At 66.9% G+C, this 57,506-nt stretch carries 52 protein-coding genes (2 of these 52 running past the window's edge); 38 read left to right on the top strand and 14 right to left on the bottom strand.

Annotated elements, in window-relative coordinates; all coding sequences use genetic code 11:
* The 3 genes from mprF to BM009_RS00790 all read right to left on the bottom strand — a co-directional run.
* Positions 1-2,094 carry the 5' portion of a bifunctional lysylphosphatidylglycerol flippase/synthetase MprF gene (mprF, locus tag BM009_RS00800; RefSeq protein ID WP_093292796.1) on the bottom strand. 498 nt of this gene lie to the left of the window's left edge, so 2,094 of the gene's 2,592 nt are visible here — the first part of the coding sequence; its start codon is at positions 2,092-2,094; its stop codon lies beyond the left edge, outside the window.
* Positions 2,095-2,174: 80 nt separating this feature from the next.
* Positions 2,175-2,939: an AcvB/VirJ family lysyl-phosphatidylglycerol hydrolase gene (locus tag BM009_RS00795; protein WP_093292794.1), complete on the bottom strand. Its 765-nt coding sequence runs from the start codon at positions 2,937-2,939 to the stop codon at positions 2,175-2,177.
* Between the two features lie 170 nt (positions 2,940-3,109).
* Complete coding sequence (locus BM009_RS00790; RefSeq protein ID WP_368085914.1) at positions 3,110-4,162, bottom strand: potassium channel family protein; 1,053 nt, start codon at positions 4,160-4,162, stop codon at positions 3,110-3,112.
* A gap of 146 nt (positions 4,163-4,308) precedes the next feature.
* Here BM009_RS00790 and BM009_RS00785 point away from each other — a divergent pair, with 146 nt between their 5' ends.
* The 31 genes from BM009_RS00785 to BM009_RS00640 all read left to right on the top strand — a co-directional run bounded on the left by BM009_RS00785 (position 4,309) and on the right by BM009_RS00640 (position 36,859).
* Complete coding sequence (locus BM009_RS00785; RefSeq protein ID WP_093292791.1) at positions 4,309-5,301, top strand: L,D-transpeptidase family protein; 993 nt, start codon at positions 4,309-4,311, stop codon at positions 5,299-5,301.
* Positions 5,302-5,305: 4 nt separating this feature from the next.
* Complete coding sequence (locus BM009_RS00780; protein ID WP_093292789.1) at positions 5,306-5,887, top strand: M23 family metallopeptidase; 582 nt, start codon at positions 5,306-5,308, stop codon at positions 5,885-5,887.
* A gap of 40 nt (positions 5,888-5,927) precedes the next feature.
* Positions 5,928-6,491 (top strand): elongation factor P, encoded by a 564-nt coding sequence (gene efp, locus BM009_RS00775; protein WP_064312161.1) that lies wholly within the window; start codon positions 5,928-5,930, stop codon positions 6,489-6,491.
* 120 nt (positions 6,492-6,611) lie between these two features.
* Positions 6,612-7,427: an inositol monophosphatase family protein gene (locus BM009_RS00770; RefSeq protein WP_093292787.1), complete on the top strand. Its 816-nt coding sequence runs from the start codon at positions 6,612-6,614 to the stop codon at positions 7,425-7,427.
* 127 nt (positions 7,428-7,554) lie between these two features.
* Entirely contained in the window at positions 7,555-10,023 is a 2,469-nt protein-coding gene (locus tag BM009_RS00765; protein ID WP_093292786.1) for a methyl-accepting chemotaxis protein, read from the top strand.
* An 8-nt stretch (positions 10,024-10,031) separates the two neighbouring features.
* Positions 10,032-11,432, top strand: a complete 1,401-nt coding sequence (locus BM009_RS00760) for a chemotaxis protein CheW (RefSeq protein ID WP_093292784.1) — start codon at positions 10,032-10,034, stop codon at positions 11,430-11,432.
* A 129-nt stretch (positions 11,433-11,561) separates the two neighbouring features.
* Positions 11,562-11,936, top strand: a complete 375-nt coding sequence (locus tag BM009_RS00755; RefSeq protein ID WP_084580718.1) for an NADH-quinone oxidoreductase subunit A — start codon at positions 11,562-11,564, stop codon at positions 11,934-11,936.
* The gene (locus tag BM009_RS00750; protein ID WP_064312156.1) at positions 11,927-12,466 is read left to right on the top strand and encodes a NuoB/complex I 20 kDa subunit family protein; all 540 of its coding nucleotides are present in this window, start codon (positions 11,927-11,929) and stop codon (positions 12,464-12,466) included. Before BM009_RS00755 ends, BM009_RS00750 begins: the two co-directional genes overlap by 10 nt.
* Positions 12,463-13,299 carry an NADH-quinone oxidoreductase subunit C gene (locus tag BM009_RS00745; protein ID WP_093292782.1) on the top strand — a complete coding sequence of 279 codons (837 nt, stop codon included), beginning with the start codon at positions 12,463-12,465 and terminating at the stop codon, positions 13,297-13,299. The genes BM009_RS00750 and BM009_RS00745 overlap by 4 nt, the downstream gene beginning before the upstream one ends.
* Complete coding sequence (locus tag BM009_RS00740) at positions 13,296-14,525, top strand: NADH-quinone oxidoreductase subunit D (protein ID WP_093292780.1); 1,230 nt, start codon at positions 13,296-13,298, stop codon at positions 14,523-14,525. The genes BM009_RS00745 and BM009_RS00740 overlap by 4 nt, the downstream gene beginning before the upstream one ends.
* A complete protein-coding gene (locus BM009_RS00735) occupies positions 14,525-15,193 on the top strand; it encodes a complex I 24 kDa subunit family protein (RefSeq protein WP_093292778.1) in 669 nt (222 codons plus the stop codon). Before BM009_RS00740 ends, BM009_RS00735 begins: the two co-directional genes overlap by 1 nt.
* Entirely contained in the window at positions 15,193-15,360 is a 168-nt protein-coding gene (locus BM009_RS22455) for a hypothetical protein (protein ID WP_157084547.1), read from the top strand. The genes BM009_RS00735 and BM009_RS22455 overlap by 1 nt, the downstream gene beginning before the upstream one ends.
* A gap of 1 nt (position 15,361) precedes the next feature.
* Entirely contained in the window at positions 15,362-16,666 is a 1,305-nt protein-coding gene (gene nuoF / locus BM009_RS00730) for an NADH-quinone oxidoreductase subunit NuoF (protein WP_093292776.1), read from the top strand.
* Positions 16,666-18,684 (top strand): NADH-quinone oxidoreductase subunit NuoG, encoded by a 2,019-nt coding sequence (nuoG, locus tag BM009_RS00725; RefSeq protein ID WP_093292774.1) that lies wholly within the window; start codon positions 16,666-16,668, stop codon positions 18,682-18,684. Before nuoF ends, nuoG begins: the two co-directional genes overlap by 1 nt.
* Entirely contained in the window at positions 18,681-19,730 is a 1,050-nt protein-coding gene (gene nuoH / locus BM009_RS00720) for an NADH-quinone oxidoreductase subunit NuoH (protein WP_093292771.1), read from the top strand. The genes nuoG and nuoH overlap by 4 nt, the downstream gene beginning before the upstream one ends.
* Positions 19,727-20,212 (top strand): NADH-quinone oxidoreductase subunit NuoI, encoded by a 486-nt coding sequence (nuoI, locus tag BM009_RS00715; protein ID WP_066718225.1) that lies wholly within the window; start codon positions 19,727-19,729, stop codon positions 20,210-20,212. Before nuoH ends, nuoI begins: the two co-directional genes overlap by 4 nt.
* 33 nt (positions 20,213-20,245) lie before the next feature.
* Entirely contained in the window at positions 20,246-20,857 is a 612-nt protein-coding gene (locus BM009_RS00710; protein WP_093292769.1) for an NADH-quinone oxidoreductase subunit J, read from the top strand.
* Positions 20,854-21,159, top strand: coding sequence for an NADH-quinone oxidoreductase subunit NuoK (nuoK, locus tag BM009_RS00705; protein ID WP_093292767.1), 306 nt, complete (start codon positions 20,854-20,856; stop codon positions 21,157-21,159). Before BM009_RS00710 ends, nuoK begins: the two co-directional genes overlap by 4 nt.
* Positions 21,159-23,282 (top strand): NADH-quinone oxidoreductase subunit L, encoded by a 2,124-nt coding sequence (gene nuoL / locus BM009_RS00700; RefSeq protein ID WP_093292765.1) that lies wholly within the window; start codon positions 21,159-21,161, stop codon positions 23,280-23,282. The genes nuoK and nuoL overlap by 1 nt, the downstream gene beginning before the upstream one ends.
* A 7-nt stretch (positions 23,283-23,289) precedes the next feature.
* Complete coding sequence (locus BM009_RS00695) at positions 23,290-24,855, top strand: NADH-quinone oxidoreductase subunit M (RefSeq protein WP_093292763.1); 1,566 nt, start codon at positions 23,290-23,292, stop codon at positions 24,853-24,855.
* The gene (gene nuoN, locus BM009_RS00690) at positions 24,855-26,312 is read left to right on the top strand and encodes an NADH-quinone oxidoreductase subunit NuoN (protein ID WP_093292761.1); all 1,458 of its coding nucleotides are present in this window, start codon (positions 24,855-24,857) and stop codon (positions 26,310-26,312) included. Before BM009_RS00695 ends, nuoN begins: the two co-directional genes overlap by 1 nt.
* A gap of 5 nt (positions 26,313-26,317) precedes the next feature.
* Positions 26,318-27,013 carry a biotin--[acetyl-CoA-carboxylase] ligase gene (locus BM009_RS00685; protein ID WP_093292759.1) on the top strand — a complete coding sequence of 232 codons (696 nt, stop codon included), beginning with the start codon at positions 26,318-26,320 and terminating at the stop codon, positions 27,011-27,013.
* 19 nt (positions 27,014-27,032) lie between these two features.
* The gene (locus tag BM009_RS00680; RefSeq protein ID WP_093292757.1) at positions 27,033-27,815 is read left to right on the top strand and encodes a type III pantothenate kinase; all 783 of its coding nucleotides are present in this window, start codon (positions 27,033-27,035) and stop codon (positions 27,813-27,815) included.
* On the top strand, positions 27,816-29,453 hold the full coding sequence (locus BM009_RS00675; protein ID WP_093292755.1) for a ribonuclease J: 1,638 nt from the start codon (positions 27,816-27,818) through the stop codon (positions 29,451-29,453).
* Between the two features lie 9 nt (positions 29,454-29,462).
* Positions 29,463-29,723 carry a DUF1467 family protein gene (locus BM009_RS00670; protein WP_093292753.1) on the top strand — a complete coding sequence of 87 codons (261 nt, stop codon included), beginning with the start codon at positions 29,463-29,465 and terminating at the stop codon, positions 29,721-29,723.
* 59 nt (positions 29,724-29,782) lie between these two features.
* Positions 29,783-30,175, top strand: a complete 393-nt coding sequence (locus tag BM009_RS00665) for a hypothetical protein (protein WP_093292751.1) — start codon at positions 29,783-29,785, stop codon at positions 30,173-30,175.
* 110 nt (positions 30,176-30,285) lie between these two features.
* The gene (locus tag BM009_RS00660; protein WP_093292749.1) at positions 30,286-31,842 is read left to right on the top strand and encodes an alkaline phosphatase D family protein; all 1,557 of its coding nucleotides are present in this window, start codon (positions 30,286-30,288) and stop codon (positions 31,840-31,842) included.
* A 158-nt stretch (positions 31,843-32,000) separates the two neighbouring features.
* Positions 32,001-33,920, top strand: coding sequence for a TonB-dependent receptor domain-containing protein (locus tag BM009_RS22840; protein ID WP_254772158.1), 1,920 nt, complete (start codon positions 32,001-32,003; stop codon positions 33,918-33,920).
* A 93-nt stretch (positions 33,921-34,013) separates the two neighbouring features.
* A complete protein-coding gene (locus tag BM009_RS00650; protein WP_093292747.1) occupies positions 34,014-34,751 on the top strand; it encodes a SapC family protein in 738 nt (245 codons plus the stop codon).
* Complete coding sequence (locus BM009_RS00645; protein ID WP_093294528.1) at positions 34,744-35,775, top strand: cupin-like domain-containing protein; 1,032 nt, start codon at positions 34,744-34,746, stop codon at positions 35,773-35,775. The genes BM009_RS00650 and BM009_RS00645 overlap by 8 nt, the downstream gene beginning before the upstream one ends.
* 28 nt (positions 35,776-35,803) lie before the next feature.
* Entirely contained in the window at positions 35,804-36,859 is a 1,056-nt protein-coding gene (locus tag BM009_RS00640; protein ID WP_093292745.1) for a LacI family DNA-binding transcriptional regulator, read from the top strand.
* A 140-nt stretch (positions 36,860-36,999) separates the two neighbouring features.
* Here the strand turns inward: BM009_RS00640 and BM009_RS00635 are convergent, their stop codons facing one another.
* Positions 37,000-39,288 carry a coiled-coil domain-containing protein gene (locus BM009_RS00635; protein WP_093292743.1) on the bottom strand — a complete coding sequence of 763 codons (2,289 nt, stop codon included), beginning with the start codon at positions 39,286-39,288 and terminating at the stop codon, positions 37,000-37,002.
* Positions 39,289-39,370: 82 nt separating this feature from the next.
* On the opposite strand from BM009_RS00635, the gene BM009_RS00630 reads away from it, so the two are divergent.
* Positions 39,371-39,664 (top strand): Hpt domain-containing protein, encoded by a 294-nt coding sequence (locus BM009_RS00630; RefSeq protein WP_093292741.1) that lies wholly within the window; start codon positions 39,371-39,373, stop codon positions 39,662-39,664.
* 28 nt (positions 39,665-39,692) lie between these two features.
* Positions 39,693-40,100, top strand: a complete 408-nt coding sequence (locus tag BM009_RS00625) for a hypothetical protein (RefSeq protein WP_093292739.1) — start codon at positions 39,693-39,695, stop codon at positions 40,098-40,100.
* Between the two features lie 52 nt (positions 40,101-40,152).
* On the opposite strand, the gene BM009_RS00620 is transcribed toward BM009_RS00625, so the two are convergent.
* The 8 genes from BM009_RS00620 to BM009_RS00585 all read right to left on the bottom strand — a co-directional run bounded on the left by BM009_RS00620 (position 40,153) and on the right by BM009_RS00585 (position 48,988).
* Positions 40,153-40,851 (bottom strand): immunity protein Imm33 domain-containing protein, encoded by a 699-nt coding sequence (locus BM009_RS00620; protein ID WP_093292737.1) that lies wholly within the window; start codon positions 40,849-40,851, stop codon positions 40,153-40,155.
* Positions 40,848-42,026, bottom strand: a complete 1,179-nt coding sequence (locus BM009_RS00615) for a vWA domain-containing protein (RefSeq protein ID WP_093292735.1) — start codon at positions 42,024-42,026, stop codon at positions 40,848-40,850. Before BM009_RS00615 ends, BM009_RS00620 begins: the two co-directional genes overlap by 4 nt.
* A gap of 74 nt (positions 42,027-42,100) precedes the next feature.
* The gene (locus BM009_RS00610; RefSeq protein ID WP_093292733.1) at positions 42,101-42,943 is read right to left on the bottom strand and encodes an AAA family ATPase; all 843 of its coding nucleotides are present in this window, start codon (positions 42,941-42,943) and stop codon (positions 42,101-42,103) included.
* Positions 42,944-43,142: 199 nt separating this feature from the next.
* Entirely contained in the window at positions 43,143-43,808 is a 666-nt protein-coding gene (locus BM009_RS00605) for a DUF6975 family protein (RefSeq protein WP_093294527.1), read from the bottom strand.
* A 204-nt stretch (positions 43,809-44,012) separates the two neighbouring features.
* The gene (rpoD, locus tag BM009_RS00600) at positions 44,013-46,040 is read right to left on the bottom strand and encodes an RNA polymerase sigma factor RpoD (protein WP_093292731.1); all 2,028 of its coding nucleotides are present in this window, start codon (positions 46,038-46,040) and stop codon (positions 44,013-44,015) included.
* 42 nt (positions 46,041-46,082) lie between these two features.
* Positions 46,083-47,978: a DNA primase gene (gene dnaG, locus BM009_RS00595; protein ID WP_093292729.1), complete on the bottom strand. Its 1,896-nt coding sequence runs from the start codon at positions 47,976-47,978 to the stop codon at positions 46,083-46,085.
* Entirely contained in the window at positions 47,978-48,484 is a 507-nt protein-coding gene (locus tag BM009_RS00590) for an endonuclease domain-containing protein (protein WP_093292727.1), read from the bottom strand. The genes dnaG and BM009_RS00590 overlap by 1 nt, the downstream gene beginning before the upstream one ends.
* Before the next feature lie 51 nt (positions 48,485-48,535).
* Positions 48,536-48,988: a GatB/YqeY domain-containing protein gene (locus BM009_RS00585; RefSeq protein ID WP_093292725.1), complete on the bottom strand. Its 453-nt coding sequence runs from the start codon at positions 48,986-48,988 to the stop codon at positions 48,536-48,538.
* Between the two features lie 143 nt (positions 48,989-49,131).
* Here BM009_RS00585 and carA point away from each other — a divergent pair, with 143 nt between their 5' ends.
* The 5 genes from carA (at position 49,132) to BM009_RS00560 (ending at position 55,496) form a co-directional block, all read left to right on the top strand.
* Positions 49,132-50,403: a glutamine-hydrolyzing carbamoyl-phosphate synthase small subunit gene (gene carA, locus BM009_RS00580; RefSeq protein WP_093292723.1), complete on the top strand. Its 1,272-nt coding sequence runs from the start codon at positions 49,132-49,134 to the stop codon at positions 50,401-50,403.
* Positions 50,400-50,762 (top strand): ribonuclease E inhibitor RraB, encoded by a 363-nt coding sequence (locus tag BM009_RS00575; RefSeq protein WP_093292721.1) that lies wholly within the window; start codon positions 50,400-50,402, stop codon positions 50,760-50,762. Before carA ends, BM009_RS00575 begins: the two co-directional genes overlap by 4 nt.
* Positions 50,762-54,091, top strand: coding sequence for a carbamoyl-phosphate synthase large subunit (carB, locus tag BM009_RS00570; protein ID WP_093292719.1), 3,330 nt, complete (start codon positions 50,762-50,764; stop codon positions 54,089-54,091). The genes BM009_RS00575 and carB overlap by 1 nt, the downstream gene beginning before the upstream one ends.
* Before the next feature lie 293 nt (positions 54,092-54,384).
* Entirely contained in the window at positions 54,385-54,861 is a 477-nt protein-coding gene (gene greA, locus BM009_RS00565) for a transcription elongation factor GreA (RefSeq protein ID WP_093294525.1), read from the top strand.
* 8 nt (positions 54,862-54,869) lie between these two features.
* A complete protein-coding gene (locus BM009_RS00560) occupies positions 54,870-55,496 on the top strand; it encodes a rhomboid family intramembrane serine protease (protein WP_093292716.1) in 627 nt (208 codons plus the stop codon).
* A gap of 138 nt (positions 55,497-55,634) precedes the next feature.
* On the opposite strand, the gene BM009_RS00555 is transcribed toward BM009_RS00560, so the two are convergent.
* Positions 55,635-57,455 (bottom strand): DUF885 domain-containing protein, encoded by a 1,821-nt coding sequence (locus BM009_RS00555; protein ID WP_093292715.1) that lies wholly within the window; start codon positions 57,453-57,455, stop codon positions 55,635-55,637.
* A 21-nt stretch (positions 57,456-57,476) separates the two neighbouring features.
* Positions 57,477-57,506, bottom strand: partial view of an NfeD family protein gene (locus BM009_RS00550; protein WP_093292713.1) — the final stretch only. It continues 429 nt past the right edge of the window; 30 of the gene's 459 nt are visible here — the last part of the coding sequence; its start codon lies off the right edge, out of view; it ends in the stop codon at positions 57,477-57,479.

Genomic DNA, 57,506 nt, shown 5'->3' with positions numbered 1-57,506 from the left:
GACGCGCTGGAGGTCCGGAAGCACCTCCGGGATCTGCGCCGCGGGGATCACCTCGAACACCAGCCCTTCGCTGGTCGCGCGCTTCACCGAATAGCGCAGTGACTTGAACTGGCCGCCCTTGAGGTCATAGCCTTGGCGGAGATCGACCACCGCCTCCTCGCCATATTTGAGCGGCTGGAGGCCGAGCTCCACGACCAGCGGCAGCATCGCCGCGCTGACCTGAAACAGGCAGAGCCGGCCGCGCGCGGCGTCGCAGCGGCGGCGGATCTCCCAGATCAGCTCGGACCAGGCCTCTTCCGGGCCGACGGGGTCGCCCATCACGATCCAGGTGCGGCCCTGCACGCGGTACATCAGGAAGGCGTCGCCCGAGGTGGAGACGAGGAAGTCCTTGTCGCCGGTATAGGCCAGCATCGCGTCGGCGCGGCTGGTGGCGGCGAGTGCGCGCGTCGCGACCTCGGGGCCGAGCGCCTGATGCTCGCGCACCCGGGGTGCTGCGGACATCAGCCGCCAGAAGGCCCAGCCGACCAGCAGCATCGTCGCGCCCAGCGTCGCGCGGAGGAAGCGGGGGGCATTGCCGCGCCAGGCGAAATCCCACCACAGATCGTCGCTGTACGGCACGCGCTTGTAGGCGAAGAAGCCGGCCCAGGCGCTGAGCAGCAGCGCGATCAGCGCCGCCGCCCACCACCAGCGCGCGACCGGCGCCGAGCCGATCCCGGCGCTGCGGTAGAAGCCGGGGCGGGCATATTGGAGGAGACCGGCGACGATCAGCAGCACCGTCGCTTCCTCGACATCGATGCCCTTCGCGATCGAGAACACCGCGCCCGCCACCAGCAGCAGCCGCGCGGCATAGAAGCCGCTCTTCAGCCGCGCCTGCACCGCCGGGGCGATCAGCAGCAGCGCGGTGCCGACCAGGCTGGCGGCGAAGTGCGAGCCTTCGACGAAGGGCAGCGGCAGGATGTCGTGGAGCGGATGCATCCGGCCATGCGCGGGTGGCAGCGCACCCGAGACGAGCAGCACCAGCCCGCCGCCGAACACCAGCAGCGCCAGCAGCGGCGGCACCAGCGTCTGGCCGATACGGTGGGCGACGCTCAGCCCCGCCGCGATCGGGTGGCGCAGCCGCCGTCCCTCGATGCCGACCAGCAGCCCGCCGGCGACCAGCAGCGGGAGGAGATAATAGACCAGCCGGTAGAGCAGCAGCGCCGCGAACAGGTCGCTGCGGCCGATCGGCACCAGCGCAAGCATCACCGCCTCGAACACGCCGATCCCGCCCGGCACATGAGTGACCAGCGCGATGACGATGGCGAGCGCATAGGCAAGGTAGAAGCCGCCGATCAGCGCCGGATCGGCATGGGGGATCAGCACGAAGAGCGCGCCAGAGGCGCAGGCGAGGTCGAGCGCGGCAATGCCGATCTGTGCCGCCATCAGCGGCACCGGCGGCAGCGGCAGGCCCGCGGTGCCGAGGCGGAGCTCGGCCAGCCCGCGGGCGCGTGCCACGAACAACGCGGCGAAGGCGAGCAGCACGGCCAGCCCCGCGCCGTGGAGCAGCGCCAGCGGCACGGTCTGGCCGAACAGCAGGAGCGGCTGCGGCGCGGCGAGTAGCGCGACCGCAGTCACCGCGAACACCCCGCTCCAGAAGGTGGCGCCGGCGATCAGCGTGATCCGCGCGACATCGGCGAAGTCGAGCCCCGCCGCGCCATAGGCGCGCAGCCGCGCGGTACCCCCGGTGAGCAGCGACAGGCCGAGATTATGGCTGATCGTGTAGCTGGTGAAGGAGGCGAGTGCCGCGGTCCGCCACGGCAGCCGCTCGCCGATCGCGCGCACCGCAAACCAGTCGTAGAGGGTGAGCGCGAGATAGGAAGCGGTAGTCAGCCCCAGCGCCGCCGCCAGCCGTACGGGCTCGATCTGGTGCAGCGCGCGGCGCACGTCGCGCAGATGCACCTCGGCGAGGATCGTCCGCACCGCCTCGAAGCCGATCGCGGCGAGCGCCAGCGTGACGAGGATCAGCATCGGTCGCCGATGCCGCGCGAGCCAGGCGCGAAGACCGGTTACGGTCGACGTCTCTTCCTCCGGCGCCTCTGCTTCGGCGATCTGCATCCAACTCCCCCGACGGCGCCTTTCCCGTGCGCCGATCCGCCTTTATCCGTGCCACCCGCGCCGGGCAATCGACCGCCCGATCATGATGCTGGCGCGTCGAGATGGGTACCGAGCACCGGGGCGAGCGCGGCGAACACGGTGCGGACCAGCAGGTCGTGGTCCATGCGGAGGAAATGGCCGCCGGGCAGGGTTATGCGGCGCACGTTCGGCGCGAGCAGCGTGGGGCACAGGCTGTCGGTCTCGTCTTCGCCGCGGATGCAGGTGACCGGCAGCCAGTCGAGCGCGCGCGCCGAGGCGGCACCGGCATCGGGCGCGCCGACATAGGCGAAGCCGAGCGGATCGGCGCGGAAATAGGCATCGGTGCCGGGCACGACGAGCACCAGCGCGGCGATCTGGCCACGAAGCGCCGGGGGGAGCGCCGCAAGGGCTACCCGCGCCATGTCGGCGCCGAAGGACTGGCCGATGACGATCACCCTGGCCGCCCCCGAGCGGCGGCGCGCCTCCCGGATCGCGTTGGTCAGCAGCGCCAGCACCTCGGCATGGGTCTGGCGCCGCGCGAAGGCGGTCGAGCTCGCCACCGCATAGACCGGCACCCCGGCACCGGCGAGTGCCTCGACCACATAGGAACCCATGCCGTAGCGGATGCCCATGTCCCCCGAGAGGAACACCGCCGCGACCGGGGCGGTGCCGGGGCGCTCGGGCATGCCGTAGAGGTGGACCGGATCGCGATCGAGGAAGCCGGCGCTCCAATAGATCCCGAAGGCGATCGCGGCGAGCAGCGCGACGAGGGCGGCCGCCCAGCGCTTCCAGGCGAGACGGCGGGTGCGGGAGGAGGGTGTCGCCATCGTTGCGCCTTAGGCTGGGGGAGATGAAGGGGGGCTGAAGGGGGACACGTTCTTAGCCCCTCCCCTTCAGGGGAGGGGTTGGGGTGGGGCTGTGTCTCACAGAGACCAACATGCGTTCTGGCATCCCTCCACCCCAACCCCTCCTCCCAGGAGGAGGGGCTTAAAAATGGTCAAAACTTGTTCCGCCCCGCCCGGATCTCCGCCCGCGACGTGAACAGCGCCCGTGCGCCGGCGGCGACGTCGCGCATCACCACTACCGCCTTGTCGCCCGCCTCCAGCCGCTCGTCGCGGGCGGGGCGGGGGATCGAGCGGCCGTCGGCGCGGTCGATCTGGACGATGAAGACGCTGCCTTCGGCGCGCCGCTCGGCTTCCTCGATGCTGAGCCCGGCCATGGTCGACCCCTTGGCCACCTCGATCAGCTCCACCTCCAGCCCCAGCGCGCCGAGCTCGCGCCGCAACTGCCCCAGCTGTGCGTCGCCCTGTACTTGCTGGCTGTGCGGATAGAGGATCATCCGCGCCATCGCCTCGGCGCCGATATGGGTGGGGAAGACGACGCGGTCGGCGCCGGCATGGATCAGCTTGCGCTCGGTGGTCGGCGCCTCGCCGCGGGCGATGATCTCCAGCCCGGCGTTGAGGTTGCGCGCGCTGAGCGTGATGAAGACGTTCGCCGCATCGTCGGGCAGCACCGTCGCGAGTGCGCGGGCTCGCTGGATGCCGGCGGCGATCAGCACCTCCTCCTCGGTAGCGTCGCCGGGCAGCGTGCACAGCCCCGCCGCCTCCGCCTCGGCTCGGCGTTCGGGGCCGCGCTCGATCACCACCACCGGCACCGCGGCGCGGGAGAGATCGCGGGCGAGCATCACGCCGATCCGGCCATAGCCGCAGATCACGACATGGTCGGCGAGCTTGTCGATGCGGCTCTGCATGCGGGTTGCTCCGAAAATACTCTGCAATTGCAGGACGGTGAAGAACTGGACGAGCGCGCTGGTGAGCAGGATCATGCCCGTGCAGCCGAGCACCATCGTGCCCATGGTCAGCGCGTGGAGATAGGGCGTGTCGATCGGGCGGACTTCGCCATAGCCGACGGTGTAGATGGTCAGCACGACCATGTAGCTCGCATCGGCGAAGCTCCACCCCGCCGCCATGTAGCCGATCGTCGCCAGCACCGCGACCGCGAGCACGAACAGCAGGATCGAAACCAGGTTGCGCACGGGCGAGCCGAGCACTTGTTCCGCTTCTGAAAATATCCCCCGCATTGCGTCGATAAGGGCATGCGAAACGCCGCTTGTCCATCGGGGTTTGCCCGCAGCGGCAACCGCAACGCCCATGCGAACGTTTAGCCTGGATCAGGTGAAGGATCGGGAGAGGCTGCATGCGGAAATGGGTGTTCGGAGTTGCCGCGTTGTTCGCCGCGCCGGCCATGGCGCAGTCCCCGAGCCCCAAGCCGCCGGTCGACCTCAATATCCTCCACGCGCAGGTGATCCTCGAGCATCTCGGCTTCGGGCCCGGCATCCTCGATGGGCGCGCGGGGCAGTCGCTGACTGCCGCAGTGCGCGGGCTGCAGGAATCGCGCGGGCTGAAGGTTACCGGGGTGATCGATCCCGCCACGCTGGCGGTGCTCCACCAGTATCGCGCGCTGCGGCCGGTGCGGACGCTCGCGGTCGGCGCGACGACGATGCAGGGGCCGTTCGTCGATCCGATCCCCAAGGATCTCGACCAGCAGGCCAAGCTCAAGACACTGGGCTATCGCAATCCGCTCGAGAAGTTGGCGGAGATGTTTCATACCACGCCTGAAGTCATCACGGCGCTGAACCCGGGCGTGACGACGATCAAGACCGGCACGATGCTGCGGCTGCCGAACGCGCTGCCCGGCTCGCGGGACTATCCCACCGACTGGAAGCCCGAGTGGCGCCAGACGCTGAGCATGCTCAATGTCGACCCGCGCCAGCCCCAGGCCGACCATATCGTCGTCGACAAGTCCGAAGGCGTGCTGAAGGTCTATGGCGCGGGCAACCGGCTGGTCGCGCAGTTCAGCGCCACGATGGGCAGCGAGCATGATCCGCTGCCGATAGGCCGCTGGAAAATCAATGGTGTGGATACCAACCCTAAGTTTCATTATAACCCGAAACTGTTCTGGGACGCGAAGCAGGGCGACGATCCCGCGATGCTGCCGCCGGGGCCCAACGGCCCGGTCGGTGTGGTGTGGATCGACCTGTCCAAGGACCATTACGGCATTCACGGCACCCCCGAGCCGCAGACGATCGGCCGCACCGAAAGCCATGGCTGCATCCGCCTGACCAACTGGGATGCCGCGCGCGTCGCGCTGATGGTGAAGCCGGGCACCCCGGCGATCTTCCAGGAATAGGCCGGTGCGCCGTTTCGGCCTGATCGCGGGTCTGGTGCTGGTGGCGCTGGTCGCGCTGCTGGTGTCGCGCGTGCGGTTCCTGCCGGCCGGGCAGGCGCCGCGCACCCAAGCAGCCCCAGCCAAGCCGGCAGTCTCGCCCGCGGCCGCCTCCGGGCTGGTCATCCCCGTGCAGGGCGTCCCCGCCACGGCGCTCAGCGACAATTGGGGCGAACCCCGCGGCGACGGCGACCGCGTGCACCATGCGATCGACATCCTAGCGCCCAGGGGCACGCCGGTGCTCGCCGCCGCGGCCGGCACGGTCGAGAAGCAGTTCGAGAGCGATCTCGGCGGGCACACGCTCTATGTCCGAACGTCCGACGGCGGGACGGTCCATTATTATGCCCATCTCGATACAATGGGCGTGGCAGAGGGCGCTACGGTCCGCCAGGGGCAGCCGATCGCCACCGTCGGCACCAGCGGCAGCGCCGATGGCGGGGCGCCGCACCTCCATTTCGAGGTCAAGCGCATGGCGCCCGGCGAGGGCTGGTGGCAGGGGGCCAACGTCGATCCCTATCCCCTGCTTGCGGGAAAGCCCGGGCGGAGCTAAAGGGCCCCGCTCAGCTCTTTCTCACATACAGGCACGATCCATGAAGATCAGCGGCGTGGACATCCGTCCCGGCAACATCATCGAATATGAGGGCGGCATCTGGCGCGCCGTCAAGATTCAGCACACCCAGCCCGGCAAGGGCGGCGCCTATATGCAGGTCGAACTCAAGAACCTGCGCGACGGCCGCAAGAACAATGTCCGCTTCCGCTCGGCCGAGACCGTGGAGCGCGTGCGCCTCGACACCAAGGATTTCCAGTTCCTGTATCCGGAAGGCGACATGCTCGTGTTCATGGACAAGGAAACCTACGACCAGACCACGCTGCCGCGCGACCTGCTCGGCGAGGCGGCTGCCTTCCTGCAGGACGGCATGGACGTGGTGATGGAACTCTATGACGACGAGGCGATTAGCGTCCAGCTGCCCGACACGATCGAAGCGACGATCGTCGAGGCCGACGCGGTGGTGAAGGGCCAGACGGCCTCCTCCTCGTACAAGCCGGCCGTGCTCGACAACGGCGTGCGCGTGATGGTGCCGCCGCATATCGGAAGCGGCACGCGCATCGTCGTCGACGTGTACGAGCAGACCTACGTCCGCCGCGCGGACTGATCTGCCCGGCTTCGGCCGAACATGCGAAGGGAAGGGGACGGCAGGCCTGCGTCCCCTTTTCCCGTTTCGGGTCAGGCCTTCCTTAGTCCCCCGCAGTGAGCGGCAGGGAGAGAGATTGATATGGCAGCCTTTTCCGGCCTTCTCACCGTCATGGACCGTGCCGCACGCAAGGCGGCCCCCCGCCTGCGTCGCGACTTCAACGAGGTCACGCACCTGCAGGTCAGCCGCAAGGGCCCGGCCGATTTCGTGAGCATGGCCGATAAGCGCGCCGAGCAGACGCTGATCGAGGAACTGCGCAAGGCGCGGCCCGACTGGCGCATCCTGGCCGAGGAGGGCGGCGAACTGCCGGGCGATCCGGACAAGCCGCGCTTCATCGTCGATCCGCTCGACGGCACCACCAACTTCCTCCACGGCATCCCGCATTTCTCGATCGCGATCGCGGTCGAGGATCCGAACGGTGCCCAGGGCAAGCCCGAGATCACCCACGGCCTGGTCTACCAGCCGCTCACCGACGAGAGCTTCTGGGCCGAGAAGGGCCGCGGCGCCTGGCTGCAGGACCAGCGGCTGCGCGTCTCGGCGCGGCGGGACCTGTCCGAGGCGCTGATCGCGACGGGCATCCCGTTCATGGGCCATGGCAATTTTGCCGAATGGAGCCGCATCTTCGGCGCGGTGGCGCCCGAAGTGGCGGGCATCCGCCGCCTCGGCTCGGCCGCGCTCGACCTCGCCTGGGTCGCGGCGGGCCGGTTCGACGGCTATTGGGAGTCGGATCTGAAGCCGTGGGACGTCGCGGCGGGCATGCTGCTGGTCAAGGAAGCCGGCGGCTTCGTCACCGACTATCGCGGCCAGGACATGGCCATGCAGCGCAACCAGTTCCTTGCTGCGAATGACGGGCTGCATTCGAAGCTGCACAAGCTGGTCGCCAACGCCCTGCGCTGAGGCTTTCCGTACGACTACGGAGTCGGGAAATTGACCATGTTTCCCGGCTCTTTCCGTCGCGTTGCGCCCTATAAGTTCCTTAAAATGCTTTCGGCTATCGGGCCGGGCAAATTGGGACTAGCGGCGCATGAACATGGAAGTGACGGGCCTGGGCAAGGGACGGGGCGGCGTGCAGGCGGACGAGGCGTTCAGCCATGCGGTTGGAGCCGTATTTGACCGACTCTACGCGGTCGCCGAATTCAGCCCGGACGGCACGCTGACGCGCGCGAACCAGCACTTCCTCGACGCGATGGGATGCCTTCTCGAGACCGTGATCGGGCAGAATCACCGCTTCTTCTGCGATCCGGAACGCGCCGCAAGCCCCGACTATGCGGCGTTCTGGGAACGGCTGCGCGCCGGCGAGACGATCGAGGAGACCGAGCGTCGCAAGGGGTGCGACGGCAAGGATGCGTGGCTCGCCGGTTATTATGCGCCCGTTCTCGACGACAAGGGCAAGGTGAAGAACATCATCCTCATCGCCCGTGACGTACGCGGCGCACGGATGGAGGCCGCGCTCAACAGCAACACGCTCAAGGCCTTTAGCCGCGGGACGGCGATGATCGAGTTCGATCTTGCCGGTCGCGTGCTCAGCGCCAACGAGAATTTCTGCACGCTGATGGGCTACAAGGCCGAGGAGATCGTCGGCCAGCAGCACCGCATCTTCTGCACCGAGGACTATGCACGCTCGCCCGCCTATCGCCAGTTCTGGGATCGTCTCGGGCGCGGCGAATTCGACGGCGGCCTGTACAAGCGGGTGGCGAAGGACGGCACCGATCGCTGGATCCAGGCGACCTACAGCCCGATCCTCGATCACGAGGGGCAGCCGGTGAAGGTCATCAAGTTCGCGATGGACGTCACCAAGCAGCAAGTCGAAAGCGCCGAGGCCGCCGGCAAGCTCGCGGCGATCGATCGCTCGACCGCAGTGATCGAGTTCGACACCAACGGCTATGCCATCGGTGCAAACGACATGTTCCTCCAGATCATGGGCTATGAGCGCAGCGAGCTGATCGGCAAGCACCACCGCACCTGCTGCGACCCGGACCATGTGAAGGGCGAGGAGTATAATAATTTCTGGCGCGCGCTGGCCGCCGGCGAATATCAGGCAGGCATCTTTCCGCGGATCGGCAAGGACGGCCGGCGCGTGTGGATCCGCGCCACCTACAACCCGATCGTCGATGCCGACGGCAAGCTGATCAAGGTTGTCAAATACGCCTATGACATCACCGATCAGAAGCAGCGCGCCGCCGATGCCGAAGGCAAGGTCGCTGCGATCAGCCGCGCCCAGGCGGTGATCGAATTCACCCCCGAAGGCGTCGTGCTGGAAGCGAACGACAATTTCCTGACTACTACCGGCTATCGCCGCGAAGACGTGGTCGGCAAGCACCACAAGATGTTCTGCGATGCCGAGCTGGTCAATTCGCAGGAATATTCGCGCTTCTGGGCGGATCTGGCGCACGGCGAATATGTCGCCGGGGATTTCCGCCGCCGCAACAAAGCGGGCGAGGAGATCTGGCTCAACGCGACCTACAACCCGATCTTTGACGGGCTCGGCAACGTCGTGAAGGTCGTCAAGTTCGCCCACGACATCACCGAGCGCAAGAAGGCCGCGATCGAGGGCAAGAGCCGTGCCCAGGCGGTGGATCGCAGCCTGGCCACGATCGAATTCAGCCTCGACGGCGAGATCCTCACCGCCAACGAGAATTTCCTCTCGACCATGGGCTATACCCTGCGCGAGATCCAGGGCCGGCACCACTCGATGTTCGTCGACCCGGCGCACCTCAAGTCCAAGGAATATGGCGACTTCTGGCGCGCGCTTGGCCGCGGCGAGGGCCAGTCCGGGCGCTTCCACCGGATCGGCAAATATGATCGCGACGTGTTCATCCAGGCAAGCTACTCGCCGGTGTTCGATCTGCAGGGCAATCCGGCGCGGGTGATCAAATATGCCTATGACGTTACCGACCAGGTGATGCTCGAGCGCAAGATCGCGGCCAAGACCGAGCAGATGCAGGGCGTCGTCGGCGACCTTTCCGAGGCGATCAAGACGATCAGCGACGGCGCATCGAGCGCGACGGGCCTCGCCAGCGAGACCCAGGCTGCCGCCGATCGCGGTACCAGCGCGATCGAGGGCACGATTGAATCGATGGAGCTGATGGCGGCATCGTCGAAGAAGATCGCCAGCATCGTCGACGTGATTGGCGACCTTGCCGGCCAGACCAACCTGCTCGCCTTCAACGCCGCGATCGAGGCCGCGCGCGCCGGCGAGCATGGCGTCGGCTTCTCGATCGTCGCTGAAGAGGTGCGCAAGCTTGCCGAGCGCAGCGCCTCGGCGGCCGAGGAAATCAATCGCCTGATCGGGGAATCTAGCGAGCGCGTCACCCAGGGCACCGAACGCTCGCGCTCGGCGCGCGACGCCTTCGCAGCCATTGCGGGATGCGTCGACAAGACGACCGGCGCAATCTCGGGCATCGCCCAGTCGGTCGGTGCGCAGCGTGAGACGTCGCGCCAGGTGGTGGCGATGATCGACGAACTCGCGACCTCCACCCACAGCAAGATCTGAGCAGGACCATGGGGACCGAGCTCACCGCACCGGTCGGGGAGGCGGGGCGGCGCCATATCGATGTCGGGTTGCTCCGGCTGTGCGGGATCGAACTCGCGGTGCCAGTAGACTGGGTGCGCGAAGTCGTACCGTGTTCGGCAGCGATGGGGCCGTGCTTCGGCAGCCATCCGGCGCTGATCGGCTCAATCGGGGTTCGCGGCGACGTCATCCCGGTTGTCGATGTGACCGTGCTGCTCGGCTTTGGCGAGCGGACGGGCAGGGGCGGCACGATCGTGGTGCTGCGTAAGGACGACGTGCTGCTCGGGCTGCGGATCGACACGGTCTCGGGCCTGTACCGGGTGCCGGTGTCGGCGGTGCGCGAATTGGTCGACTCGGGCGGGGCGGCACGGCTGGTCGATCGGGCCTTTGTCCGCGAGGAGCATCTTGTCGGCATCCTCGATCCCGAGGCGCTGTTCGCGATGCCCGACCTGCCGCTGGTGCGCTGCCATGCGCGCGAAGGCGACAGCACCGCGCTCTCGCGCGCCCGACCATTCGTGCTGGTGACCGTCGCTGGGGTCGACATCGCGATCGACAGCCATCTGGTGGAGAGCACCGCGCCGGCAGTCAGCCTGCGGCGCTGCGCCGTCCCGGCCCCCGGCTGGGCGCGCAACGTCAATTATCTCGGTCGCGACGTCCGCGTCTTCGACCAGCTGGCGACGCTCGGCCTCGACGGCGCGACTCCGGAGGAGTCGCCGGGTCCAGTGATCCTGCTGCGCATCGCTCCGGACAAGCTGGTCGGCTGGCATGTCGAAAGCGTGCGCAGCGTCGCCCGCATTCCCGACGACAGGTTCGGCCCGGTCCCGGCGGGGCTTGCTGCGCGCAGCGCGCTGTTCGCGGGCATCGCCACCGATCCGGCGGGCGGCCAGAACCTGGTGCTCGACACCGAGGCGGTGCGTGCCGATCCGGCGATCAAGGCAATGGCGGCGCTGTGCCGTGCGCCGGCACAGGCGGAGGGGCGCACGACCATCGCGGCGCGCGAGGGCGCGGCGTCGAACAACGCCTTCCTGATCTTCGATACCGGCGCACGCCTGCTCGCCACCCCGTTGGACGCGATCCGCGAGGTCGTGCCGTTTCGCGGGCTTTCCTCGCGAGTCGAGGATTATTCGGGCCTGTGCGGTCTTGCTGATCATCGCGGCGCACCGGTCTCCGTCTATGGCGTCGAACCGGATGTCGCTCCCGACGACGCCAAGCTGCTGATCATCGCCCGCGACGAGGCGGGGCAGGGGGCACGCGGCTTCCTAGCGCAGCGCCTGGCGACGATCATCAACGCCCCTGCGCTCCCTGTCCCGGGGGGCAGTCCGGGCGCTCGATTCATTCCCGCAACGATCGACGGCACCGCCCATTCCATCCGAATTCATACGCTTGGCTGAAGCCCCGCCGGACGCGTTCAGCGGTGCTTAACAATTGCGAATGATTCTCAGCGGTTCCAGGCCTTGCCGCACCGGGATCATGGTCCTAGAAGCCGCTCAAGATTCCGCAGTCGCGAGAAGAGAAGGCCATTGGTCGACCTGTCACAATATCTGCCGATCCTGATATTCCTCGGGATTGCCCTGTTGCTCTCGGGCACGTTCGTGTTCCTGCCGATGCTCGTGTCGCGCCTCACCGGCACGAACAAGCCGACGCCGGAGAAGCTCACCGAATATGAGTGCGGCTTTCCCGCCTTCGAGGATTCGCGCAGTCAGTTCGACGTGCGCTTCTACCTCGTCGCGATCCTGTTCATCGTCTTCGATCTGGAAGCTGCCTTCCTGTATCCGTGGGCGGTGAGCGTGTTCAAGCTGGGCTGGACGGCCTGGTTCTCGATGATGATCTTCGTTGCCGAGCTGGCGCTCGGCCTGATTTATGCGTGGAAGAAGGGAGCCCTGGAATGGGAGTAGAGCTTTCGTCGGCGCCTCCGGCCGGTACGCTCCCGGACGTCGGTTTCCTCAACGACATCAATGCCGAGATTTCGGACAAGGGTTTCCTGGTCACCTCCACCGAGGAGCTGTTCCAGTGGGCCCGTACCGGCTCGCTCTGGTGGATGACCTTCGGCCTGGCGTGCTGTGCGGTGGAGATGATCCACGTCAACATGCCGCGCTACGACATGGAGCGGTTCGGTGCCGCCCCGCGCGCCAGCCCGCGCCAGTCGGACGTGATGATCGTCGCGGGCACGCTGTGCAACAAGATGGCGCCGGCACTGCGCCGGGTCTATGACCAGATGTCGGAACCGAAATACGTGATTTCGATGGGCAGCTGCGCCAATGGCGGCGGCTATTACCACTATAGCTACAGCGTCGTGCGCGGCTGCGATCGCGTGGTGCCCGTGGACATCTACGTCCCCGGCTGCCCGCCGACCGCCGAGGCGCTGCTCTACGGCGTGATGCAGCTGCAGCGGAAGATCCGCCGCATCGGGAGCCTGGACCGGTGAGGGCGCCGGCTCCCCGCTATGCCGCAAACGACGGCGTGATCGAGGCGGCCACGGCCGCGCTCGGTGACATGCTGGTCGAGGCGAAGGATGCCGTGGGCGAGGTGTCGCTCACCGTCGTCCGCGAGAAGCTGTGCGACGCGATGATCGCGCTGCGCGACACGCCGGGCCTGGAATACCAGCAGCTCAGCGAGATCGCCGGTGTCGACTATCCGCAGCGCGCGGAGCGGTTCGACGTCGTCTACCAGCTGCTCTCGTTCACCCGGAACCATCGCATCCGCGTCCGCGTCACCACCGACGAGGAAAAGCCCGTGCCGAGCGTGACGGATATCTGGCCGGTGGCCGGCTGGCTCGAGCGCGAGACGTACGACATGTACGGCGTGCTGTTCTCGGGCAATGACGACCTCCGCCGCATCCTGACCGACTATGGCTTCCAGGGGCATCCGCTGCGCAAGGACTTCCCGATGACCGGGTATGTCGAAGTGCGCTACTCGGAAGAGGCGAAGCGCGTGGTCTATGAGCCGGTCAGCCTGGCCCAGGACTTCCGCAACTTCGACTTCATGAGCCCGTGGGAAGGCGCCAAATACGTCCTCCCCGGCGACGAGAAGGCCGCGCAGCCGGAAGCCAAGGGCGCACCGACGCCGGCCAAGGCCGATGATGTCGTCAAGGCCGACACCGCTGCCGCCAAGAGCGAGCCTGCGCAGGGCAAGGACAGCAAGACCACCGACAGCCCGGCCCAGACCGGTGCCGGTCAGCCGCACCCGGGCAACCAGCCCGGCGAGAAGCCCAAGGATCCGGACGTCGTCCCGACCAAGGGCGAAGGGCAGAACAAATGAGCGATACCGTCGACAAGATCATGGAGCGCGATATCGACCCGGCGACGGGCGATACCTCGATTGCGAACTACACGATCAACTTCGGCCCGCAGCATCCCGCGGCGCACGGCGTGCTCCGTCTCGTCACCGAACTGGACGGCGAGATCATCGAGCGCATCGATCCGCATGTCGGCCTGCTCCACCGCGGCACCGAGAAGCTGATCGAGTACAAGACCTACACCCAGGCGCTGCCGTACTTCGATCGCTTCGATTACTGCTCGCCGCTGGCGATGGAGCACAGCTATGTGCTCGCGGTCGAGAAGCTGCTCGATCTCGAGGTGCCGCTGCGCGGCCAGTATCTGCGCGTGCTGTTCGCCGAGCTGACCCGCATCTGCAATCACATGCTGAACCTGGGTTCGCACGTGATGGACGTCGGCGCGATGACGCCGAACCTGTGGATGTTCGAGATCCGCGAGGACTGCCTGAACTTCTTCGAGCGGGCCTCGGGTGCGCGCATGCACTCGAACTATTACCGCGTCGGCGGGGTTCGCCAGGACGTGCCGATCAAGCTGCTCAACGACATCGCGGAATGGCTCGACACGCGCCTGCCGCGGCTGTTCGGCGACGCGATCAGCCTGGTCGCCGAGAACCGCATCTTCAAGCAGCGCAACGTCGACATCGCGACGGTGAGCCGCGAGGACGCGATCAAGTGGGGCTTCTCCGGCCCGATGATCCGCGCCGCCGGCATTCCTTGGGACATCCGCCGCTCGCAGCCCTATGACGTGTACGACCGCGTCGACTTCGAAATCCCGGTCGGCACCCGCGGCGATTGCTATGATCGCTTCATGGTCCGCGTCGAGGAAGTCTACCAGTCGGCCCGCATCATCAAGCAGTGCATCCAGGACATGCCGGAAGGCCCGGTCCTGACGCTCGACCGCAAGGTCGGCGCGCCGAAGCGCGGCGAGATGAAGCAGTCGATGGAAGCGCTGATCCATCACTTCAAGCTCTTCACCGAAGGCTATCACGTGCCGGCCGGCGAAGTGTATGTCGCGACCGAAAGCCCCAAGGGCGAGTTCGGCGTGTATCTGGTGTCCGACGGCACCAACAAACCCTATCGCTGCAAGGTGCGCCCGACCGCGTTCAGCCACCTGCAGGCGATGGACTTCATGTCCAAGGGGCACATGCTGGCGGACATCACCGCCATCCTGGGCGCCATGGATATCGTTTTCGGTGAATGTGACCGCTGATGGCTGACGCTCCTCAACTCCCCGACGAAGCCGAAGTGCGCGCGCGCTGGGGCGCTTTCGCCTGGACGCCGGCCAATGCCGAGAAGGCGCGCGAGATCATGGCGCGCTATCCGGCGGGTCGCCAGATGTCGTGCACCATCCCGTTCCTCGACCTGGCGCAGCGCCAGGTGGGTGCCGAGACGAACACGCAGGGCTGGCTGCCGGTTCCGGTGATCGAGTTCGTCGCGCGCCAACTGGACATGCCCTATATCCGCGTGTTCGAGGTCGCGACTTTCTACACCATGTTCAACCTGGTGCCGGTCGGCCGCTACCATGTGCAGGTCTGCGGCACGACGCCGTGCATGCTGCGCGGGTCGGACGACGTGATGGCCGCGTGCAAGTCGCGCGGGCTCAAGAAGGGCCACACCACCGCGGACGGGCTGTTCACGCTCACCGAGGTCGAGTGCATGGGCAATTGCTCGTCGGCGCCGATGGTGCAGATCAACGACGACAATTTCGAAGATCTCGATTATGATCGCACGCTCGCGATCCTGGATGCGCTGGCCAAGGGCGAGAGCCCCAAGACCGGCACGCAGGAGCCGGGCCGCCACACCGTCGAGCCGCTGGGCGGACCGACGACGCTTACCGCGATGGTGAGCGAGAATCATGACTATCGGGGCGAATGGTGATGCGGGGCAACAGCCTCATCGTCACCATCCTGGCCATCATCGGCGGCATCGTCGTGCTCGGCTGGGTGCTCAAGCTTGCATTTAACTTGATCGGGACGCTCGTCCTGATCGGTCTGGCCGTAGTCTTCTATCTGTTCGTACAGAAGCTGGTCGGGAAGGGACGCTAAGGTGCTTCAGGACAAGGACCGCATCTTCACCAATCTCTACGGCTACCAGTCGTGGCATCTCGACGCGGCGCGTGCGCGCGGCGCCTGGGATAACACCAAGGCGCTGCTGGAGCTTGGGCAGGACACCATCATCGACCGCATCAAGGCCTCGGGCCTGCGCGGGCGCGGCGGTGCCGGCTTCCCGACGGGCATGAAGTGGAGCTTCATGCCGAAGAACCCGACGCCCGAGCGTCCGAGCTTCCTCGTCATCAACGCCGACGAGTCCGAGCCCGGTTCGTGCAAGGACCGCGAGATCATCCGCCACGATCCGCACCTGCTGATCGAAGGCGCGCTGGTCGCGGGCTTCGCGATGCGCGCGCGTGCGGCGTACATCTACATCCGCGGCGAATATATCCGCGAGGCCGAGACGCTGTTCGCGGCGGTCGCCGAGGCCTATGCCGCCGGCCTGCTGGGCAAGAATGCCTGCGGTTCGGGCTACGACTTCGACGTCTTCGTCCATCGCGGCGCCGGCGCGTATATCTGCGGCGAAGAAACCGCGATGATCGAGAGCCTGGAAGGCAAGAAGGGCCAGCCGCGCCTCAAGCCGCCATTCCCGGCGGGTGCAGGCCTCTATGGCTGCCCGACGACGGTCAACAATGTCGAGTCGATCGCGGTCGCGCCGACGATCCTGCGCCGCAGCCCCGAATGGTTCGCCAGCTTTGGCAACGAGAACAACAAGGGCACCAAGCTCTTCCAGATCTCGGGCCATGTCGAGAAGCCCTGCGTGGTCGAGGAGTCGATGTCGATCTCCTTCCGCGAGCTGATCGAGAAGCATTGCGGCGGCATCCGCGGCGGCTGGGACAATCTGCTCGCGGTGATCCCGGGCGGTTCGTCGGTGCCGCTGGTGCCGGCAGCCCAGATCATGGACTGCGCGATGGATTTCGACGGCCTCAAGGCAGTCGGGTCGGGCCTCGGCACCGCCGCGGTGATCGTGATGGACAAGTCGACCGACATTGTCCGCGCGATTAGCCGGCTCTCCTACTTCTACAAGCATGAGAGCTGCGGCCAGTGCACCCCGTGCCGCGAAGGCACCGGCTGGATGTGGCGCGTGATGGAGCGGCTGCGCACCGGCGACGCCGACATCAGCGAGATCGACACGCTGCAGCAGGTGACCAAGCAGGTCGAAGGCCACACCATCTGCGCCCTGGGCGACGCGGCCGCCTGGCCGATCCAGGGCCTGATCAAGCATTTCCGCCCGGAAATGGAGCGCCGTATCAACGAGCGCCGTTCGGGCGGCCTCGAAACCATGCAAGAGGCGGCAGAGTAATGCCCAAGCTCAAGGTTGACGGAATCGAAGTCGAGGTGCCGCAGGGCGCCACCGTGCTCCAGGCCTGCGAGGCCGCGGGCAAGGAGATTCCGCGTTTCTGCTATCATGAACGGCTGAGCATCGCCGGCAATTGCCGCATGTGCCTGGTCGAGGTGAAGCCCGGACCGCCCAAGCCCCAGGCTTCGTGCGCGCTGCCGGCCGCCGACAATCAGGAAGTCCGCACCGACAGCCCGATGGTGAAGGCCGCGCGCGAAGGCGTGATGGAATTCCTGCTGATCAACCACCCGCTCGATTGCCCGATCTGCGATCAGGGCGGCGAGTGCGACCTGCAGGACCAGTCGGTTGCGTACGGTCGCGGCCAGTCGCGCTATGAGGAAAACAAGCGCGCGGTCACCGAGAAGTATATGGGCCCCATCATCAAGACGGTGATGACCCGCTGCATCCAGTGCACCCGCTGCGTTCGCTTCGGCGAGGAAGTGGCCGGCGTGGAGGATATCGGCGCGATCTATCGCGGCGAGAACATGCAGATCACGACCTATCTCGAAAAGGCGTTCAAGAGCGAGCTTTCGGGCAATGTCGCGGACCTGTGCCCGGTCGGCGCGCTGACCCACAAGCCGGTCGCGTTCGAATATCGCCCCTGGGAGCTCAAGCGGAACCTGTCGATCGACGTGATGGACGCGGTCGGCACCAACATCCGCCTCGACAGCCGTGGCCGTCAGGTGATGCGCGTCCTGCCGCGCATCAACGAGGACGTGAACGAGGAGTGGGCGCACGACAAGACCCGCTACCATGTCGACGCGCTGGTCCGCCGCCGTCTCGACCGCCCGTTCGTCCGCAAGGACGGCAAGCTGGTCCCGGCGACGTGGGAAGAAGCGTTCGACGCGATTGCGGGCGTGGCGGCGACTGCGGGTTCGAGCGTCGCGGCGATCGCCGGCGACCTGCTCGACGCCGAGACTATGTATGCCGCCAAGGCGCTGGTGAAGGCGTTCGGTTCGGACCTGCTCGAAGGCCGCCAGACCGGCATGGCCTATGACACGTCGAGCCTGTCGGCGGTGGCGTTCAACACCACCATCGCGGCGCTCGAAGACGCCGATGCGATCCTGCTGGTCGGCACCAACCTGCGCTGGGAAGCGCCGCTGGTGAACACCCGCGTGCGCAAGGCGATCAAGCGCGGCGCCAAGGTGTTCGCGATCGGGCCGGAAGTCGATCTCACCTACAAGGTCGAGTGGCTGGGTGACGATCTGGGGCTGCTGAACAGCCTGCCGGAGAATCTCGCCCAGGCGATCGACAATGCCAAGAAGCCGGCGCTGATCCTCGGCCCCGGCGCGCTCAAGAACGGCCATGGTGCCGCACTCGCGATCGCCGGTGCCTTCCAGCGCGCCGCGACCGAGACCGAAGCGGCATGGAACGGCTTCAACGTCGTCCACACCGCGGCGGCGCGGATGGCCGGCCTGATGCTCGGCTATGCGCAGAAGGGCGGCATTGCCGACATCGTCGCGGCCGCGCCGAAGCTCGCCTTCTTCCTGGGCGCCGACGAAGTGGACTTCTCCAAGTTCGCCGGCAGCTTCAAGGTCTATATCGGCCATCATGGCGACCAGGGCGCGCATCATGCCGATGTGATCCTGCCGGGCGCCACCTATGCCGAGAAGCCGGGCACCTATGTGAACCTGGAAGGCCGCGTGCAGCGCGCCGATCGCGCGGTGTTCGCACCGGGCGAGGCGCGCGAGGACTGGACGATCCTGCGCGCGCTCTCCGAGAAGCTCGGCCGCACGCTGCCGTTCGACAGCTTCGACGAGCTGCGCGCCGCGATGGCGAGCGAGGTTCCGGCGCTGGGCCAGGAAGGTCTGGCCGAACTCGCGTGGAACCCGCCCTCGCTGGCGGCCCAGGCATCGGGTCCGGTGACTTATCCGGTCGCCGACTTCTATCTCACCAACGCCATCTGCCGTGCGTCGCCGACGATGCAGCGCTGCTCGGCCGAACTGCTCCATGGCGAAGACTTCGCAGAGGCCGCAGAATGACCTCCTGGTTCACCTATCTCGGCCTGCCGTACGGACTGGCCTGGACCGTCGCCACGGTCATCGACATCCTGGTCATCGCGCTGCCGGTGATGCTGGCCGTCGCCATGATCATCTACGCCGATCGCAAGATCTGGGCGGCGATGGCGCTGCGCCGCGGTCCGAACGTCGTCGGCCCGCTCGGCCTGATGCAGTCCTTCGCCGACGGCCTGAAGGTGTTCCTACAGGAAACCATCGTGCCGTCGGGCGCGAACAAGGGCCTGTTCCTGCTCGCGCCGATCATCACCTTCACGGTCGCGCTGATCGTGTGGGCAGTGGTGCCGTTCCAGGCGGGCGTCGCGCTGTCGAACATCAATGTCGGCCTGCTCTATGTGCTCGCGGCCTCGTCGCTGGGCGTGTACGGCATCATCCTCGCCGGCTGGTCGTCCAACTCCAAGTACCCGTTCTACTCGGCGATCCGCGCGGCCGCGCAGATGGTGAGCTACGAAGTCTCGATCGGCTTCGTGCTGATCTCGGTGATCCTGTGGGCCGGCACCTTCAATCTCGGCGGCATCGTCGAGGCGCAGAAGGGCTATTACGGCTTCGTCAACGGCAACTTCGTCAACCCGCTGCTCTTCCCGATGGCGATCGTGTTCTTCATCTCGTCGCTCGCCGAGACGCAGCGCGCGCCGTTCGACCTGACCGAAGCGGAGTCGGAACTGGTCGCGGGCTATCAAACCGAATATTCGTCGATGGCTTTCGCGCTCTACTGGCTCGGCGAGTATGCCAATGTCATCCTGATGTGCGCGCTCAACGCGACGCTGTTCTGGGGTGGCTATCTGCCGCCGTTCGACTGGGCGCCGCTCTACATGGTGCCGGGCATCCTGTGGCTGTTCGCCAAGATGCTGTTCTTCTTCTTCTGCTTCAGCTGGGTGAAGGCTACCGTCCCGCGCTATCGCTATGACCAGCTGATGCGCCTGGGCTGGAAGATCTTCCTGCCGCTGTCGCTTCTCTTCGTCTTCCTCGTTTCCGGGTACCTGATGCTGACCCGGGTTGGAGTGCCCGCATGAGCGTCGGTAGTTTCATTCGCACCTGGACTCTGTGGGAGTTCGTGAAGGCGCATGCCCTGACCTTGAAGTATTTCTTCAAGCCCAAGGCGACGATCAACTATCCGTACGAGAAGAACCCGCTCTCGCCCCGCTTCCGCGGCGAGCATGCGCTGCGCCGCTATCCCAACGGCGAAGAGCGCTGCATCGCGTGCAAGCTGTGCGAGGCGGTGTGCCCGGCGCTGGCGATCACGATCGAGGCCGAACCGCGCGACGACGGCAGCCGCCGCACGACGCGCTACGACATCGACATGACCAAGTGCATTTACTGCGGCCTGTGCCAGGAAGCGTGCCCGGTCGATGCGATCGTCGAGGGGCCGAATTTCGAATTTTCTACCGAGACGCGGGAAGAGCTGATTTATCAGAAGGATAAGCTGCTCGCGAACGGCGACCGCTGGGAACGCGCCATTGCGGCGAACCTTGCCGCCGACGCGCCGTACCGTTAAGCGCCGCACCATTCAAAGGGGCCATCCGATTCCGTGATCCAGCTTCTCGCCTTTTACCTGTTCGCGATCATCGTGTGCGTCTCCGGCGCCTGCACGATCCTGTCGCGTAACCCGGTACATTCCGTCCTCTGGCTCATCCTGGCGTTCTTCAACGCCGCGGGCCTGATGGTGCTCGTGGGCGCCGAATTCATCGCCATGCTGCTGGTGATCGTCTATGTCGGCGCGGTCGCGGTGCTCTTCCTGTTCGTCGTGATGATGCTCGACATCGACTTCACCGAGCTCCGCGCGGGCGTGATGAAGTACGCCGCCGTGGGCGCGCTGCTCGCCATCGCGCTGGTCGCCGAGATCATCGTCGCGGTGGGCGCGTGGAGCGCCGGCACGCTGGCGCTCGGCCGTCGCGTCGCCCCGGTGGCGGACGGCGTGCCCAACATTGAGGCGATCGGTGCGCTGCTCTATACGCGCTATCTGTTCGTGTTCGAAGGCGCCGGCCTGGTGCTGCTCGTCGCGATGATCGGTGCGATCGTGCTGACCTACCGCAAGCGCAGCGACGTGCGGCCGCAGAATGTCGGCCGCCAGAACGCCCGTCGCGCCAAGGATGCCACCCGCAACATGAACCCGGCAGTCGGGCAGGGGATGGATCTGTGATCACGCTCACCCATTATCTGGTCGTCTCGGCCATCCTGTTCACCATGGGGGTGCTCGGCATCTTCATGAACCGGAAGAACCTGATCGTCATCCTGATGGCGATCGAGCTCATCCTGCTTGCCGTGAACCTCAATTTCGTCGCCTTCTCGTCGTTCCTGCACGACCTGGTGGGCCAGGTGTTCGCGATGTTCGTCCTGACCGTCGCTGCCGGTGAGGCCGCGATCGGCCTTGCCATCCTGGTCATCTATTTCCGCGGTCGCGGCACGATTTCGGTCGACGACGTCAATCGGATGAAGGGCTGATGTCGTCCATTCTGATCATCGTATTCCTGCCGCTCCTCGCGGCAGCCGTTGCGGGGCTCGTGAACAAGTCGTTCGGCGCCGCGGTCCCCAAGATCCTCACCACGGGCTCGCTGTTCGTGGCGTGCGGCCTCTCCTGGCCGATCTTCCTCTCGTACCTGGCCGGCACTGCCGCGCCGACGGTCACCCCGGTGCTGCACTGGATGACCTCGGGCACGATGAGCTTCGCCTGGGAACTGCGCGTCGACGCGCTGACCGCGGTGATGCTGGTGGTGGTCACCAGCGTTTCGGCGCTCGTCCACCTCTATAGCTGGGGCTATATGAGCGAGGAGCCGGATCAGCCGCGCTTCTTCGCGTATCTGAGCCTGTTCACCTTCGCGATGCTGATGCTCGTGACCGCGAACAACCTGGTGCAGATGTTCTTCGGCTGGGAAGGCGTGGGTCTCGCGTCCTACCTGCTGATCGGCTTCTGGTTCCGCAAGCCCAGCGCCAATGCCGCCGCGATCAAGGCCTTCGTGGTCAACCGCGTCGGCGACCTTGGCTTCATGCTCGGCATCTTCGGCGTGTTCCTGGTGTTCGGCACCGTCGACATCCCGACGATCCTGGCGGCGGCGCCGAACCATGCGGGTTCGACGATCGGCTTCCTCGGCCACCGCTTCGACACGATCACCGTGCTCTGCCTGCTGCTGTTCGTCGGCGCCATGGGCAAGTCGGCCCAACTCGGCCTGCACACCTGGTTGCCGGACGCGATGGAAGGCCCGACGCCTGTGTCGGCGCTGATCCACGCCGCCACCATGGTGACCGCGGGCGTGTTCATGGTCTGCCGCATGTCGCCGCTGTTCGAGCAGAGCGCGGTCGCGATGCACGTCGTGATGGTGATCGGCGCAGCCACCTGCTTCTTCGCCGCCACCGTCGGCACGACGCAGACCGACATCAAGCGCGTGATCGCCTATTCGACCTGTTCGCAGCTCGGCTATATGTTCTTCGCAGCGGGCGTCGGCGCCTATGGCGCGGCGATGTTCCACCTGTTCACGCACGCCTTCTTCAAGGCGCTGCTGTTCCTCGGCGCCGGCTCGGTGATCCATGCGATGCACCACGAGCAGGACATGCGCTACTATGGCGGCCTCTGGAAGAAGATCCCGATCACCTACACGGCGATGATGGCGGGCACGCTCGCGATCACCGGCGTCGGCATCCCCGCGCTGTTCGGCAACCCGGTGGCGTTCGGCTTCGCCGGCTTCCACTCGAAGGACGCGATCATCGAGGCGAGCTTCGCCTCGGGCAACACCGGCGTGTTCTGGGTCGGCGTGGTCGTCGCGCTGCTGACGAGCTTCTACTCGTGGCGCGTGGTGTTCCTTACCTTCCACGGCAAGCCGCGCTGGGCCGCTTCCGAGCACATCCAGCATGCGGTGCACGACGCGCACGGCCATGGTCATCACGACGATCATGCCCACGACACGCACGGCCATGGCAGCGAGCATGCCAATGCGCCGGCGCAGGAGGATGCGGGTCACACGCCGCACGGCAGCCATGCGCTCCACGCGCACGAGGCCGAGGGCACGGCGGGCTACCACCCGCACGAGAGCCCGCTGGTCATGCTGATCCCGCTGATCCTGCTGTCGATCGGCGCGGTCGCCGCTGGCTTCGTCTTCCACGGCGCGTTCATCGAACCGACCGCGGGCGAGACCTACTGGCACGGCGCGCTCGCCTTCAACGAGCATTTGATGCACGCGATGCACGAGGTGCCGGTGTGGGTGAAGCTCTCGGCCACGGTGGCGATGCTGCTGGGCCTGGGCACCGCGATCTTCGCCTATATCGTTTCGCCGGGCTTCCCGGCGGCCTTCGCCGAGCAGGTGCGTCCGCTGTATCTGTTCCTGCTCAACAAGTGGTATTTCGACGAGCTCTACAATCTGCTCTTCGTGCGTCCCGCATTCGCCATCGGGCGGCTGTTCTGGAAGCGCGGCGACGAGCAGACGATCGACCGGTTCGGCCCCAATGGCGCGGCGCGCCTGGTGCAGTTCGGAAGCTTCGGGGCCGTCAAGCTGCAATCGGGGTATCTCTACACCTATGCCTTCGTCATGCTGATCGGGCTCACGGCCGCGCTCACCTGGGTCATTGCGAGGTGATGGACAAATGACCGGCTTTCCGATCCTTTCCGTCCTGCTCGCCGTGCCCGCGATTGCCGCGGTGCTCTGCCTGTTCGTCGGTGCACAGGGGGCGCGGTGGACCGCGCTCCTCGCGACCCTCGTCAACCTGGCGCTGGGTGCCTGGCTCTGGACCCAGTTCCAGCATGGCGACGGCGCCGCGCAGTGGCAGTTCGTCGAGCATGTGACGCTGTTCAAGATGGGCGGCGTCGAGTTCTCCTGGGCGCTCGGCATCGACGGCTTCGCCTTCCTGCTGATCGAGCTTTCGCTGTTCCTGATGCCGATCTGCATCGGCGCCAGCTGGCTCTCGGTCACCAAGCGCGTGCCCGAATATATGGCGGCATTCCTCGCGACCGAAGTGCTGATGATCGGCACCTTCGCCGCGCAGGACCTGTTCCTGTTCTACGTCTTCTTCGAAGGCGGCCTGATCCCGATGTACCTGATCATCGGCATCTGGGGCGGCGTGAACCGCATCTACGCGTCGTACAAGTTCTTCCTGTACACGCTGCTCGGCTCGCTGCTGATGCTGATCGCCATGATCTTCATGGTGCTGAGCACCGGCACCGCTTCGATCCCGGTGCTGATGGCGCACGACTTCCCGGCCAACTGGCAGACCTGGCTGTGGCTGGCCTTCTTCGCCTCGTTCGCGGTGAAGATGCCGATGTGGCCGGTCCACACCTGGCTTCCCGACGCGCACGTGCAGGCGCCGACCGCAGGCTCGGTCATCCTGGCGGGCGTGCTGCTGAAGCTCGGCGGCTACGGCTTCCTGCGCTTCTCGCTGCCGATGTTCCCGGTCGCCTCGGTGCAGTTCATGGGGCTGGTGTTCGCGCTGTCCTGCGTGGCGGTGGTCTACACCTCGCTCGTTGCCCTGGTTCAGAGCGACATGAAGAAGCTGATCGCCTATTCGTCGGTGGCGCACATGGCGATCGTCACCATGGGTCTGTTCGCCTTCAACGCGAACGGCATCGACGGTGCGATGATGGTGATGCTGGGCCACGGCGTGGTCTCGGGCGCGCTGTTCCTGTGCGTCGGCATCATCTATGATCGCCTGCACACCCGCGAGATCGACCGCTATGGCGGTCTGGCGATCAACATGCCGCGCTATGCCGTGCTGTTCCTGCTGTTCACCATGGCCTCGATCGGCCTGCCGGGCACCAGCAACTTCGTCGGCGAATTCTTCAGCCTCGCCGGCGTGTACCAGGTCTCGACCTGGACCGCGCTGATCGGCACCACCGGCATCATCCTCGGCGCCGCCTATATGCTCTACCTGTTCCGTCGGGTGGTGTGGGGCGACCTGACCAAGGACGATGTGAAGGCGATGCCGGATCTCGACGGTCGCGAAGTGGCGATGCTCGTTGCGCTGGCTGCCGTGGTGCTGTGGATGGGCGTGTACCCGACCAGCTTCACCGCACCGATGCGCGCGGACGTCGCGCGGCTGACGCAGCGTCTCGATGTCGCCGCGCACACCGCGTCGATCAGCGACTCCAAGCCCACGCCGGGTTCGCCGCAGGCGGCGCCCGCCCATGAAGCCTCCGCGCACGGGGAGGCGCACTGATGTCCTATTCGATGCAACTAATGATGACGCTGCCCGAGCTGGTGCTCGCGGCCGGTTCGATCGTCCTGATGCTGGTCGCCGCCTGGGGCGGCCAGGCATCGACCAAGCTGGTGAGCTGGGCCTCGGTGGCGCTGCTCGCCGGTGCCGGCATCGCGCTGGCGGGGCCGGCCTCGACCGGCGGCGTCGCGTTCGGCGGCCTGTTCCGCGCGGACGCCTTCGCGACCTTCGCCAAGGTGGTGATCTATGCCGCCGCAGCGGTGTCGATCCTCGTCGCGCCGGGCTTCTTTCAGCGCACCTCGGGTGAGGATCTGCGTCCGGAATATCCGGTGCTGATCCTGCTCTCCACGGTCGGCATGGGCATGATGGTGTCGGCGGGCGATCTGCTGACCCTCTATGTCGGTCTCGAGCTGCAGAGCCTCTCGGCGTACATCCTCGCCAGCTTCATGCGGCGGGACACGCGCTCGGCGGAAGCGGGCCTCAAGTACTTCGTTTTGGGCGCGCTGGCCTCGGGCATCCTGCTCTACGGCATCAGCCTGGTCTATGGCTTCGCCGGCACGACGCTGTTCGACGGCATTGCCGACGCCTATAGCGTCGCGACCAGCGGCAGCCAGCATACCGGCTTGCTGTTCGGCCTGGTGTTCGTGTTCGCCGGTCTTGCCTTCAAGATCTCGGCCGTGCCGTTCCACATGTGGACGCCGGACGTGTATGAAGGCGCGCCGACCCCGGTCACCGCCTATTTCGCCTCGGCGCCCAAGGTGGCGGCGGTGGCGATGGCGGTGCGTGTCGCGGTCGATGCGATGGGCCCGGCGATCCTCGAATGGCGCCAGATCGTGATCTTCGCCTCGCTCGCGTCGATCATCTTCGGTGCCGTGGCGGCGATCGGCCAGACGAACATCAAGCGCCTGCTCGCCTATTCGTCGATCAACAATGTCGGCTTCGCGCTGATCGGCCTTGCCGCCGGTGGCGAGGAAGGCGTGGCGAGCGTGCTCGTCTACATGGCGATCTATGTCGTCATGACGATCGGCGGCTTCCTGGTGGTGCTGCAGATGCGCGGCGAGGATGGCGAGCAGATCGAGACGATCGCGAGCCTTTCGGGCATGTCGCGCACGCGGCCGGGCCTGGCGCTGGCGCTGGCGATCTTCATGTTCAGCCTTGCCGGCATCCCGCCGCTGCTCGGCTTCTTCGCCAAGCTGGGCGTGTTCATCGCCGCGGTGCATGCGGGCCTGACCGCGTTCGCCACGGTGGGTGCCGCTGCCTCGACGATCGGTGCCTATTATTACCTCAAGATCGTCAAGACGATGTACTTCGACGAGCCGGCCCCGGCCTTTGCCGGCAAGACCAATCTGGTCGAGGGCGGTCTGATCGCGGTCAGCGCGGTCGTGATCTCGCCGATCGGGTGGCTGGTGTTCGGTGCGCTCGGCACCTGGTCGCTGGTCGCTGCGAAGGCGCTGTTCTGACGCCTGTGATACGTACCGTCGCCGAGACGGGATCGACCAATGCCGACATCCTTTCCCTGGCGCTTACGGGCGCTGGGGAAGGGCTGTGGCTCCGGGCCGAACGCCAGACCGCCGGCAAGGGCCGGCAGGGGCGTGCCTGGGTCTCGCCTGCGGGCAATCTCTACATTTCGACATTGGCCCGGGTGCGGCCGACCGATCCCTCGCCGGCGACGCTGGCGCTGCTGTCGGCCGTGGCGCTGGAAGAGGCGGTGCGGGCGTTCGGCGTAGCGCCGATGCTCAAATGGCCCAACGACCTGCTGGTAGAGGGCGCCAAGCTCTCCGGCATCCTGCTCGAGCGGGCTGGGGACGCGATCGCGGTCGGCATCGGCGTCAACCTGGCCGCCGCGCCAGAGGGGCTCGATCGCGCCGCGACCAGCCTCGCCGCGCAGGGCGTCACCGTCGCGCCCGACATCTTCGCCGAGGTACTTGCCGAGAGCTTCGCCCGTTGGCTGGAGCGCTGGCGGGGCGAGGGCATGTGGCCGGTGCGCGAGCGCTGGCTCGCCAAGGCGCATTCCGAAGGCACCGCGCTCACCGCCCGGCTTGCCGACGGCTCCAGTTTCGACGGGCTGTTCGGTGGGCTGGATTCGAGCGGGGCGCTGATCCTGCGCTTGGCCGACGGCACGACCCGTGCCATTCACGCGGGCGACGTGTTCCTGCTGTAACGAGGAAGAGGGAAGGGCGATGCTGCTCGCGATCGACGCCGGCAATACCAATGTCGTGTTCGCGCTGGTGGACGGCGGCGAGATTCGCGCCCGCTGGCGCATCGCCACCGATCCGCGCCGCACCGCCGACGAATATGCCGTGTGGCTCAGCCAGTTGCTGGCGCTGGAGGGCTTTGATCGGGCCGCGGTGACCGGCGTGATCGTCGGCACGGTGGTGCCGCGGGCGCTCCACAACCTGCAGGTGCTCGCCAGCAAATATTTCAAGACCGAAGCGGTGATCGCCGGCAAGGGCAATGCCGAATGGGGCTTCCCGCTAGACGTCGACGAGCCGCAGAATCTCGGCGCCGACCGCGCGCTCAACGTGCTCGCCGGCCATGCGCGCCACGCCGGCGACCTGATCATCATCGATTTCGGCACGGCGACCACGTTCGACGTGGTCGATTATCGCGGCGCCTATAAGGGCGGGATCATCGCGCCAGGCATCAACCTGTCGCTCGACGCACTGGTCACCGCCGCGGCCAAGCTGCCGCGCATCGCCATCTCGGCGCCAGAGACCGCCAGCGTGGTCGGCCGCAACACCGTCGACCAGATGCATATTGGCATCTACTGGGGCTATGTGGCGATGATCGAGGGGCTGGTCGCGCGGCTGAAGGCCGAAGTGGGCAGGCCGCTCAAGGTTATTGCGACGGGTGGGCTGGCGATTCTCTTCGAAACGCATACATCGGTATTCGATACGATCGAGCCCGACCTCACCATCCAGGGCTTGGCGATGCTGTGGGAACGCAGCCAGCAAGGAAATTAAGTGACTCCAAGAAACGAACTGCTCTTCCTCGCCCTTGGTGGCTCGGGCGAGATTGGCATGAACGTCAATCTCTATGGCTGCGACGGCAAGTGGCTGATGGTCGATTGCGGCATCACCTTCGGCGACGCCAGCTATCCGGGCATCGACGTGATCCTGCCCGACCTCCAGTTCATCGAGGACCGGGTGGACGACCTGCTCGGCATCGTGCTGACGCACGGGCATGAGGACCATATCGGCGCGCTGCCCTATCTCGCCGCCGATCTCGGCGTGCCGCTCTACGCGACGCCGTTCACCGCCGGGCTGATCCACGGCAAGCTGGCCGAAGAGGGCATCGACGACCGCGTCGAGCTGAACGTGGTCAAGGAAGAGGGGCCGTTCGATATCGGCCCGTTCACGATCACCTATACCCCGCTCGCCCACTCGATCCCCGAGGGCAATGCGGTGCTGATCGAGACGCCGTACGGCAAGGTGTTCCACACCGGCGACTGGAAGCTCGACGAAGCGCCCTCGCTGGGCGGATCGGCGACCGCCGAGGAACTGACCGCGATCGGCGACAAGGGCGTGCTCGCGCTCGTCTGCGATTCGACCAACGTGTTCAATCCCGAAGCCTCGGGCTCGGAAGCGGACGTGCGCAAGGGCTTGGACGAGGTGGTGGCCGGCGCCAAGGGCCGCGTGCTCGTCACCACCTTCGCCTCGAACGCGGCGCGGCTGCAGACGCTGGGCGAGGTCGCCCGCGACACCGGGCGCGAGCTTTGCGTCGCCGGGCGCTCGCTCGACCGCATCATCCGCGTCGCCAAGGCGACCGGCTATCTGCGCGATTTCCCCGAGCTGATCGACTTCGACAAGGCGATGACGCTGCCGGCCTCGCGCGTGCTGATCGTCGCCACCGGCGGCCAGGGCGAGCCCCGCGCCGCGCTCAACCGCATCGCCGAGGGCAGCCATGTGCTCAAGCTCCACCAGGGCGACCTGGTGGTGTTCTCCTCGCGCCAGATCCCGGGCAACGAAATCGCGATCGGCAAGATCATGAACACGCTCGCTGACAAGGGCGTCGACATCATCACCGACCGCCAGGCCTTCGTGCACGTGTCGGGCCATCCGGGGCGGCCCGAGCTGGCCGAGATGTACAAGTGGATCCGGCCGGAGATCATCGTGCCGGTGCACGGCGAGATCCGCCACATGCACGAACAGGCGCGTTTCGCGCTGGAGCAGGGCGTGCCCAAGGCGGTGAAGCAGCAGAATGGCGAGATCATCCGCCTCGCGCCCAACGGCCCGGCCAAGATCGGTCATGCGCCGGTCGGCCGTCTCGTGCTCGACGGTGACGTGATCCTGCCCGCCGACGGCGCGACAATGAGCGAGCGCCGCCGGATTGCGCTGTACGGCCAGATGTCGGTCGCGGTGGCGATCGATCGCAAGTGCAAGCTGCTCGGTGCCCCCCAGATCCGCGTACAGGGCGTGCCGGTGGAAGAGGACCGCGAGGACCTGATCGAAGCCGCAGCAGATGCCGCTGCCGAGGCGGTGAAGAAGGACTGGCGCGATCGCGAGAAGCTGCGCGAGTCGCTGCGGCTCGCGGTACGGCGGGTTGCGGTGCGCTTCACCGGGAAGAAGCCGGTGGTGGACGTGCTGCTGATCGAGGCGTAACCTCCGCCCATGAAGTGGCAGTCGGCGCTCGCGATCTATACGCTCTTCTGGGCGATGTCGGTGTTCTTCGTGCTGCCCTTCGGGGTGCGGACCAGCGAGGAGGCGGGCGTGCCGCTTGTCCCCGGACAGGCGCCGAGCGCGCCGCACAGCTTCAATCCGATGCGGATCGTCGTGCGCACCACGATCCTCTCGGCGGTGCTCTTCACGGCCTTCTACCTCAACTATGTCTATGGCTGGGTGACCGCCGACATGCTCGACTGGACGCGGTAACTAACAGCAAAATAACCTTTTATGGGCGCTAGGCTGCTCCGGTTGCCTATAAGAGCTGGATGGAAGACCTGCGCCGCCACCATGCCCAGATGCTCGCCGCGCTCGACGAACTCGAGCAACTTACCCAAGCTCCAGATTGCGACGAGAAGGTTGTAACGGCGGTACGCTACCGCCTGACCCGTGCGAGCAGCGCGCGGCGGCGCGAAGTGGTCGCGCTGTGCGAGCGTCTCCTTGCGGCGGGGGCAAGCGACCCCGCGCTGAAGGCCCTACGCGATGCGACCAATGCCTCGCGCGGTACCTCCAGCAGCCATATCGGTACCTGGACGCTGCGCCAGGTGGTCGCGGACTGGCCCGGCTATGTCCGCGCGTCGAACGCGATGCGCGCGGCGCTGCGTCGGGAAGTCGAGCGCGAAGTTGCGGTGCTCACCCCGCATTTCGTCGAGGCTATGTGAACGTTCACATTGATGTCATCTTCGCTTGCCATGCGCTGCGGATGAGGTTTGCATCTCCCCGCTGACGGCGGTGGCCGGGTGCCTGCCGCACCGCGCTAGGGAGACGAAGGATGCACACTACACGACGCGAGCTGTTGCTGGGCGCCGCCGGATCGCTGCTGATACTGGGCGCGCCGGGCATCGTCCGCGCACAGCAGGTTTTCCGCGCCTATCCCTTCACCCTCGGCATCGCGGCGGGCGACGCCTCTTCCGACGGCTTCGTGCTTTGGACGCGACTCGCCCCCGAACCGCTCGAGCCGCATGGCGGCATGCCGATGGCGCCGATCGCGGTGCAGTGGGAAGTCGGCGCCGAACCCGCGTTCAAGACGATCGCCGCCAAGGGCGAGGCGCTGGCCCGGCCCGAGCTCGGCCACTCGGTGCATGTCGAAGTAGCGGGGCTGCAGCCCGACCGGCCCTATTGGTATCGCTTCACCTGCGGCCGCGAGCGCTCGATGCGCGGCCGGGTCAAGACGCTGCCCGCTGCGGGGGCGTCCGTCGAGAAGGCGCGCTTCCTGGTCGCCGGCTGCCAGCATTATGAGCAGGGGCTCTACACGGCCTATGCGCATGCCGCGCGCGAAGAGGCGGATTTCCTCTTCCACTATGGCGATTACATCTACGAAGGCCGCGGCAATCCGGTGGCGTTCGACTATGGCGGCAACCCCAAGAAGTTCCTCCGCGCGCATGCCGGCGAGGAGCCGTTCAGCCTCGACGACTATCGCTGCCGCTATGCCCAGTACAAGACCGACACCGATCTGCAGGCCGCGCACGCCGCCACCGGCTGGTACGCGACCTTCGACGACCACGAGATCCAGAACAACTGGGTGAGCGATCGCGACCAGAACGGCACCCCGCCCGAGGCCTTCCTGCTGCGCCGCGCGGCCGCCTTCCAGGCCTGGTACGAGCATATGCCGGTGCGCAGCAGCTCGATCCCGCATGGGGACAGCATCCAGGCCTATCGCCGCGCCCGCGTCGGCGACCTGCTCGACCTGCATCTGCTCGACACACGCCAGTTCCGCACCGACCAACCCTGCGACGACGGGTTCAAGGCGAAGTGCGCGGGCTGGGCTGCGGCCGATGCGCAGGTGCTGGGCACCACCCAAGAGGCCTGGCTCGCCCGCAACCTCGCCGAGGGCAAGGCGCGCTGGAATGCCATTGCCCAGCAGGTGATGATGATGCCGCTCGATCGCCGCATGGGCGACGAGCCCGCACCGATCCGCAACATGGACAGCTGGGGCGGCTATGACCTGCCCCGAGAGCGGCTGTTCTCGAAGTTCGCCGGGCACGGCAATGTCGTGGTGCTGACCGGCGACGAGCATCAGAATTATGCCGGCGAGCTGCGCACCCGCGCCGGCCAGGGCGAGGCAGTGGCGGTGGAGTTCGTCTCCACCTCGATCAGCTCGGGGGGCGACGGGGCCGATGTGCGTGCGGGCAGCGACAAGATCCTCGGCCGCAATCCCTATCTCAAATACATGAACGACCGGCGCGGCTATCTGCTGTGCGACGTCACCCGCGACCAGTGGCAGGCGCAGTTCCGTACCGTCGACACGGTCAGCGTGCCCGGCGCGCCGGTGAAGACCGCCCGGACGGCGATCGTGCAGCATGGCCGGTCCCAGCTCGATTTCGCCTGACGGGGACGGCGATTGCACGAAACGGAGGGGGCTGCCTGCCCGATGCGGGCCGGCGCACGGTGATCCGTCGCGCCGGCGATGCCGGGCTGGCAGCGATGGCAGTGGTCGCGGGGGCGCCGCTGCCGGTATGCGCGGGGGAAGCGGTGGCGCCGGAAACCATGCCCGATTTCGGGCCCAACGTGCTGGTGATCGATCCGTCGATGCCCGGCGGGGAGATCCAGGCGCGGATCGACGCGATCTTCGCGCAGCAGGAGGCGGCGCATTTCACCGACCGCCGCTTCGCGATCCTGTTCAAGCCCGGCCGCTACACCACCGACGTCCGCGTGGGCTTCTTCACCCAGGTGCTGGGGCTGGGCACGATGCCGGGCGCGGTGACGATCGACGGGCATGTCCGCGTCAACGCCGATTGGCTTAAGGGCGACGCGCTCGCCAATTTCTGGCGCGGCGCGGAGAACCTCACCGTGCGCCCGCCCGAGGGGTGGGACCGCTGGGCGGTCTCGCAGGCAGCGCCCTATCGGCGCATGCATGTGCTCGGCGACCTGGTGCTCGACGATGGCGGCTCGTCGAGCGGCGGCTTTCTCGCCGATTGCCGGATCGAAGGCACGATCCGCGCCGGCAGCCAGCAGCAATGGTATAGCCGCAGCAGCCGCATCGGCGGCTGGCAGGGGGTGAACTGGAACATGATGTTCCAAGGCGTCCAGGGCGCGCCGGCGACCAGCTTTCCCGATCCTGCGGTGACGACGCTGTTGCGCGTGCCGCTGCTCCGCGAAAAGCCGTTCCTGCAGGTCGATGCGGCCGGTAGCTGGTCGGTGTTCGTGCCCGCGCTGCGGCGCGACGCGGAGGGGACGAGCTGGGCCGATGGGCCGACAGCCGGCAGTGCGCTGCCGCTGGCGCATTTCTTCCTCGCGCGGCCAGGGATGGACGCCGCCACGCTCAACGCCGCGCTCGCTCGCGGCCAGCATCTGCTGTTCACGCCCGGCGTCTACCGGCTCGACGCACCGCTGCGGGTGACCGCAGCCAACCGCGTGCTGCTCGGCATCTGGCTGGCGACGCTGCAGGCGGTGCAGGGCAATGCCGTGCTGGAGATCGACGACGTGCCCGGCGTCACCATCGCCGGGCTGATGATCGACGCGGGCGCCGTGCGCTCGCTGGTGCTGGTGCAGGTGGGGCCACGCGGCTGCACCGGCGACCATCGCCACAATCCGGTGCTGCTCGCCGACCTGTTCTTCCGGGTCGACGGCGGCACCGGCAGCCAGGGCAATCCGGGGCTGCTGCCGTACAAGTCGAAGAACCTCGATTTCTCGGCGGAGTGGTATTACCGGCCGGACAGCTACATCTCGGTCGGCTATTTCCACAAGTCGGTGGTGAACTTCATCGGCACCGGCCAGGTGAAGAAGCCGGTGTTCGGGCTGACCAACCCGGCCGATGGCCCGCGCTACAAGGCGGCGCTGGAGGCTCTGGGTGCGGGGGCGACCTCGAACGACATCCGCCAGTATATCTTCGCCAACTATCCGGGCTCGGTGAAGATCACCGGCGGGACGCCCGGCAACTATACCGGTGACATCCTGGGCCTGCCCGAGGACGCTCCGGTGCTGTTCACCGTCAACACGCCGGTCAACAACAACCAGACCGCCAACGTCCATGGCTGGGAATTCGCCGTCCAGCACAGCTTCTGGGAGACCGGGCTGGGGATGATCCTCAATTACACGATCGTCGACGGCGACGTGCACTATCGCAACGACCAGCCGGCCACGGTCAACCAGTTCGCGCTGGTCGGGCTGAGCGATACCGCCAATGTGATCGGCTATTACGACAAGAACGGCATCCAGGCGCGCGTCGCCTATAACTGGCGTGCCGAGTTCCTGTCGGGCGCGGGGTCGAACCCGAGCTATACCGAGCCCTATGGTCAGATCGATGCCAGCGCGAGCTGGGAGGCCCTGCCGCGCACGACCCTGTTCTTCGAAGGCATCAACCTGACCGGCGAAGGCCGCCGCGCGCACCAGCGCACCGATCGGTACGTGACCGTCACCGCGCCGGGCTATGCCCGCTACACGGTGGGTGTGCGCTACCGCTTCTGACGACGGGGGCTTTGGGGAGCCTATACCCCAAGGCCCTTCCGCCCCGCCGCGCGACGTGCCAACGCCGCCGGTGGGGAACGGGGATTGCCACGCATGAACGATCAACAGCTCGTGACCATCGACGATCACCGCGCGATCCGCATCGACCGGCGGCGCGGCGCCGCGCTGGGCGATGCCGTCCAGCTCTGCCTGGTCGTGCCGGGCGAGTTCCGCCAGGTGCAGAATGCCTATCCGATCCTGTTCCAGCGCACGGCCGCGCGAGACGGGTTCCAGGCGATCGCGCTGTTCGGCTTCGCGCCCGAGGAAAACCTCTATCTGGAGGGCGATCGCTGGGATGCGCCCTATCTGCCGCTGGCGATGGCGACCCGGCCCTTCCTGATCGGCCCGCCGCCTGCCGGTGGCGACGTGCCGCAGCTCCATCTGTCCGCGGCGAGCCCGCGCGTGCTGGCACCGGGCGATCCGGGCTATGCCGAGGCGTCGCCGCTGTTCGAGGCGGACGGTGCGCCGAGCAGCTATCTCGTCGCCGTACTCGACGGTCTCGCCCAGCTCGATCGCGGCTACCGCGCCACGCCTGACTTTTTCGACGCGCTGGAGCAGCACGACCTGCTCGAGCCCGTCTCGATCCGCTTCGACGATGCCGCGGGCAATGCCCGGCAGATCGTCGACGACTTCCACGGCATCCACGAGGAGCAGTTCGCCGCCCTCGACGGCGCGGCGCTGGGCGAGCTGCACCGCGACGGCCATCTGCTGCCGATCACCATGGCGCTGGCCTCGCTCGCCAACCTGCCGCTGCTGATCGCGCGGCTCCAGCGCCGGGGTGCCGATGCCTGATCCCGCGGACCTGTTCGACGGGCTGCGGCCGGTGCCCGAGATCGTCGCCGCCGATTGCTGGGCGCTCGACCATGCGCTGGCGGCTTCGGCCGAGCCGTTCGTGGTGCGCGGGCTGGTCGCCGACTGGCCGCTGGTCGCGGTGGGCGGGACGGGGGCGGCGGAAGCCCGCACCTATCTCGCCAACTTCGCACGCGATACCGACTTCACCTATGCGGAGGGCGCGCCCGGTGCCGGCGCCCGCATCTTCTACGACGACACCATGGCGATGAACCACCGAACCCGCCGCGCGCGAATCGGCCAGATCTTCGCCGACATGGCCGCGGATGAGGGACGGGTCGATGCGCCGCTCCGCTATATCGCCTCCACGGACGTGCCGCGCTTCTTCCCCGGTCTGGCCGAGGCCAATCCGATGCCGCTGGGACCGCGCGACGGGCTCGCCGCGACGATCTGGATCGGCACCGCGACGCGCGTCGCCGCGCATTGCGACGAGCCCGACAATCTGGTCTGCACCGCGGTGGGCCACCGCCGCTTCACGCTGTTCCCGCCCGACCAGTTCGCCAATCTCTATCCCGGCCCGCTCGACAATACGCCGGGCGGCCGCGCTATCAGCATGGTCGATTTCCACGCGCCCGATTTTGCGCGCTTCCCCCGGTTCCGCGAGGCGCTGCGCCATGCTCGCACGGTAGTGTTGGCGCCCGGCGACGCGCTGCGCATCCCGAGCCTGTGGGGGCACCATGTCGAGGCGCTCGACGGCTTCAACGTGATGATCAACTATTGGTGGCGGACGCGCCCGGCCTGGCTCGCCGAGCCCAACGACGCGCTGCTCGCCGCGCTGCTCGCGATCCGCGACCTGCCGGCGGCGGAGCGGGCGCATTGGCGGCAGGTGTTCGACCATTATGTCTTCTCGCCCGGCGACGCGGTGACCGCGCATCTCCCCGAGGGCGGCCGCGGCATCCTCGATCCGCTCACGCCCGAAACGGCGGGGCAGTTGTGTGCGTATCTGTTGCGGCAGCTCAGCCGCTAAGCAAAAACGATGCAGGAGAGGAAGTTGCATGTCTCGTAGACGCCAGTCCGTGACGATCCGCCATGTCGCGGCCGATGCCGGCGTCTCGCTGCAGACGGTCAGCCGCGTCATCAACAAGGAGCCCGGCGTGCGGCCGGAGATGCTCCACCGCGTCCAGGCGTCGATCGCCAAGCTCGGCTATGTGCCCTCGCTGGCGGCGCAGCGGATGAGCGGGTCGCGCTCCTATCTGATCCTCGCGCTCAACGATCGCGAGCGGACGATCGCCGACTGGCGCGCACGCGAGGGGCGCGACTGGGTCGACCAGATGCTGCTCGGCGGCATGCTCGCCTGCGCGGCGCACGGCTATCGGATGATCGTCGAGCTGGTCGACACCCAGAGCGACCAGATCGAGCGCGAGATCTCCGCCGCGATCGCCGCGCTCCAGCCCGACGGCGCGATCCTCACCCCGCCGCATTCGCAGAACCTGGTGATCCTCAAGTTGCTGGCGGAGAAGGGGATCGAGATCGCCCGGATCGGCTCGGTCGTCGAGGGGCCGGGGCATATGCTGGTGCAGGACGATCGCGGCAGCGCGCGGCTGGCGACCGAGCATCTGCTGGCGCTGGGGCATCGGCGCATCGGCTTTATCGCGGGCCCTGCGGAATATGAGCTCAGCGCCTGGCGCGTCGAGGGCTGGCGCGCGGCGATGGCGGCGGCGGGGCTGTCCTCGGACGGGCTGCTCGAGACCGGCGACTTCTCCTACGATGCCGGGCTGATCGCGGCGCGGACACTGCTCGACCGGTCGGAGGTGACCGCGGTGATTGCCGCCAACGACCAGACCGCGCTGGCGACGATAGCGGCGGTCCGGGGGCGGGGGCGCAGCGTGCCCGAGGACGTATCGCTGGTCAGCTTCGACGACACGCCGATCGTCCGCTTCGCCACCCCGGCGCTGACGGCGGTGTCCCAGCCGATCGCCGACATCACGGCCAAGGCGGTCGAGCGGATCATCGATGCGTGCGCGGGCCGCGCGCCCGCGTCGGCTGAGCCGGTGGTGCTGCCCTCGACGCTGATCGTCCGCGACTCCACCCGTCCGCCGTCGAAGCGGTAGGAGCCGCCGCCCAGGCCGTCATTCCGGCGAAAGCCGGAATCCATTGGGGTCTCCGGCGCGGCTCCTTCTGAGAGCGCGTGGCGTCTGGATCCCGGCTTTCGCCGGGATGACGACTTGGGCGGGGATCAGCCCCCCAAACCTCAGTTGCGCAGCCGCTCGATCGCCTGGGCGAGCGCGACGTAGAGCTTGCCCGCGTCGGACGAGAGCAGGGTCACCGCCAGCGGATTGCCTTCGCGCAGGCTCAGCACCTGGCGCAGCATCGTCTCGAAATCATGGACATAGCGGTGGACGTTCTCGCGGAACGTTTCGTCATGATCGTAGAGCCGGTGGATCTCGCGGGCCTCGTGGGGCGCGAGCAGGCGCACCGCGCGGCGGGTGAACACGCCCCGATCACCCTTGAGATAGGCGCCCCAGGCACCGTCGGTCACTTCGGTTGAGAAGGTCTTGGCGATGTCGATCGAGGTCGAGTGCAGCGCGTCGATCAGCAGCGCCATGTGGTGGGCGAAGCCGTCGCTGTCGGCGCGTTCCTGCGCGTCCTGCGCCTCGGCGATGCGCGCCTCTGCGAGCTGGTTGGCCTCTTCCAGCACGGTCATCTGCGCGCGGAGATGCTCGGCGGCGCGGGCGGCGGCACCGATCGCGGCGTCGGCGGCTTTGGTCAGCGTCTCGACCTGGCGGCGGACCGAGAGCTCCACCGCATGCTCGATCACCTGGTCGGTCGCGTCCTGGAGCACGCGGTTGACCGCGGGCACGATGCCGTCGATCGCCTCGCGGGCATGGTCGGCGGCCTTGTTGGCGCTGTCGCGGACGCGGAGTAGCGTCTCGATCAGCTCGGGCGCGGCGTCGCTGGTGAAGCTCCTGGCGTGGAGGATCGCGCCGTCGACCGCGCGGCTGAGCGTCTCGGCCTGGTCGGCAGCGGTCGCCAGCGTCTCGGCGAGCGCTGCGCGGCCGCGTTCGAGCGCAGTCTGCTGGTGGGTGACCGAGGCGGCAATGCCCGCCACGGCATCGTGCGTGGTCTCTGCGGCGGTGACCAGCCCGAGCAGCTCGGGCTTGGAGGCGGCGATGCGCTTGCGGGTGGCGTCGATCCGCTCGTCGAGCCGGCCGAGCGCGGCAGGCATCGTCTCGTCGATCTCGCGCGCGGCCGCGTCGAGCGCGGTGAGCAAATTCTCGGCGGTGGCGATCACCTCGCGCGCCGTGCCTTCGCCGGTGCGCATCGACTGGGTCATGCCGTCCATCGACTGGTGCAGCCCGTGGATTGCGGCGGCTAGCGCCTCGGTGCGGCGGGTCCCGGCGGCGTGGAGCACTTCGAGCTCGCCGTCGAAATGCGCGGCGCCTTCGGAGAGGCGAGCGAACAGCGCGTCGCCGCGCCGCTGCTCCTCGCTGAGCCGCGACGAGATGCGGATGATCGCATCCTCGATCAGCGCCATGCGCTGCGCCATCGCCGTGCTGCTGTCCTCGGTGGCGCGTTCGAGCGCGGCCTGGTTGGCGCCGAGCATCGCCAGCATCGCGTCGCCTTGCGCGGCGATGCCCTGGCGGGACTGGTCGATGGCGGCGGCGGCGCGATCGAGCACCGCGTCGACCTGGGCGGACATCTGGTCGCTCACCTGTTCGAGCCGGCTGCTCGCCGCCTCGCTGGTCGCTTCCATGCGGGAGATATGGGCGGCGAGGCGCTCGGCAGCGCCCCCGGCGATGCGATCGGCTTCGCGACCACGCTCGGCGAGCACGGTCAGCTGGATGTCGAGCGCGGCGGCGGTCTGGCCGGCCTGGAGACCGGCCTGGTCGACCCGGTCGGCCAGCCCGCGCATCTCCTCATGCGCCTTGGGCAGCGAGGCGAGGATCACGGAGACGCTGTGCTCGGCGGCGCTGGTCATGGCGCTCAGCTGCTGGGTGCCGGCAGCGACCATCTCCGCCTGGCGCTGGGCGCTGGCGGCGGCATGGGCGAGGCGCTCCGCGGCGGCGTCGCTCAGTACCGACAGGCTGGTTTCCTGCTCGGCAAGCGCGTTGCGCTGGGCGAGGAGGCGATCAGTGAGCGCGGCGGTGCGCGCTTCGAGTTCCTCGGCCGCCACGCGCATCGCCCGGGCAGTATAGGCATGGCGGCGCGCCTCGGTGGTGCTGGTGCGCATCGCGATCAGGTAGAGCAGCGCGACCACCGCGGCGGGCACGCAGAGCGAGGCGAGCAGCTGGACGCGCTGGAAATTGCTCAGCGGCTCGTCCCAGGCGGGCAGGGCGAGTGCGGCCATGCCATAGGTCGCGCCGACCCCGGCGGCGACGGCGAGCAAGGTGAGGATCCAGCCGAGGCGCGGCGCTTCGATCGCATCGTGCGGTGCCACGGGTGCGGGTTCGTCGATCACCAGGCTCTCCGCGAGCACGGGCGGCTCGGCGGCGTGGGTGTCGAACGGTACGGCGGATTCAGCGGTGGAGCCCCCAGTCATCGGGCCACTGTACCAGCTTTGCCGCGCGGACCAAGACCGGGTTGGCAACGAACGGTTAACGATCGCGCGTTAGGGTTTCTGCATGGCCTATGATCCCGGTGCAATCGACACGAGCCTTGCCGCCGCCGTGGGCGACGACCCCGCGCTGATCGCCGAGCTGCGCGACGCGTTCCTCGAGAGCGTCAACCGTTCGGTCGACATGATGAAAACCTCCAAGGGTGCCGAGCAATGGGCGGGCGCCGCGCTGCGGCTGCAGAGCCTGGCCGGCAGCTTCGGCGCGACCAGCCTGATGGGGCTTGCCGAAGAGGCGGTGCGCCGCAGCGCCCAGGACGGCGCGCTGTTGCGGCGTATCGACAAGGCGGTGGAGAAGCTTTGAGTTTGCGGCATTAACCGGGAGCGAGAAAGTGATCGCTGCTGAGGAACTGCTCGGCAAACTGCCGAACCAGCTTCCACAGCTGGGTGAGATAACGTACGAGCGCTTAGACGATCGAGACTATCTCAGTTCAATCGCGTTCGGGATCTCCTTGGTGGTCGTGGACGGTCACGTCGCGGCTGTGTTTCTCTATGGCGGTGGGAAGGAAGGCTTCGCGCGCTTCCCATTCCGCGTTCCGCTCGACCTGACCTTTGACATGTCGCGGGAGGTGGTCCGCTCTCGCCTGGGAAGTCCTGAAGAAAGCGCTGAAGCTGGCCAAATGCCAGTATTAGGATGGAAGCCGGCATGGGACCGCTTCGTCCGCGATGGTTTCGAACTGCACGCGGAGTACTCGGAGGACCTAACCTCTGTACAGATGTTTACCGTACTGCCAATCTAATGAGCTGCTTTGGCGAACATCGCTTTTCAGAGGTGGCGTTAGTTATCCGTCTTCAATCCGCTGCCGCGGACTCCGGCTCGAAAACATCCTTCTCCCAGTTCCGCACATAGGCCGAACCGGTGGGGGCATCGATCAGGTGGACCCAGCTGTCGTCGATGTTGAGCACCCGGCCGAGCGCGACGCACTCGATCGCGCGGGCGCCGATCGCCTCGTCTTCCAGCCCGCGATAGTCGCCGCGGATGCGCCAGCCGCTGTCGGGCGCGTCGCCGACGCTGGGGGGCAGCGGCAGCTCGCGGTAGAGATAATGGACAGCCGCGCCCTGTTCGAGCACGCAGCTGTCGACCAGGCAGCGCGCGTCGTAATGGCGTCGCGCCGGAGCCGAGGGCGGGCGGACCGGGCGGTCCTCGCCCCAGCGCAGGTCGATCACGTCGCCGCGGCGGAACGCCACTTCGCGGCCGGGGCGGAGCTGGGGCATGTCGAGGGGGACGTTGTCGAGCCGGCCCCACAGCTTCTCGCCCTCGGCGCGGGTGATTTCCACCCACATCCGCTCGGCGGCATAGTCGCGCGAGGGCGGGGTGGACTGGAAGATCAGCTTGGCGAGGTCGCCCGGGCGCAGCGCCAGCACCTCGTTCTCGCTGGGCAGGAAGAAGGTGTAGGGCGCGGCCTCGGCCATCGGCCGGGGATCGGCGATCGTGTAGCTACCGAACAGGCGCCGGTGCCAACGGTGGAGCATGTCGCGGATCTTGGTCATCGCTTTTTACTCAACTCGCGCATCGCCGCATCGATCCCCGCAATCGTGAGGGGATACATGCGATCGCGCATCAGCTCGCGGATCATCGTCACCGAGTGGGAATAGCCCCATTGCGCCTCGGGCAGGACGTTCAACCACACGGTGGCGGGCCAGGTGTCGGTCACCCGCTGGAGCCAGGTGGCACCGGGCTCGTCGTTCAGATGCTCGACCGAGCCGCCGACCTGGGTGATCTCATAGGGGCTCATCGACGCGTCGCCGACGAAGATCACTTTGTAATCCTGGCCATATTTGTGGAGGAGATCGGCGGTGCGGGTGCGCTCGGTGAACCGCCGGCGATTGTCCTTCCATACGCCTTCGTAGAGGCAGTTGTGGAAGTAGAAGAACTCCAGGTTCTTGAACTCGCTGGTCGCCGCCGAGAACAGCTCCTCGCAGAGCTTGACGAACGGGTCCATCGATCCGCCGACGTCGAGGAAGAGCAGCAGCTTGACCGCATTGTGCCGCTCGGGCCGCATCTTGACGTCGAGCCAGCCCTGCCGTGCGGTGCCGGCGATCGTGCCGTCTATGTCGAGCTCTTCCGCCGCGCCTTCGCGGGCGAAGCGGCGGAGGCGGCGGAGCGCCACCTTGATGTTGCGGGTGCCGAGCTCGCGGGTGGAATCGAGGTTGCGATAATCGCGCGCCTCCCACACCTTCACCGCGCGCTGGTGCTTGCCCTCGCCGCCGATCCGCACGCCTTCGGGATTATAGCCGCCATTGCCGAAGGGCGAGGTGCCGCCGGTGCCGATCCACTTGCTGCCGCCCTGGTGCCGTTCGTGCTGCTCGTTCAGCCGCTGCTGGAGCGTCTCCATCAGCTTTTCCCAGGAGCCGAGCGCTTCGATCTGCGCCTTTTCCTCGTCGGTCAGATATTTCTCGGCAATCGCGCGGAGCCATTCCTCCGGGATTTCGGCGGGCGCCACGCCATAGGTCGACGCGACCCCGCGGAACACCTTGGCGAAGACCTGGTCGAACCGGTCGAGCAGCCCCTCGTCCTTCACATAGGTGGCGCGGGCGAGGAAGTAGAAGGCCTCGGGGGTAGGCTCGATCACCTGCGCGTCGAGCGCTTCGAGCAGCAGCAGATGTTCCTTGAGGCTGGCAGGGATGCCCGCGGCGCGCAGTTCGTCGAGAAAGGCGAGGAACATGGCGCTAGACTACGCCCCAGGGGTGGAGCGCGTCCATTACGTTAGGCGCCGGAGGACATCGGCCGAGCGCATCGTCAGCGCTGCCGCCGCGCCATGAAGGCCAGCCGTTCGAACAGCATCACGTCCTGCTCGTTCTTGAGCAGCGCGCCGTGAAGCGGGGGGATCGCCTTGGTGGGGTCGCGCGACTGGAGCACCTCCAGCGGCATCTCCTCGTGGAGCAGCAGCTTCAGCCAGTCGAGCAGCTCGCTGGTCGACGGCTTCTTCTTGAGGCCGGGGACTTCGCGGATCTCGTAGAACAGGTCCATCGCGCGGCTGACCAGCAGCTTCTGGATGCCGGGAAAGTGGACGTCGACGATCGCCTGCATCGTCTCGCGATCGGGGAATTTGATGTAGTGGAAGAAGCAGCGGCGCAGGAAGGCGTCGGGCAGCTCCTTCTCGTTGTTCGAGGTGATCACGACGATCGGGCGCTCGGCGGCGCGGACATTCTCGCCGGTCTCGTAGACATGGAATTCCATGCGATCGAGTTCCTGGAGCAGGTCGTTCGGGAACTCGATATCGGCCTTGTCGATCTCGTCGATCAGCAGCACGGGGAGGGTGGGGCTGGTGAACGCCTCCCACAGCTTGCCCTTGCGGATATAGTTGCCGATCTCATGGACGCGCGGATCGCCGAGCTGGCCGTCGCGCAGCCGTGCCACCGCGTCATATTCGTAGAGACCCTGCTGCGCTTTGGTGGTGGACTTGACGTTCCACTCGATCAGCGGCGCGCCGACCGCCTTGGCGATCTCGCTGGCGAGCACGGTCTTGCCGGTGCCGGGCTCGCCCTTGACGAGCAGCGGGCGCCGCAGCGTCACGGCGGCGTTGACCGCGACCTTCAGGTCCGCGGTGGCGACATAGCTCTGGGTACCTTCGAAGCGCATGGGCAGAAGGTGGGACGAACGGTGGCTGGATGCAACCCATCCCGAGGGGCAGGGGGTGGGGTCTTTGCTACCGCCAAACCGCAGTCATTCCCGCCAAGGCGGGAATCCATTTGCCAGGGCGCTGGGGGAAAGAACCTCGGCTTCAGCGCCAATGGATCCCCGCCTTCGCGGGGATGACGATGGGAGTGTGTGGCGGAGGTCAGCCCCGGCTGCGGGCGCTCGCCCGGGCCTCGAGCAGATCCCACAGCCCGCGATGCTGGGCGAAGACCTGTTGCGCGCCGAACAGCATCGCGCGCTCGTGCGCGGCTTCGCGGGCCAGCGCGTCGACGACGCTCACCGTCTCCTCGGGGATCGGCAGGCCGGCGGGCTTGGGATCGATGCCGAAGCTGGTGGCGGCGCGGTCGAGCACCGCGCGGATCGCGACCCATTCGATCGCCAGCGCGATTGCGGCGCCGGTCGCGCAGCCGGCACGATCGGACTGGGCGAGCATGTCGAGCGCGTGGCGCTGCGCGGCGGCGGCGGCCTCGCTCTCGGCATGGCCGGGGGTGCTGGGCAGGGGCCCCACCGCGGCGACGAGGCGGACGAGATAGGCACGCTCGGCGACGAAGGCGTCGGCGGCGGCTTCCAGCCACTCGCATTCGATCGGGCGTCGGGCATGGCCGGCGGCGTAATCGATCAGGCCCGGATGGCGGCCATGAAGGCGCGCGATGTGGTGGACCGCGTCCGCCAGGTCACGACGAGGCAGGGCGGCGGTGCGGAGCGCACGCAGATGCGGGTGCCGGGCGCTGCCGTCGGTGCCCGCCAAAGCGCCCATCGGGCCCCAAGCGCCCGATAAATGCTCCATCGGTGCGGTATCCAAGAGCATGACCTTCCTCATCTGGACAATACCGCCCGCCATCGGCCGGTCCGGATGGGATCGCATAGCGACCATACCGAAGCGCATAGAAAGATGGTTACGCCAAAATTAATCTTGAAAGACAGGATTCCGGCTCCCACGCATCCTTGTCCCAAATGAAAACGGCCCCGGGGGGGTACCCGAGGCCGTTGTCCTTGTTCGTGGCGGATGCGCTTACTGGTCGAGGAAGCTGCGCATCTTGCGGCTGCGGCTCGGGTGCTTCAGCTTGCGGAGCGCCTTGGCCTCGATCTGGCGGATACGCTCGCGCGTCACCGAGAATTGCTGGCCGACTTCTTCCAGCGTGTGATCGGTGTTCATGCCGATGCCGAAGCGCATGCGCAGCACGCGCTCCTCGCGCGGCGTGAGACTGGCCAGGACGCGGGTGACCGTTTCCTTGAGGTTCGCCTGGATCGCCGCGTCGACCGGGATGATCGCGTTCTTGTCCTCGATGAAGTCGCCGAGGTGGCTGTCTTCCTCGTCGCCGATCGGCGTTTCGAGCGAGATCGGCTCCTTGGCGATCTTCATCACCTTGCGCACCTTCTCGAGCGGCATGCTCAGGCGCTCGGCCATTTCCTCCGGCGTGGGCTCGCGGCCCTGCTCGTGGAGGAACTGGCGGCTGGTGCGGACCAGCTTGTTGATCGTCTCGATCATGTGCACCGGAATACGAATGGTGCGCGCCTGATCGGCGATCGAGCGGGTGATCGCCTGGCGAATCCACCAGGTCGCATAGGTGCTGAACTTGTAGCCGCGGCGATATTCGAACTTATCCACCGCCTTCATCAGGCCGATATTGCCCTCCTGGATGAGATCCAGGAACTGCAGGCCGCGATTGGTATACTTCTTGGCGATCGAGATCACGAGGCGGAGATTGGCCTCAACCATCTCCTTCTTCGCAATGCGCGCCTCGCGCTCGCCCTTCTGCACCATGTTGACGATGCGGCGGAACTCGGTGAGCGTCATGCCCGTCGACTGGGCGATTTCGCTCATCTCGGTGCGGATGCGATCGACCGAATCGGACTCGTTCTCGACGAACGCCTTCCACTTCTTGTCGACGCCGACCACGGTAGGCAGCCAGTTCTCGTCGAGCTCGTGATCGACATAGCGATCGAGGAAGTCCTTGCGGCTGACCTTGTGGCGCTCGGCGAGACGCAGCATCTGACCGCCCAGTGCCGTCAGGCGCCGGTTGAAGCTGTAGAGCTGGTCGACGAGATACTCGATCTTCGCCTGGTGGAACTGGACGCTCTCCACCTCGGCGGTCAGCTCCTCGCGAAGCTTGTTGTACTTCTTCTCTTCCGCCGCCGGGAAGTCCTCGCCGGCCGACATGGTGTCGAGCCGCTGCTGCTGGACCTTGCCGAACTTCTTGTAGATCGCGGTGATGTTGGCGAACTTCTCGAGCGCCTGCGGCTTGAGCTGCTCTTCCATCTGGGCGAGCGAGAGGGTGTTGTCCTCCTCCTCGTCGTCCGAGGGGCGGCGGGCGCGGCGCTCGGTCAGCTCGTCATCCTCATCGGACGCGACTTCCTCGGGCTCTTCCTCTTCCTTGAAGCTGGGGCCGGTGCTCGATTCGCTGATCTCGCCATTGTCGTCCTCGGCGCCTTCGACCTGCTCGGCCGACGGACCCTTGGAGAGCATCGCGTCGAGATCAAGGATCTCGCGCAGCTGCATCGTGCCTTCGTTGAGCGCGGTCGACCAGCCGATGATCGCGTTGAACGTGATCGGCGACTCGCAGAGCCCCAGGATCATCGTGTCGCGTCCGGCCTCGATTCGCTTGGCGATGGCGATTTCGCCCTCGCGGCTGAGCAGCTCGACGGCGCCCATCTCGCGCAGGTACATGCGCACCGGATCGTCGGTGCGATCGACGGTTTCCTTCTTCTTCGCGACTTCAAAGGCAGGCGCGGAATCGTCGCTGCTGTCCGCGGTCTCGGCGTCGTCGGCCGAGTCGTCCTCGGCCTCGCTGTCCTCGCCGGCGTCCTCGTTCTCGACGACGTTGATGCCCATGTCGTTAAGCGCGGCCATCACATCCTCGATCTGCTCCGAGGACATCTGGTCCTGTGGCAGCATCTCGTTGAGCTGGTCGACGGTGATGTACCCGCGCTTTTTGGCACGCGCGACCAGCTTCTTGATCGAACCCTCGTTCAGATCGATCAGCGGCGCGTCACTCGTGTCTGCCGTGTCCGTGACGTCTGCCATGTTCGCCTTCGCCATCAAATCCCTCGAAACTCAGATGGCGGCAATTTTACACCGCCTCTATTCCTCAAAAACGCCGTCTTCCGCAAGCATCAGATTGGCAAGCCGATCCTGAAGCTCCTGCCGCTGCCGCGAAAGCGCCACCTGGCGGGCGAACGCTTCCTCGGTGCCGTCGCGCATCAGCGCAGCGGTCGCCTCGGCGAGAGCCACATCGACGGCGGGCTGCGCCGCCATCACCGCGATCGCCTCGCCCAGATCTTCGCGCGCCTTCGCCACGTCGGCTGCGGGCCGCGTGAAGGAGAAGGGGAGCGTGTCTGCACGGAGCAACTCGCTTGCCACTGAATCGAAACCGGACCGAGCCAATATGGTGAGGAAATCCTCGCTATCAAGTTGACGAGACGCCGGATTGGTAAGGGCGACCTCGACAACGGCTTCGAATAGCCGGCCCAGCGCCCCCGATGCACTACGCAAACTCCCCAGTATCTCCATATGCCGGGCGATCTCGGCCGGGTGGCGGATCAGCCCGGCAAGCACCGCGCGTGCCAAGATGGGATCGAGCCCGCTGGCATGCACGCCCTTGATCAAATGCGAGGGCGGCGGCTCGGGCGGCTGCCAGCCGCCGCGGGCGTTGCGGGTGCCGCGCTGCTGTTGGCGGGCAGGGGCGGGGCCGCGCTGGTCCTTGCGGAACTCCCGGGGCCCCCGGCCGAACTGCTGGTCGGTCCGCGCACGAAATTCCGAGAGATATTCGTGCTTTACGTTCGGATCTTGAATCTGCTCTGCAAGCTCGGTGAGGCGGCGCTTGAGGCCTGCGCGCTGCTCCGGCGTATCGAGCGGACCGGCGGCGACTTCGCTGGCCCAGAGGCGATCGACCAGCGGCTCGGGTCTGGCGAGCAGCGCCTCGAACGCGGCGGGCCCCTGCGCGCGGACGAGATCGTCCGGGTCGAGGCCCTGGGGCAGGGTGACGAAGGCGAGGCTGCGGCCCGGCGCGAGCATCGGCAGTGCGCGGTGCGCAGCGCGCAGGGCGGCCTTCTGTCCGGCGCTGTCGCCGTCGAAGCAGAGCAGGGGGACTTCCGACAGCCGCCACAGCCGCTCGAGCTGGTGCTCGGTCAGCGCGGTGCCGAGCGGGGCGACCACCTCGCCGAACCCGGCCTGGGCGAGCGCGATCACGTCCATATAGCCTTCGACCGCGATCACCCGATCGGCCTTGCGCGCGGCGGCCTGGGCGCGATCGAGATTGTAGAGCGTACGGCCCTTGTCGAAGAGCGGGGTCTCGGGGGAGTTGAGATATTTGGGCTCGCCCTCGCCGATGATGCGGCCGCCGAATGCGATCGTCCGCCCGCGCACGTCGCGGATCGGGATCATCAGCCGGCCGCGGAAGCGGTCGTACGGTTCCTTGCCTTCGACCGCGATCAGCATGCCGGATTCGACCAGCATCGGATCGCCATACGCCTTCAGCGCCTCCTTGAGCTTGCCGCGCGAATCGGGGGCGAAGCCGAGGCCGAAGCTGCGGGCGATCTCGGGGGTGATGCCGCGGCGCTGGAGCACGGCGCGTGCCTCGGCACCTTCGATGCCGTTCAGCCGCTCGGTGAACCAGGTCGCGGCGTCGCCCATCAGCTCGTGCAGGCCCTTGGCGCGCTCGGCCTTCTCTGCGGCGCGGCGGTCCTGCTCGGGCATGTCGAGCCCAGCGGTCTGGGCGAGTTCCTTCACCGCATCGATGAAGGGCAGGCCGCGCTGGTCGGTCATCCAGCGGATGGCATCGCCATGCGCGCCACAGCCGAAGCAATGGTAGAAGCCCTTGTCGTCGTTGACGTAGAAGCTGGGCGTCTTCTCGTTGTGGAACGGGCAGCAGGCGCGAAACTCCTTGCCCGCGCGCTGGAGCTTCACCGACTTGGCAATGAGGGTGGACAGCGTGGTGCGGGCGCGGAGCTCGTCGAGGAAGGCGGGGGTGAGGGACATTATTGGCTTCCCCGGGGGGGCTTGCTCAGCCCCTCCCCCGACCCCTCCCGCAAGCGGAAGGGGTGCGCAGGCCGCGACGCTTCGGCTCCATCGCTCCCCTCCCGCATGCGGGAGGGGTTGGGGGAGGGGAGTTCGCCGCTTGGTACTGGCTGTCGCGATGGCCGCGCCTGCGCCATCGCGGCGATCACCCGCTCGATCTCGGCAACCACGCCGTCCAAATTGCCGAGCACGTCGTTGTTCCAGAACCGCACCACGCGATACCCTTTCGCTTCTAGATATCGCGTCCGTCGCGCGTCCTCTGCGGCGTTCACTGCATGTTGCCCGCCATCGACCTCGACGACCAGCTTCAAACTTCGCGCCACGAAGTCACAAACATAGGGCGGGACCTTCACCTGTCGGTTGAACCGCACCCCGCCGACTTTCCGCGCGCTCAATGCCTGCCACAGCGCCAGTTCGGCATCCGTGGGGTTGTTTCGCATATGGCGGGCGTGGGTGCCTGGTTCCATTCCCTCCCCCGAACTCTCCCGCAAGCGGGAGGGGAGCGCAGGTTGTGATCGTCAGGAAAGCGCCGCCTTCACCAGCGCGCTGGCCTTGCTCATGTCGAGCTGCGCCGCGTGGCGCGCCTTCAGCTCGGCCATCACCCGGCCCATGTCCTTCATGCCGGCCGCGCCCAGCTCGGCCTTGATCGCCTCGATTGCCGCCGTCGTTTCCGGCTCGCTCATCTGCGTCGGCAGGAAGCGCTCGATCACCACCACCTCGGCGGCTTCGGCATCGGCGAGCTCCTGCCGGTTGCCCTTCACATACATCTCGATCGATTCGCGGCGCTGCTTGACCATCTTCTGCAGCACCTCGACCACCAGCACGTCGTCGTCCTCGGGGGCCTTGCCGGTGCGGGCCTCGATGTCGCGGTTCTTGATCGCGCTCTGGATCAGGCGGATCGTGGCGGTGGACGCCTTGTCGCCGCCCTTCATGGCGGTCACCAGCGCAGCCTTGATGTCGTCGCGAATCATCGTTTCTCTCGATCTTTTTACGGTAAGCCGGGAACCATAGCGGACCTGCAAAAAACTTAACAGATTGACGCATCCGGCCATGGGGGCTAGCGGGCGGCCCTTAGCGACATCGTCAAAACCCTATGCAGGAGTGCCCGCCCCAAATGGCCGACGCCAAACCCTTGTCCATGCCCGTTGGAGCCACGGGCGTTCTGGTTCTGGCGAGCGGCGAGATATTGTGGGGTCGAGGATTCGGTGCCGAAGGCGATGCCGTCGGCGAGGTGTGCTTCCACACCGCGATGACCGGCTACCAGGAGATCATGACCGACCCGAGCTTCGCCGGTCAGATCATCAATTTCACCTTCCCCCACATCGGCAATGTCGGCGCCAACCCCGACGACATCGAGGCCGATGACCCCCATGCGCTGGGCATGATCGTCCGCGAGGACGTGACCGAGCCGTCGAACTTCCGCAGCACCGAGCATCTCGATGCCTGGATGGCGAAGCACAAGCGGATCGGCCTGTCCGGCATCGACACCCGCGCGCTCACCCGCCGCATCCGGGTGGGCGGCGCGCCGAACGGCGTGATCGCGCACTCGAAGTCCGGCAATTTCGACCTCGACGCGCTGCTCGAAAAGGCACGCGCCTGGCCGGGGCTGGAGGGCATGGACCTCGCCGTCACCGTCTCGTGCGAGACGCATTTCGGCTGGGAAGGCGGCGTGTGGAAGCTCGGCGCCGGCTATGAGAACACCTCTCCCCTCCCGCTTGCGGGAGGGGCCGGGGGTGGGCGCTCGGCCTCCTCGACGAACACCGCTGGTGGAGAGGGTGGGCCCACCCCCAACCCCCTCCCGCAGGCGGGAGGGGGCTCGAAGAAGCGCCCGCAGGTCGTCGCGATCGACTATGGTTCGAAGCGCAACATCTTCCGCAACCTGGTGAAAGCCGGCGCGGACGTGACCGTGCTGCCCGCCACCGCGACCTTCGAGCAGGTGATGGCGTTCAATCCGGACGGCTTCTTCCTCTCCAACGGCCCTGGCGATCCCGCTGCGACCGGCGAGTACGCCGTGCCGGTGATCCGCCAGCTGCTCGAGACCGGCAAGCCGCTGTTCGGCATCTGCCTCGGCCACCAGCTGCTTGGCCTCGCGGTGGGTGCTGAGACCACCAAGATGTTCCAGGGCCATCGCGGCGCCAACCATCCGGTCAAGCGACTGGAAGACGGCGCGGTCGAGATCACCAGCATGAACCACGGCTTCGCCGTCGAGCGCGAGAGCCTGCCGGCCAATGCGCGCGAGACGCATGTGTCGCTGTTCGACGGCTCCAACGCCGGCATCGAACTCACCGACCGACCCGCGTTCAGCGTGCAATACCACCCCGAGGCCAGCCCGGGCCCGCAGGACAGCCTCTATCTGTTCGAGCGGTTCGTGGGGATGATGGCGTGAACCTGCCCCCGTTCGATCCCGCCCGCTTCGAGGAAGAATGGGCGCAGGATCAGGACGTGCTGCAGAGTCTCGCTGCCAACGGTGACAACCCGGCGATTGCCCGCCCCGTGGACGTCAGCTTCCAAGGCTCAGGCAAGGCGCTTGCTTCGCTCGAAGAGGCCGCCGAGGAGCTGGGTTTCACCGTGCTGGGCGACGAGCGAAGCGAGGACGGAACCCTCTCGCTCTTCCTTGAACGAGAACAACGCACCGACGAAGCATCGATACGCGCTCTAACCGAGCTCTGCCTGCGGATAGAGGCGTATTTCGGCCTGGAATATGATGGCTGGGGCTGCGTCGCAGAAACTGGAATGAAACACTGATGCCCAAGCGCACCGACATCTCCTCCATCCTCGTCATCGGCGCGGGGCCGATCGTCATCGGTCAGGCGTGCGAGTTCGATTATTCGGGCACGCAGGCGATCAAGGCCCTGAAGGAAGAGGGCTATCGCATCGTCCTGGTCAATTCGAACCCGGCGACGATCATGACCGATCCCGAGCTGGCCGACGCGACCTATATCGAGCCGATCACGCCCGTGGTCGTCGCCAAGATCATCGAGAAGGAGCGGCCCGACGCCGTCCTGCCGACGATGGGCGGCCAGACCGCGCTCAACACCGCGCTCGCGCTGTTCCGCGACGGCACGCTGGAGAAGTTCGGCGTGACGATGATCGGCGCCGATGCCGATGCGATCGACAAGGCCGAGGACCGGCTGAAGTTCAAGGACGCGATGACCAAGATCGGGCTCGAAAGCGCCCGCTCGGCGATCGCGCACACCGAGGCCGAGGCGCTGACCGCGCTCGACTATGTCGGCCTGCCGGCGATCATCCGCCCCAGCTTCACCATGGGCGGCTCGGGCGGCGGCATCGCGTACAACCGCGAGGAATTCATCGCGATTGTGCGCTCGGGGCTCGACCTGTCGCCGACCACCGAGGTGCTGATCGAGGAATCGCTGCTCGGCTGGAAGGAATATGAGATGGAGGTCGTCCGGGATCGGAACGACAATGCCATCATCGTCTGCTCGATCGAGAATATCGATCCGATGGGCACGCACACCGGCGATTCGATCACCGTCGCGCCGGCGCTGACGCTGACCGACAAGGAATACCAGATCATGCGCAACGCATCGATCGCGTGTCTCCGGGAGATCGGCGTCGAGACCGGCGGTTCGAACGTGCAGTTCGCGGTCAATCCCAAGGACGGCCGCCTGATCGTCATCGAGATGAACCCGCGCGTCAGCCGTTCCTCGGCACTGGCGTCCAAGGCGACCGGCTTCCCGATCGCCAAGGTCGCGGCCAAGCTGGCGGTGGGCTATACGCTCGACGAGATTGACAACGACATCACGGGCGCGACGCCTGCGAGCTTCGAGCCGACGATCGATTACGTCGTCACCAAGATCCCGCGCTTCGCCTTCGAGAAGTTCAAGGGCGCCGAGGCGGTGCTGGGCACGGCGATGAAGTCGGTCGGCGAAGTGATGGCGATCGGGCGCTCGATCCACGAATCGCTGCAGAAGGCGCTGCGCGGGCTGGAAACCGGCCTCAGCGGCTTCAACGATGTCGACCGGCTGGTCGGCGCGCCGCGCGACGTGATCGAGGCGGCGCTGACCGTCCGCTCGCCCGACCGGCTGCTGATCGCGGCGCAGGCGATGCGTGAGGGCTTCAGCGTCAAGGACGTCCAGCGCTTCACCAGCTACGACCCCTGGTTCCTCGAGCGGATCGCCGAGATCCTCGACGCCGAGAAGGACGTCGCCACCAACGGCCTGCCGCAGGACACGGCCGGCATGCGCCGCCTGAAGGCGATGGGCTTCAGCGACAAGCGCCTGGCCTATCTGGCGCTCAAGTCGGTCAATCTCCGCGCGGGCAGCGAAGTGATGGCGCGCAGCTCGGGCCTGATCGGCGAGGTGGCCAATGCCATCTCGGGCGGCGTGACCGAGGCCGAGGTGCGCAAGCTGCGCCACCGGCTGGGCGTGCGCCCCGTGTTCAAGCGGATCGACACCTGCGCGGCCGAGTTCGAGGCGAAGACGCCGTACATGTACTCGACCTATGAGGCGCCCAGCTTCGGCGAGCCCGAGAACGAGGCCGAGCCGAGCGACCGCCGCAAGATCGTGATCCTGGGCGGCGGCCCGAACCGGATCGGGCAGGGCATCGAGTTCGACTATTGCTGCTGCCACGCCTGCTTTGCGCTGGCCGATGCCGGCTATGAGACGATCATGGTCAACTGCAACCCGGAGACGGTGAGCACCGACTATGACACCTCGGACCGGCTCTATTTCGAGCCGCTGACCGCCGAGGACGTGCTCGAGATCCTCGAAGTCGAGAAGTCGAAGGGCGAGCTGGTCGGCGTGATCGTCCAGTTCGGCGGCCAGACCCCGCTCAACCTCGCCAAGGCGCTGGAGGATGCGGGCATCCCGATCCTCGGCACCAGCCCCGACGCGATCGACCTGGCCGAGGACCGCGAGCGCTTCGCCGATCTCGTCGCCAAGCTGGGCCTCAAGCAGCCGGCCAACGGCATCGCGCGCAGCCGCGACGAGGCGGTGCGCGTGGCCGAGCGGATCGGCTATCCGGTGCTGATGCGGCCGAGCTATGTGCTCGGCGGCCGGGCGATGGAAATCGTCGACAGCCTCCAGCAGCTCGACGACTATATCCAGACCGCGGTGCAGGTCTCAGGCGACTCGCCGGTGCTGATCGACCAGTATCTGCGCGACGCGATCGAGGTGGACGTGGACGCGATCGCCGACGGCACCGATGTGGTCGTGGCGGGCGTGCTCCAGCATATCGAGGAAGCCGGCGTCCATTCGGGCGACAGCGCCTGCTCGATCCCGCCCTACAGCCTGCCCGCCGAGATCATCGCCGAGATCGAGCGCCAGACGGTGGCGCTGGCCCGCGCGCTCAAGGTCAAGGGGCTGATGAACATCCAGTTCGCGGTCAAGGACGGCGAGGTCTACCTCATCGAGGTGAACCCGCGCGCCAGCCGCACGGTGCCCTTCGTCGCCAAGGCGATCGGTGCGCCGATCGCCAAGATCGCCAGCCGGGTCATGGCGGGCGAGAAGCTGGCGAACCTGCCGGTGATCGATCGCGACATCGATTATATCGCGGTGAAGGAAGCGGTGTTCCCCTGGGCGCGCTTCCCCGGCGTCGATCCGGTGCTGTCGCCCGAGATGAAGTCGACCGGCGAGGTGATGGGCATCGACAAGGACTTTGCGACCGCCTTCGCCAAGTCGCAGCTCGGCGCCGGCACCATCCTGCCCGATGGCGGCACGGTGTTCGTCAGCGTCAAGCAGGGTGACAAGGCCGTGGTGCTGCCGGGCGTGAAGATCCTGGCCGATCTCGGCTTCAAGATCATCGCGACCAGCGGCACCGCCGAGTTCCTCGCCGCCGAGGGGATCGCGGTGGAGACGGTGAACAAGGTGGCGCAGGGCCGCCCGCACATCGTCGATCGCATCCAGGACGGCGATGTCGCGCTGATCTTCAACACCACCGAAGGCTGGCAGTCGCTCAAGGACTCGATGAGCATCCGCGCTTCCGCCCTGGCGCAGAAGGTGCCGTATTTCACCACGGCCCCGGGCAGCGTCGCGGCGGCACGGGCGATCGCGGCGATGCGCAGCAACCCGATCGAGGTGCAGCCGATCCAGGCCTATTTCGCCTCGAGGGGGTGAGGGGACACTCTAAAGCCCCTCCCCTTCAGGGGAGGGGTTGGGGTGGGGCAGGGTCTCACCGAGACCAACCGATGTTCTGGAATCCCTCCACCCCAACCCCTCCTCCGAGGAGGAGGGGCTAAGTGCAGGCAGTCCGCTCAATTATTGCGTTTTCCTCCCCCCGCCTTGATGTTTTTCGTCTCGCATCTTAATATTCGCGTTCGCACAATGGATTTCCCCAACCGATGTAAGTGTGCGGACGTCGTTTTCGGGCGACGGTCGGTACCGGGGGTGTATTGAAGGACAAGGGCGTTATGGCGACCGTCGAGAAGATGCCGATGCTGGCGGAAGGCTATCAGAAGCTCAACGAGGAGTTGAAGCGGCTGAAGGCCGAGCGGCCGTTGATCGTGGACGCGATCGAGGAAGCGCGCGCACACGGCGATCTCTCCGAAAACGCCGAGTACCATGCCGCCAAGGAGCGGCAGGGCCAGGTCGAGGCGACCATTGCCGACATCGAGGACAAGCTGAGCCGCGCCCAGATCATCGATCCCAAGGAGCTTTCGGGCGACAAGATCGTGTTCGGTGCGACCGTGACGCTGCTCGACGAGGACGACAAGCCCGTCACCTACCAGATCGTCGGCCAGACCGAGGCGGATGCGAGCAAGGGCCGCATCTCGTACAACTCGCCGATCGGGCGGGCGCTGATCGGCCGCAAGGTCGATGAAGAGGTCGAGGTGTCGGTGCCGGCGGGCGACCGCTATTATCTGGTCTCGAAGGTCGAGTTCATCTGAGGCCTGCCATGCCGAAGCTCAGCGCCACGACGGTGATCGTCGCCGTCACGGTGGCGGTGAGCCTGATCGCCAATTTCGCGCCCAATGCGGTGCAGATCCAGTTCGCGGCGGGGTTCATCCCGGCGCGGCTTTCGGGCGGTCTGCTCCTGTCGGGGCCGCTGGTGCCGGTGTGGCTGACGCCGCTCAGCTCGGCGCTGATCCATGGCGGGCTCGCCCATCTCGGCATGAACATGCTGATGCTCGGCTTTACCGGCCGCGAGGCCGAGCGTGCGATCGGTGCCAAGGGCATCGTCGCGCTCTATCTGATCGGCGCCTATGTCGCATGCGGCGCGCAGTGGCTGGCGGGCCCGATGTCGACCGCGCCGATGATCGGCGCCAGCGGAGCGAGTTCCGCGGTGGTCGGCGCCTATTCGCTGCTCTACGGCCGCCAGCGCGCCAAGGCGATTGGGCCGATCCCGGCGCAGGTGGTCCACATCGCCTGGCTCGCCGCTGCCTGGGTGGGCGTCAACCTCCTGATGGGTTTCGCCTTCCTGCAGGGCGGCGTGACCGTCGCGATCTGGGCGCATATCGGCGGCTTCCTGCTCGGCCTGGCGCTGGCCCGGCCGATGCTGCTCTGGCGCTGGCGCCACGCGTAAGGGCGTCGAGCGCCAGCCTTTTCAGCCGTCATCCCGGCGAAAGCCGGGATCCAGTCGCCTCTCCCTATCAGCAAGAGCTGCAGCGGTGACCCCAATGGATCCCGGCTTTCGCCGGGATGACCTTTGGAGGAGAGGGGCTCACCCCTTCCGCTGTGCGATGTGCCGGTCGATCACATGGCCGAGCACCGTCATCGGCACGTTCCCGCCGAGCAGCACCGCATCGTTGAACGCCCGGAAGTCGAACCGCTCGCCCAGCGCAGTCTTGGCCTGGGTGCGCAGCCGGTTGATCGCGGTATGGCCAACCTTGTAGCCGCAGGCCTGGCCCGGCCAGGAGCAATAGCGATCGACTTCGCCCTGCACCTCGTCCTCGGACGAGCCGTTGGCCTCGACGAACCAGCGGATCGCCTGTTCGCGGGTCCAGCGCTTCGCATGAAGGCCGCTGTCGACCACCAGCCGGCAGGCGCGGAAGCCCAGTGACTGGAGATAGCCCAGCTTCGCCGCCGGGTTCGCGGCATAGACGCCCAGCTCGTCGGCCAGCTGCTCGGCATAGAGCGCCCAGCCTTCCGAATAGGCGTTGAACTGCAGGAGCGAACGGATCAGCGGCATCTTGAAGGTATATTCGCCCTGCCAGGCATGGCCGGGGATCGCCTCGTGATAGGCGAGGTCGGGCAGGCTGAACCGCGTCCAGATGCCGGTCGAGCGCAGATTGACCCAGAGGCGGCCGGGCACCTTGCCGTCGATCGTGCCGGGGCCGCCATAGGCGCCGGCCGCACCTTCCTCCTCGACGATCGGAATGCGCTTCACCTCGACATTGCCCGGCACCAGCGTGTGGAAGGCCTGGGGCATGCGGGTGCGCATGTCGTCGATGCTCTTCTGAAGGATCTGGATGATCTCCGCGCGGCCGGCATCGGTCTCCGGAAAGGCGAAGCGCTTGTCGGTGGCGAGCCCGCGCATGCGCGCGCCGACCGAGCCCTGCGTATAGCCGAGCGTCTTGAGGATCGTGTCCATTTCGGTCTGGAGCTCGGCGAGCTGCGCCTTGCCCATCGCATGGACCTCGTCGGGCGACATGGTCGTGGTGGTGCCCGCGCTCAGCGCCCAGGCATAATAGGCGTCGCCGTCCTTGAACTTCCACACGCCGGCATCGGAGGTGGCATGGGCGCGCTGCTTCTCCAGCTCGGCGATCTGGCGATCGAGCGCGGGGGCGATCTGCTCGGCGGCGATCTTGGTCGCGCGCGCGTCATAGCCGCCCGGCATCTTGGTGGTGCGCTTGGCGAGCGAGGTCACCACGTCCCATTTCGCCGGATCGCCGCTGCGGGCGAGGCGGATCTGCTTGAGGCATTTGTCGAGCAGGAAGTCGGGCGCGATCACCCCCACGCTCGCCGCCTGCTGGAGACGCACCGTCTCGCCGTCGAGCGCACCGGCATAGGCGACAAGTCGGTCGCAATAGGCATCGGCATCGTCGCGCGTCGCGATCTGGTGATCGCTGTCGAGCGTCTTGGGGATGTCGATATAGGCGCCGACATTCTGGATCACGACATAGGGCGTGTTCCGCCAGCTCCCCACCGCGACGTCGCCATAGGGGAAGGCCATGCCCCTGAGGCCGCTTGCATAGGCGGTCTGGATCACGTCGAGATGGACGCGCATCTCGGGGCTGACCGCGTTCACGTCAATCCGCTCGATCTCGGCCAGCGTCGCCTTGAGGTGCGCCGCCATCTTGGCGACGCCTGCGGGCGTGCGGTCGCCGAGCCGGTGCTTGAGCGCGGCGCGTGCGCCCTTGTCGATGCCGAGACTGGTCGCGCCCTCGGGGTTGAGGACCAGCAGCGCCTCGGCGGTGCGGTCGATCAGCGCCTGGGCCTGGGCTTCGGCGGGACCGGCAGCGGCGAGCGCGGGGCGCGCGGCCGCGGAGGTGGCGAGCAGGGCGCTCGATCCGAGCAGCACGTCGCGACGGGTAGGTTGCATCAATTCGACCTCGGTTTGTTTTCAGTTCTGGGGAAGGGTGGGAAGCGGCTC

This window comes from Sphingomonas sp. NFR04, from assembly GCF_900114095.1.
Lineage (GTDB): Bacteria > Pseudomonadota > Alphaproteobacteria > Sphingomonadales > Sphingomonadaceae > Sphingomonas.
The sequence above is the reverse complement of the archived record's forward strand: the minus strand, read 5'-3'. Positions and strand labels throughout refer to the sequence as shown.

Excerpts from the sequence above, each read along its gene's own strand:
- BM009_RS00795 (WP_093292794.1), bottom strand. The coding sequence starts at position 2,939 with ATGGCGACACCCTCCTCCCGCACCCGCCGTCTCGCCTGGAAGCGCTGG.
- BM009_RS00785 (WP_093292791.1), top strand. The coding sequence starts at position 4,309 with ATGCGGAAATGGGTGTTCGGAGTTGCCGCGTTGTTCGCCGCGCCGGCC.
- efp (WP_064312161.1), top strand. The coding sequence starts at position 5,928 with ATGAAGATCAGCGGCGTGGACATCCGTCCCGGCAACATCATCGAATAT.
- BM009_RS00770 (WP_093292787.1), top strand. The coding sequence starts at position 6,612 with ATGGCAGCCTTTTCCGGCCTTCTCACCGTCATGGACCGTGCCGCACGC.
- BM009_RS00765 (WP_093292786.1), top strand. The coding sequence starts at position 7,555 with ATGAACATGGAAGTGACGGGCCTGGGCAAGGGACGGGGCGGCGTGCAG.
- BM009_RS00760 (WP_093292784.1), top strand. The coding sequence starts at position 10,032 with ATGGGGACCGAGCTCACCGCACCGGTCGGGGAGGCGGGGCGGCGCCAT.
- BM009_RS00750 (WP_064312156.1), top strand. The coding sequence starts at position 11,927 with ATGGGAGTAGAGCTTTCGTCGGCGCCTCCGGCCGGTACGCTCCCGGAC.
- BM009_RS00740 (WP_093292780.1), top strand. The coding sequence starts at position 13,296 with ATGAGCGATACCGTCGACAAGATCATGGAGCGCGATATCGACCCGGCG.
- BM009_RS00735 (WP_093292778.1), top strand. The coding sequence starts at position 14,525 with ATGGCTGACGCTCCTCAACTCCCCGACGAAGCCGAAGTGCGCGCGCGC.
- BM009_RS22455 (WP_157084547.1), top strand. The coding sequence starts at position 15,193 with ATGCGGGGCAACAGCCTCATCGTCACCATCCTGGCCATCATCGGCGGC.
- nuoG (WP_093292774.1), top strand. The coding sequence starts at position 16,666 with ATGCCCAAGCTCAAGGTTGACGGAATCGAAGTCGAGGTGCCGCAGGGC.
- nuoH (WP_093292771.1), top strand. The coding sequence starts at position 18,681 with ATGACCTCCTGGTTCACCTATCTCGGCCTGCCGTACGGACTGGCCTGG.
- nuoI (WP_066718225.1), top strand. The coding sequence starts at position 19,727 with ATGAGCGTCGGTAGTTTCATTCGCACCTGGACTCTGTGGGAGTTCGTG.
- nuoL (WP_093292765.1), top strand. The coding sequence starts at position 21,159 with ATGTCGTCCATTCTGATCATCGTATTCCTGCCGCTCCTCGCGGCAGCC.
- BM009_RS00695 (WP_093292763.1), top strand. The coding sequence starts at position 23,290 with ATGACCGGCTTTCCGATCCTTTCCGTCCTGCTCGCCGTGCCCGCGATT.
- nuoN (WP_093292761.1), top strand. The coding sequence starts at position 24,855 with ATGTCCTATTCGATGCAACTAATGATGACGCTGCCCGAGCTGGTGCTC.
- BM009_RS00680 (WP_093292757.1), top strand. The coding sequence starts at position 27,033 with ATGCTGCTCGCGATCGACGCCGGCAATACCAATGTCGTGTTCGCGCTG.
- BM009_RS00670 (WP_093292753.1), top strand. The coding sequence starts at position 29,463 with ATGAAGTGGCAGTCGGCGCTCGCGATCTATACGCTCTTCTGGGCGATG.
- BM009_RS00665 (WP_093292751.1), top strand. The coding sequence starts at position 29,783 with ATGGAAGACCTGCGCCGCCACCATGCCCAGATGCTCGCCGCGCTCGAC.
- BM009_RS00660 (WP_093292749.1), top strand. The coding sequence starts at position 30,286 with ATGCACACTACACGACGCGAGCTGTTGCTGGGCGCCGCCGGATCGCTG.
- BM009_RS22840 (WP_254772158.1), top strand. The coding sequence starts at position 32,001 with ATGCCCGATTTCGGGCCCAACGTGCTGGTGATCGATCCGTCGATGCCC.
- BM009_RS00650 (WP_093292747.1), top strand. The coding sequence starts at position 34,014 with ATGAACGATCAACAGCTCGTGACCATCGACGATCACCGCGCGATCCGC.
- BM009_RS00645 (WP_093294528.1), top strand. The coding sequence starts at position 34,744 with ATGCCTGATCCCGCGGACCTGTTCGACGGGCTGCGGCCGGTGCCCGAG.
- BM009_RS00640 (WP_093292745.1), top strand. The coding sequence starts at position 35,804 with ATGTCTCGTAGACGCCAGTCCGTGACGATCCGCCATGTCGCGGCCGAT.
- BM009_RS00635 (WP_093292743.1), bottom strand. The coding sequence starts at position 39,288 with ATGACTGGGGGCTCCACCGCTGAATCCGCCGTACCGTTCGACACCCAC.
- BM009_RS00630 (WP_093292741.1), top strand. The coding sequence starts at position 39,371 with ATGGCCTATGATCCCGGTGCAATCGACACGAGCCTTGCCGCCGCCGTG.
- BM009_RS00620 (WP_093292737.1), bottom strand. The coding sequence starts at position 40,851 with ATGACCAAGATCCGCGACATGCTCCACCGTTGGCACCGGCGCCTGTTC.
- BM009_RS00615 (WP_093292735.1), bottom strand. The coding sequence starts at position 42,026 with ATGTTCCTCGCCTTTCTCGACGAACTGCGCGCCGCGGGCATCCCTGCC.
- BM009_RS00610 (WP_093292733.1), bottom strand. The coding sequence starts at position 42,943 with ATGCGCTTCGAAGGTACCCAGAGCTATGTCGCCACCGCGGACCTGAAG.
- BM009_RS00605 (WP_093294527.1), bottom strand. The coding sequence starts at position 43,808 with ATGCTCTTGGATACCGCACCGATGGAGCATTTATCGGGCGCTTGGGGC.
- rpoD (WP_093292731.1), bottom strand. The coding sequence starts at position 46,040 with ATGGCGAAGGCGAACATGGCAGACGTCACGGACACGGCAGACACGAGT.
- dnaG (WP_093292729.1), bottom strand. The coding sequence starts at position 47,978 with ATGTCCCTCACCCCCGCCTTCCTCGACGAGCTCCGCGCCCGCACCACG.
- BM009_RS00590 (WP_093292727.1), bottom strand. The coding sequence starts at position 48,484 with ATGGAACCAGGCACCCACGCCCGCCATATGCGAAACAACCCCACGGAT.
- BM009_RS00585 (WP_093292725.1), bottom strand. The coding sequence starts at position 48,988 with ATGATTCGCGACGACATCAAGGCTGCGCTGGTGACCGCCATGAAGGGC.
- carA (WP_093292723.1), top strand. The coding sequence starts at position 49,132 with ATGGCCGACGCCAAACCCTTGTCCATGCCCGTTGGAGCCACGGGCGTT.
- carB (WP_093292719.1), top strand. The coding sequence starts at position 50,762 with ATGCCCAAGCGCACCGACATCTCCTCCATCCTCGTCATCGGCGCGGGG.
- greA (WP_093294525.1), top strand. The coding sequence starts at position 54,385 with ATGGCGACCGTCGAGAAGATGCCGATGCTGGCGGAAGGCTATCAGAAG.
- BM009_RS00560 (WP_093292716.1), top strand. The coding sequence starts at position 54,870 with ATGCCGAAGCTCAGCGCCACGACGGTGATCGTCGCCGTCACGGTGGCG.
- BM009_RS00555 (WP_093292715.1), bottom strand. The coding sequence starts at position 57,455 with ATGCAACCTACCCGTCGCGACGTGCTGCTCGGATCGAGCGCCCTGCTC.